Here is a 57671-nt window from a genome sequence, read left to right on the forward strand (position 1 = left end):
TTGATAGACCCCTGACATTGGATATCCCTCTTCTCATTAAATCTTATTATCTCATCTGTAGCCAGCTTTTAGAGAATTAGTATAAATTCAGGTAGTTACTAAAAATAAGGGTATTAGTAACTTGTCAAGTTACTAATACCCTTACATAGATAAACTAAGTTTTTACAGTAGCGTATAAGTCTAAGTTACTGCCTGAGCAACTACTGCCGAAAGTGACTCATTCGCTGCTTGCTTCAACAATTCGGCTTTATCGGTCTGTTCCCAAGGCAAGTCTAAATCAGCCCGCCCAAAATGACCGTAAGCCGCGACGTCCTGATAAAAACGTCCGCCTCGTTCACTTGGTAAGGTGCGTAAGTTGAAGGTATGGATAATCCCTGCTGGACGGAGTTCAAAGTGTTTGTTGATTAATTCCAGTAAGGTTTCTTCATCCACTTTGCCAGTGCCAAAGGTATCCACTAGGATACTTGTTGGTCGCGCTACACCAATAGCATAAGATAGCTGAATTTCAACTTTTTCTGCTAACCCGGCAGCGACAATATTTTTCGCGACATAACGAGCCGCATAAGCAGCAGAACGGTCAACTTTCGTGGGGTCTTTGCCAGAAAAAGCGCCGCCACCATGTCGTGAATAGCCACCGTAGGTATCAACGATTATTTTCCGTCCTGTCAGACCAGAGTCTCCTTGAGGGCCACCAACGACAAATTTGCCAGTGGGGTTGACTAAAAAACGTGTTTCCTGATTAGGCTTAACGTCAATGTCGCCAAAAACAGGTTCGACCACTGCTGACCAGAGGTCTTGTTTAATTTTGGCTTGTACCGCCGCCTCATCCGTAATTTCCCCAATACTAGCTGTATGCTGGGTGGAAATTAGAATCGTATCAATACCAACTGGGCGTCCATCTTCGTAGACCACAGTTACTTGGGTTTTACCGTCAGGACGCAGGTATGACAATTCACCTGTTTTGCGGACTGCTGCCAATCGGCGAGCAATGCGGTGGGCGAGACTGATGGGTAAAGGCATCAGTTCTGGTGTTTCGTTGCTGGCAAAGCCGAACATTATACCTTGATCGCCCGCGCCAATTTTGTCGAATTGTTCATCACTATCTTGTTCGCGGGTTTCTTGGGCGGTGTTAACGCCTTGGGCAATATCGGGTGATTGTTCGTCTAAAGCCAGCAGAACGCTGGTACTGTTAGCAGAAAAGCCATTGTCAGCATTGGTATAACCAATTTCGGCAATTTTTTTCCGGGCGAGATTGACGAAATTCACATTGGCTTTGGTGGTTATTTCACCAGTGATTAGCACCAAACCAGTATTAACTACGACTTCAGCGGCGACACGACTGCTAGGGTCTTGTGTCAATAGGGCATCCAGAATAGTATCAGAAATCTGATCGCAGATTTTATCTGGATGACCTTCGGTGACTGACTCAGAGGTAAATAGATATCGACGAGACAAAGGAAATTCCTCCATCGAGAGTTTTTTCGTTGACTAAAATGTAAGCATTTAGTTCAACTACTAATCTATGAAATCATAACAATATTTATACTTCAGTCGTTAGTATCTTCTTGATATTGATAAAAACCACTAACTATAAGGTAAATATCCGTAAGTCAGATAAATGTATGCTAATTATTTTTTAGTTAAAATGTATTTAATAACACAAAAAAAAAGGGGGACACCCGGAAGCGCCCCCACAAGCTTTGACACAAACACTGCTGCTTTAAACCTGAACCGCTAACTTTGCTTCCGTAGCTGTCAACCGCTCATAAGCAGCACGCATCTTCAAACCTGTAAGCACTTGGAAGAAACCAGTTCCATTATTGGAACCTGGATACTCGCGGTGCTGGAGTAACAAGTGAGTCAATTCACCCTGATATTTTGTGGATGTATTGCTGAGATGAGTTTCGATGTAAATGACTTCTTCCAAGTTGTCAAATTGACCATCCACCTCTAGTACTGAGACATAGCGGCCGTAGTAAACATCTGAACCATAGTATAGTTGCATACCAGGATAAGAACAGGTCAGCTTACGTCCACAGGGAGTCCAATTGATTGTTGACCCTTCATCAAATAGGTAGGTTGGATCGAAGCCTTCCTTACCTTCCCGTTGGAGCATACGTACCCGTAAGACTCTACGTTCGGTGTCGTTTTTGATCAAGTTTGTGGGCAATACCTGGAGAACCACATCAGCAAATTCTCTTTGCGGTTCGATAAATTTATCAAAGTCAGGTTTGCGGGAATTGATTTGCGCTAACACATCTTCGTAGCGATGACCGCGTTCAGCCATATCTCGCTGGATTTTCCAGGCAATTTTGACCTCATCGCTAATGTCAAAATAAACACTGAAGTCGATTAGCGATCGCACCCGCTCATCATATAAAGGATGCAGTCCCTCAATAACTATAATGTGATTCGACTCGATCCGCTCTGGCGGATCGAGCAAGCCGGTTTCGTGGTTGTAAATCGGCTTATCAATCGCTTCACCACTTTTGAGCGCTTTAATTTGCTCATACATCAGATCAAAATTGTTTGCCCTGGGGTCCAGTGCCGTTATCCCCGTTTCTTTGCGCTGTTTGCGATCCAAGGAATGATAGTCATCCAAGCAGATGACTGTCATTAAATCTTCACCAAACAAATCTATCAAACGACGCAAAAACGTAGATTTACCGCACCCAGAGTCTCCGGCTACTCCAATCAGTACCACGCGTTCTGGCTTTCTTGTCATAAATCTCCTCTAAAATACTAAAGTTGTGTCAATAATTTTTCACACAGCAGATTCTGAAGCCAGGAGTTTACCCCTTTGGTTTATCCTGCGTTCTTGCTACCTAGCACATCTATAAGACACCAAGCGGGTAGGCAACAAAGTAATCAGGAGGCAGGGGGCAGGAGGCAGGAGGTAGGAAACAGGAGTAACCCACGTTTAAAAGCGTGGGACTTAGGCTGTAGATGCCTCGAATCTCGCGGCACTTTTCGCTCAATACAATTCTTATTTTTAAACTGGGCTTTTGACCCAGAAATAAAAAAAAATTCATTCATACTTCTTTTTTCCTGCCTTGTCTACGACACGCTGCGCGATCTGCCCTTTGCCTCCTGCCTTCTCTTTTAAGTTGCTACTCGTCGGACTAGCCTGAATGTTGGTGCCGGTAAGTATTTAATCCTAGTGATATATTTGATTTTAACAGAAGGGGGTATCCCATACAAGATTGCTGTCAAGAAGAATTAATATGGTTTATCAATCATTTTTTTGTTAATTTAGTTGTTAATTTAAAATGGGGATCAGTACCGCCCATCAGCGTTGCACCTTTATCACTCTGCTACTTGTGACTCTATAGAATCAAGACTATAAGGTATAATTTATTATTGCCGCAAATTTCTAATGTTCCTAAATTGTAATTCCTGCTCGACAATACTTAATCTATTCAAAGCAAAAATCTATCCAACGAATGAGGAAACAACTTGCATTACTCAAATTATTGGCTGTAAATTTATGGATATGCTCATATAGAAGCGTTGACGTTATGGCAAAGTACTGATAAAAGGTTGGCAGATTTTTCGCATCAAGTGAAACTAATTTCAGTTGCTTGAATTACGATTCTCTATCTTGTTATGTTTGTAGCTAAAGTTGTCCTAGTTATGTAATTATTTATAGACAGGTAATGAAGATAGCTAACAACATTCCAGAAGAGTAGTAGATTTGGAGAAGTAAAACCGATCGTGAAGAAAACCTTCCTCTCTTGGCATTCTCCGATTTAAACCCCTAGAGTAAGCAAGCACTAAAGACAAATTTTGGAGGAAAACTGAGCGGTAGCTTCCACCGAATCAAAGCAGTTCTCCAAGAATATCTCCTATTGTGAGCTGCTCATTGGGTGCTAAGGTAAAAAGCTATCTCCCTGATGGGGGTGGTAGTTAACGAAAAAAAGATTAAATTGATTCATTATTAACATTCTCCACAAGACTTATCCTTTACCTTAGAAGGTGAACAGGTGTGTTTTTTGCTATGCCTGCATGTCTTTGGTGAGTGTACTTAGCAAGGCATTAATTTAATGATGCCTTTTTCCTTCAAAGCCAGTTTTGTGAAACGAAAATCCGGTAAACTAAAGCTGGCAAGGTAAGGGAATAGTTTTTTTGAAAAACGGTTAAGTAAATTATCGGAGTGGTAGAACGAATGTACAATCAAGGTGCTGTTGAGGGTGCTGCCAACACAGAATTAGGTAGCCGCGTCTTTCTTTATGAAGTAGTAGGTTTGCGTCAGAGTGAAGAAACCGATCAAACTAACTACCCAATTCGGAAAAGTGGCAGTGTGTTCATCAGAGTGCCTTACAACCGCATGAATCAAGAAATGCGACGTATCACTCGTCTAGGCGGCACAATTGTTAGCATCCAGCCTGTAACTGCTCTAGAGCCAGTTAATGGTAAAGCCTCACTTGGGAATGCTAACAGTGAAGTCAGTGAGTTAGCTACATCTGGGGAAACTGCTAACAGTGAAGGGAATGGTAAAGCCACACCTGTAAATGCTGATAGTGAAGCCAAAGAGTTCACTAAACCACCAGCACAAGAACAGCTAAAGAACAAGGACAAGAAAGGCAACACCATGACTCAAGCGAAAGCCAAAAAAGACCACGGTGACGTTCCTGTTAACACTTACCGTCCCAATGCTCCGTTTATTGGCAAGGTAGTATCTAATGAACCGCTAGTCAAAGAAGGTGGTATTGGTATTGTTCAACACCTTAAATTTGATATTTCCGCCGGGGATTTGAAGTATATAGAAGGTCAAAGTATTGGGATTATTCCACCAGGATTAGACAAGAACGGCAAGCCAGAAAAACTTAGACTCTATTCCATCGCCTCAACTCGTCATGGCGATGATGTGGATGATAAGACAGTATCATTGTGCGTCCGTCAGTTGGAGTACAAGCACCCGGAAAGTGGTGAAACAGTCTATGGTGTTTGCTCCACACACCTGTGTTTCCTAGAACCAGGGGCAGATGTAAAAATTACAGGGCCTGTGGGTAAGGAAATGTTGTTACCCAGTGACCCTGATGCTAATGTGATCATGATGGCAACCGGAACAGGTATTGCCCCGATGCGAGCTTATCTGTGGCGTCAGTTTAAAGATGCGGAAAAAGCAGCTAACCCAGAATACGAATTTAAAGGATTCTCTTGGCTAATATTTGGCGTACCGACAACTCCAAACCTTTTATATAAGGAAGAACTGGAAGAAATTCAACAAAAATATCCTGATAACTTCCGCCTCACTCCTGCCATCAGCCGGGAACAAAAAAATCCTCAAGGTGGTAGAATGTACATCCAAGACCGCGTAGCAGAATATGCTGATGAGTTGTGGCAGTTGATTAAAAATGAAAAAACCCACACATACATTTGCGGTTTGCGAGGTATGGAAGAAGGTATTGATGCAGCCTTGACTACTGCTGCTGCAAAAGAAGACGTAACCTGGAGTGATTACCAGAAGCAACTCAAAAAAGCTGGTCGCTGGCACGTAGAAACTTACTAAGTGCTGAGTGCTGAGTTCTGAGTTATGAATGAGTAGGGTGGGCAGTGCCTACCCTACAATTGTTTTATATAGATGTATAGATGGCTGAGAAAAGAGTTCTCAGTTCTGGGCGGGTAAAGTATTAAATACTTGTTACTACTCAGCACTCAGCACTCAGCACTCAGCACTTAAAAATGAATTGGGTGCATAATGGGTGTGAAACTAGGAATACTGGGATTAGGCACCGTGGGAACGGGAACAGTGCAGTTGTTGCAAGATAGCACTGGGCGTCATCCATTGTTGCAAGAGATAGAAATTTATCGGGTGGGAGTGCGATCACTAGATAAACCCCGTGCAGTAGAATTGTCTACGGAAGTCTTAACTACAGATTTAGAATCTATTGTCAACGACCCGGCAGTAGATATAGTTGTTGAGGTCATGGGAGGACTGGAGCCGGCGCGATCGCTCATTCTCAAAGCTTTAAGTAATGGTAAGCATGTTGTCACAGCCAATAAAGCAGCGATCGCCCGCTTCGGAGCAGAAATTTTCACCACTGCCAATCAAGCTGGCGTATACGTGATGTTAGAAGCCGCTGTGGGTGGTGGTATTCCAGTGATTCAACCTTTAAAGCAATCTTTAAGTGTTAACCGAATTCACACTGTAACAGGCATCATTAACGGTACAACAAACTACATCCTGACACGGATGCAAACAGAAGGCAGCAACTTCAATGATGTTTTAGCTGATGCCCAGCGATTAGGTTATGCTGAGGCTGACCCCACCGCTGATATCGATGGCTTAGACGCAGCAGATAAAATTGCCATCCTCGCATCATTAGGCTTCGGGGGACGCATCAACCTCCAAGATGTTTATACTGAGGGGATTCGGCAAGTGAGCAAAACAGATATTGCCTACGCCGAAAAATTGGGATTTGTGATTAAATTGTTAGCGATCGCTAAACGTGATACTCCCTCATCCCCCCTTTCCGTCAGAGTTCATCCTACCTTAGTGCCTCAAGCCCACCCTTTGGCTAGCATTAACGGCGTTTACAATGCGATTCTTGTCGAAGGAGAACCTATTGGGCAAGTAATGTTTTTTGGCCCTGGTGCTGGTGCTGGTGCAACTGCCAGTGCTGTCACGTCAGATATTTTGAATTTAGTTGCTGTCCTCAAAACTAATACAGCAGTTACAAATCCATTATTAACTTGTGGGCATCAGGAATACTGCCAAATTGCACCGATGGCAGACTTGATAACTCGATTTTACGCCCGTTTTCTCACCAATGACCAACCCGGAGTTATCGGTAAATTGGGTACTTGCTTTGGCAATTATGGCGTTAGCTTAGAGTCAATTGTCCAAACAGGCTTTCAAGGGGAACTAGCAGAGATTGTAGTTGTTACCCATGATGTGCCAGAAGGCAACTTTCGGCAAGCTTTGGCAGAAATTCGGAATTTCTCTGCGATCGAAAGCATTCCCAGCTTACTGCGTGTACTTTGAGATTAGTTGGGAGTTAATACTGTTTGGTTAAAGTAGAGACGCGATCAATCGCCGTCTCTACAATAATCAGTCTTTCGTCTTGACGGCGATTTCTCGCATCTTTGGCAATCAATAATTTTCATCAAAAAACTTTAACCGAACCGTATTGAGTCGGGAGTGAGGCTCGTCAAGTCGCTCTTGCTCCAATTTCTAATTACTCCAAAGGATTACAATCTCCATCTTATACAGACCAAGCTGTGAATAAAACTTGGTTAACTATACAAGCTAAACTAAAAAATCAACTTACACCCCAGCGCGAGGCTATACCTATAACCTCTGCAACCAACCCATCAACTGCCCTCACTCCCTTTCCCGAGCATACGCAGCTACCAGAGTCTGATAGTAATTTTGTGTTCGCGATCACCCAATGGGAAAAGTTTCGCTTTAATCCTCCACCGTCTCGCCAGCAGTTGGAAGCATTGGCTGTTGTAGTGGGGGTTGATGTCGATAGGTTCGTGCAAATCAAGCACCTGCTGGGGTGGGAATGAAAATGGAGCCGATTCGGTTATGCGCTGCTTGTTATACCAAGTTACTATGTCACAAGATTGAATGGCAGTTGAAGGTGACACTGGGATGCGTAGGCGTTCGCGTAGCGTCTTGTAGAGAAGCCCGTCGCAGACATCGCCAGAAATTACACTTGCGAGCAAAGTGTCCTAACCGTGGGTAAGGTTGAAAGATAGATTATGTCTGTAGTGTTTTTGCCCGTCAAGGAAATGATAAAGTTGCAGAAGGCTGTCTAACTACCCACAACGCTTATTAACTGTCACCAACAGATTAAATGCTAGTTACAAATTTTGTGATTACATAAACTGCATCATGTACTAAAATAGATAGTACACATGAACTATTCCGATTGGCATCTAAACCTGAAAGTGTCAAGAGCTGAATACAACTCATTATAATAAAGCGATATCAATCCATGAAAAGCTCTCAAACAGTAGAGTTGTCAATGGAATGATTTTACCTATTAATATTTATTAAATTCCTAAAAAAGTCTTATGGTTAGCAAAGAGAGAGAACGATGTTGGAGAAGCTCATAAAATATTTTGTCTACGCGACAAAAGGTTATATTACAAAAACACAGCTAATCAAGTTTTTGTATTTAGCTGATCTTTACTCTGTCAAATGGACAGCAAAGCAGCTGACACATCTAGATTGGCGTTATTATTACTATGGCCCTTGGAATGAGGATATAGATAATACTTTAAATCAAATGGATGGTAAAGAAATATCTCAAGAATCTCAGGGAGATACAATACTTATCAAACTTGGTGCCCAAGCAGGTAATGTAGATGATTTAGAATTGCCTGTAAGTTTGACGTTAGTACTGGATAATATTAGGAGAGAATGGGCTGGTGCAGGACAAGATAAACTTACTCAGTTACTAGAGTATGTATATAACACTGCTCCCATGATGGAAGTAAAAGATACCTACAGACCTGAAGAAAAAGTTAAACTTAACTTACAAGCAGAAAGAGATAGATTAATCAATGAGTTAGGCAATTAGGATTATCAGGTGGCTGGACAAAAACCTAGACAAGGTTGGATCTATTTTATTAATCCCTATAGGGTATCTCTACGTTGCAGAGTTGGACACACTCATATTTATGATTTGGATGAGCCAGGTGAAGTACAATGTCAGACTATCTCTTGCACTGAAAACATCAATTCTAGTAGAGTTTTTAGAGGAACGCATCCTTATGTAGTTTGGACAGGTGATGAGTTTCAGGATGAGTCAGGTTATATAGCAACTTTTTCTGTTATTCCTCTAACCTCACAAACAACATCTAACGGTTTACCAACAACGTATCCAATTAACCCTACTAGCCAAAACGGTCTTGACAAAAATTCTTATGTCCTGGTTCATCAACTGTGTACTGTTGATGCTAATTGCTTTAAAGACTCAGCAGGAAATTGGTTGGAACGTATGGGACAACTAGCTAAAGCAGATAAAGATGCTATAGAGCAGCGTTTAAAGTATTTTTTAAATATTCTAGACAATCCTAGTGATGACTGGTTTGCTCAAAATGCAACTATAGAGCTTTTACAAAAAGTTTTTTATTTTCTGCCTGACGAAAATACAAAAAATAGAGCCATAGAAGAATTAATAAACAATTTAGGCCGCTCGTAAATCAGTAGTCATTGCTGACAATTTTTCTGTAACTTTATCTCTAACTCTTCCCAGTCAGGCAGATAAGCAAACATAAAACACTTAAACAGTTTACCGTGGTTAGGAACGAGGAGATGTACGAGTTCGTGAACAATGACAAATTCGCCCAATTCTTTTGGTAAGTCTAGCAGTTCAGTATTTAAAGTTAAGCGTCCTGTGGTAGAAATAGATGCCCATTTGCGCTTCATGGGACGCAGTTGAATTTGTTTGACTTGAACTTTAATCCGATCGCTCCATTCTCCCACAGCATCCTTAAGTGCTTGCGCGTCTTTCCATTTTGGATTTTGGATTTTAGATTTTGGATTGTCGCAGCTAGCAATCATGATTCGACTCGTTCGAGTTTCAGCAGGTTGTTGGTGACTTCTATTGTTTGCTCAACTGAGCTTGTAATAGGATAAATAGTAGCGTAAAGTTCGGTTCTTAAATCAATTTCTTGACGTGCATCCCACCAGTAATCAGGGAAGTTAGCATAAATGGTATTGATAATTTCAGCTTGGTTGATATCCAGCTGAGTAACTGCTTGCTTGATGACAGTGTAAATCGCAAAGGTGTTTTCATCAACCTTGAGCCGTTGCCGTAAGACTTCTGCTTCTACGCATTCATTGGCAATTTCATCTAGTCTCGCTAAAGCAATGTGAGCCTCTATTTGGCGGTTTTCAAAGCTGGTGCGGACAATTTCGGCACGTTCGCCAATGGAAATCAAAAAAGGCGATCGCTGACTTTGCTCGTGTACTGCTTTCAACAATGCCTTACTCAAGTTTAGAACTTTTACTGTATCTGTGGTGCTATTTTTACGGAGTTGTTCTAATTGTTGGGCATTGAGTTCGTGGATAGTTCCGGGCATTTCCAACTCGCCGATTGTGACGTTGCGGCGTACCAGCTCTTTGGTTTTGGCGGTGAGTTCAATATCAATGTAGGGACTAGTATTGTAAGCAGCGCGGATCGTTCCGTAAAGCCTGGCGATCGCTTGATAATTTTCCATGAAGGGGCGCAGATCAGGGTCAGGAGAGAGGATTTCGTAAATTGATTGGAGTTGGCGGACAAATTTAAAGAATTTCTCGCGCAAATCTTTGTCTGCAAAATAAGCCGCAGCCCGTTCTTTTGCTTTGTCGTCCCATCCCTTAGCTAGCGGTAAATACTCAGGTGCAGTATTTTCCATCATCGTTTGTAGGAGGTTTTTGATCACATCTACATTTTGGATGATGTCGTTAATTTCTCCCGACTCAAAGGCCAAGGCTTGCTCTAGTTTGTCGCCAAAGATACCGATAAAATCTAGAACAAAGCCGTAGGGTTTAACTAAACCTTGTGCGTCTTCATAGGGGCGATTCACACGGGCGATTCCCTGCAAGAGAACGTGGTCGCGCATCGGTTTATCGAGATACATACAGTAAAGTATCGGCGCATCAAACCCCGTCAGTAGTTTCTCGGTGACGATGAGAATTTTCGGTAAGGCTTTGCGGTAGTCTTCGTAAAGTTGGCGAATTTTGGTCACAGCATCAGCATCGCCACCGCAAAGGCTTTCTAAAGTTTGGGCATCTTCAGCAGAACAATAACCTGTAAAAGTTAGGGTTTTGGTGGTGTCGTAGTTAAAATCTTTCGGGCGAGATTCGATAAAGTCGATGACTGCATTTGGTAAGGATATTTTGGCAGAAACGACGGATTTTTTAATAAAAGCTTTGCGGACTTCTTTCTCTTCGGCATCACTCAGGTTATACTCCCGCAGTCCTGCGGCTGTAGTCCGGGAATAGACGACGGTTGAGTATTCGCTAGGGAGATATTTATCTAAGGCTTGTTTATAAAGTCTACAAGCTTCCCGGTCTACACCAACCATAAAAGCTTTAAAGCCCATTGGTTCAACGTAGTCCTGGAAGTGGGCGGCGACAAATTTCGCTACTTTATCTACTCTATCGCTGCTTTTGAGAAACTCTTTTAATTTAACAGCGCGATCGAGAATGCCATCAAGTTCCTCTATATCGTTAATGCCTTCTGCGGCTTGGAGTTGGAGAAATTCTTTTTCTAAAATTTCTTGGGGAACGCGAAACTCTGATTTCGCCAGGGCATAATTTAGCTTCAGGGTTGTGCCATCTCGTACCGAGTCGGCGGTTGAATACAAATCTAGGCTGTATTTCGGGTCACTAGGTTCGCCGAAGGTTTGGAAGGTACTTTGTCCTTTAGCTGCTTTACTGACGGGTGTACCTGTGAAACCGATAAATGTAGCGTTGGGGAGGGCAGCCATCAAATATATGCCGAAATTACCGCCTGTGCTGCGGTGTGCCTCATCGACTAAGACGGTAATCGTAGAACGCTTATTTTCTACTTTCATCTTGTCGAATTTGTGAATCATGGCAACGATTAAGCCGCGATAATCATCTTGGATGAGTTTTTCTAAGTCTGCTTTACTGGTTGCGACTTCATAGCTTTTGATGCCATAAGCTTTGAGGTTTTTGTCTAGTTGGTTTTCTAGTTCGTTGCGGTCAACAATCATGATTACGGTATTATCGCCGCTAATATTGCGGAGTTGGGCGGCAACTGTAATCATGGTGAGGGTTTTACCACTGCCTTGGGTATGCCAAACTAGTCCGCGTTTTTTATTCGGGTCTTGGATGCGTTGCAGGACTTTTTTGACTGCACGGGTTTGGTGTTGGCGTAAAACGACTTTGGTTAAGCCGTCATCGCGTTCGAGGAAAACAATGTAATATCTGAGAATTTCTAAAAAGCGTTGATGGTCGAAGAAGGTTTTGATTTTCTCTTCGTAGTCGCCTTCTTGGATAATCGAACCTAACCCCCCAGCCCCCTTCCCTACAAGGGAAGGGGGAGTAATATTGTTGTTCCCCTCCCCTTGCAGGGGAGGGGTTAGGGGAGAGGTCAGTTTCCATTCAAACAAGTTTTTGCGGTTGGTATTCCAGGTTAAGCCATACCAGAAATTCCACAGTTCTGTAACTTCAAAGATTTGGGGAAAGGCAAGCAATTCGGGGGTTTGGTTGTGGTAGCGGCGAATTTGGTCAATGCCTAGTGCTAAACCATCAGTTTTCTTTTCTCCTTTGGTTTCAGCAATGGCAACGGGAATACCGTTAATCAGAAAAATAATATCGGCGCGGTTGGGAAACTTTACGCCTTTTTGCGACCATTCATCAGTGACTTGGAAGATGTTATTTTCCGGGTTGTTAAAGTCGATGAGGGTAATGTTTCTGTCGCGGTTTTCTTCGGCAACAAAAATAGATTGTTTGCCTTGCAACCAGTTTAAAGCTTCGCGGTTGCCTTCGATGGTGCTGTCAATGTTTCGCAGGCGGCGAAGAATTTCATCTATATTGTTGGCGGTGACAACGCCAGGATTTAGTTTAATTAGTTGACTGCGAAGAACATCGGCAAAGTAGCGTTCTTTTCGCTTGTCGTCTTCCTTGCCTTCCCGCCGTTGTAATGCCTCTTTTGAAGTTAGGTATTCCCAGCCTATATCATAGGCATATTTCAGCATCGGTCTTTGCACGGCGGAAGCTTCGCTCATACGTAAGTCTCGGTTAAGGGTTGGGTGGAAATTTTACCTGTCATCAGTTGTTCTAGCATGGCGTGGAATAGTTCGTCAGTAAGGGCGATTTCTTTTTCTAGGGCTTGAATTTTGCGATCGCAAGCTTTTAAGGTAATAGCAATTAGTTGCTGTTCTTTTATTTTTGGCAAAGGTATTTGAAGAGTTTTTAGAGAAGATGTAGGCAATCGTTTCGTTCCATGTGCTGAAGTTCCAACAAATCGCAAAAGATAGTCTTTGAGATATTGAATTGCACACAGTAGGTATTCAGCCTCAACCTTAGAAGATGGAACAAGCGCCTTAATATCTTGATTAAAAGCCATAGATACTTCTGTTATTGCCACTGGAATATTTTTGGCAAGACACATACCACGAACAGCGACTAAAAGCGTTTTCTCAGAAACCAGACGCGAACCATTTTCTAAGCCTTCTTTTGAAATATGGTCGATAGTATCTGATAGTCTCGCTTGTTTTAAATCTTTAGTACTTACCCAAGGAATATTACCTTGCCACCATTCTGGATGATTTTTTGCAGGAGTTCCTCCGCTAAAAAACTCAACAAGTGAATCAAGTCTAACTAATTCCCAACTCTGCGGAATTTCGCCTATTTCCGTCTGCTTGCGCGGTTCGTTGCCAGTGCCATGAGTAAAGAGATACTGCATCAGTGCTGCTTTGCGTTCCCGTTCCAGTTCTAACTCTCGCTGGCGGGGTTCTTTGGCTTTCTGGATGGTTCGCAGAGTGTGGGCGATCGTTTTTTGTTCGGGGAGTGGGGGGAGAGGAACGGGTAACTTTATAACGTCACCTCTAGGAATTCCTTGAATAGTTGTTCCTCTTTTCCTATCGGATATCCATGATTGAACTTTAAAAGATTTAAAATATAGAACAAAGAAATCACTTAATATATCTGGTTTTAAAGTAACTACAGTAATATCTTGATTTACAGCTACATCAAATGTTGCAATAACAGCTTTACCTAAACCTACGCGAGTTCCTATTAGTACACTTCCTTTAAGAGCTATTTTTGAGGAAGAATTTTCTAAACCTTTTTCAGTTATACTACGCTGATAGTTAGTTAAATATATATCTTTACTAGTAAATACTGCGGTAGTTGTCCACGGAATGCAACCATCCCAGAAATCATCTTGTTTAGTGGATGGTGTACCACCTCCAAAGGTTTCTAAAGAAATATCATTTAATTTAACAACTTTCCAATGATAAGGTAATTGAATCTCACCCATCCCTACCCCTCTCATATTCCATCAGCAATAATCAAATCTATCATCTCATTCTTATTCTTACGATAAACCCGAAAATCACTATCTAGAGTTAACACACTACTACCATTAATCAACTCACTCATTCTTACCAAACACGCATCAGCTAAAGACATTGGCACATTCTGATACTGCTTCAGCAACTCTCTAACCGTTCCTATTTCATCACTGAGACGAAAAGAGATTTGAATTATCCCAGTATCTAATAAAGACATAACCGCATCCTGTCCTCCATAAAAATCTCGCAATATAAAACACGTCTCATTAATTACTACTTCACAAATTAATAAGTGCGGCTCAATCTTTTTCCACTCATTAACTGCCCAATCATGCGATTTTTATCGATTATTGATAAATGCGACTAAGGGGCCTGTATCTAGAAGTACCTTTTTCCTCATTTCCAACTGTAGCCTTCTAAATACTTCTTGTTGGTAGCTAAATCGCCAGGGCCTCCATCAACGCAGCCAGCAAACTCTTTGGCTACTTCATAGGCGGAAATAGATTCTTTCTTTTCTTTATGCTGTACATCCTGCTTTTGCATCTCATTAAACTGCAAAAACTCAATAAAATTTAATACCTCCTGTTGCTTCTCAGGAGATAACTTTTTCAATTCATCAATTATCATTTGTTGCTTATCAATTGCTTGAGTCATTGCTGTATCCTGGATGAAATAATAAGATATTTGTAGCTGATTGAAACTTTAGCAATTTAAACTTTACTACTCATTGCAGACAAACTTAAATACTCAGAGATCAGCTAGCGTAAAATGTGTAGGTAGGTTTGAGGAAAGCCTCAACCCAACCTACGAATATTCTAACCCCCAACCCCTTCCCTACTAGCGTTGGGGAGTAAGCCTTAAAGCCTCTCTGCTTGTAAGCTTGGGGTATACACACAAGTATGACCAGCATAGGTTTCAACTCTTATAGTAGTTTCGTAGGGTGCGGTATGGACACGCCAAATCAACAAATGCGTACGCCAAATCAACAAATGCGAACGCCAAATCAACAAATGCGAACGCTAAATCAACAAATGCGAACACCGAATCAACAAATGCGAACGCCAAATCAACAAATGCGAACACCGAATCAACAAATGCGAACACCGAATCAACAAATGCGAACCCCAAATCAACAAATGCGTACGCCTTAGAGGTTGTTTGAAAAGTGGTTGGCTGTGATTTTAGGCACTTGTTGATCCCCCCTAGCCCCCCTTTTTAAGGGGGGAACCGGAATCAAAGTCCCCCTTTTTAAGGGGGATTTAGGGGGATCTAAAACGTTTTGCTACCAACAAAAGGACTTTTCAAACATCGTTTTATAGCACCCATTTGAGATCTATACAGGAGGGCAATCGAATTTGGCTGAACTACGAGCTAAGTTACAAATTTTATAGATTGATCGTCAGGATTTTTTTCTTGCTTTTTTTGTCGCTCAACACGACTGTATTGTAGGGTAATGTATCCGTTCCCAGCGGAATTGGCAGCTTAAAACTGGGGCTTTTATGATCGAGTTCGCCTAAATCAATGCTTTTCGTTATATCGCCATCTGTTGCCAGATAAGCGGTAAGTTCTCCTTTATAATCTTCAATTAAAAAGTCTCTAAAGAAAACGACTGCCCCACCCTCAGGATCTATACCAAGGATGACCGTACCGCTGAAAGTTGTGCCTTTTCGTTCTTCATCAACCGTTGCCACTGTGATTTCCGAGGGGTCTTGACCGGACTTATCTGCCATAAACTTTTTCCTGGGCGAATTCTCAACAATTGAAAATGATTTTACAAGAGCGCTATGGGCGATCGCAAAACTCTCAGGACGTATTTCTGCATCGGTCTTGCAAATGTATAGCCAAGTTACTTCTGGTTATACGCCTAATTGGAAGATTGAGTAGGGATGATTCGGGGCTGAAAGCGATCACGTTAGCGAAGCGAGGCGTTAGCCTAGCGTTGCTGCAAAGCAGATCGCATCGCAGAAACCTGATAGAGGGGAGACGTTGAGAAGTTTCCGCATAACTTGATCCGACCTTGCCTCGGCAGTAGAGTGCCCTTATCTGTGAACTGACAGGTTTATGGAGTCCAAGGATATATAATGAAAAACGCTATAAATTCAACTTTGCTAACACCTCAGCTAAATCTTTATCCGCCCATTCCCTGTCTTGTCTTGCTACCGCCAAATCTGTCAAAATATCTGCGATCGCCCGATGCACAACTTTATCGCTAACATCCACAAACTGCGACGGACTAAGATTATAATCCGCTTCCCTCAATTCCTCTAACTTAATAACTTTACTCAGCTTCTCCCGCGTTTCCCAATTGCGATAAACCTCATCAACCGCCTTAATCCCTTCCTTTGTCAAAATATTCTTGGGATCGCCCTTAACAAAATAATCAGCAGCATTAATCAGTAAAAACTCGCCCTTACGATTCAGAGGTTTCAGGCGATTTAACAAAATTACCACTCCTGGCGCAGTCGTGTTATAAAACAAATTTTCAGGTAGCAAAATCACCCCTTCAACTCTGTCTTTTTCCACAAATTCCTTACGGATGTCCCTTTCTTGATTTTTGTTCTGACTCCCGGAACCGCGAGATACCGCACCTGTATCCAAAACAACCGCCGCCCGTCCGTTATCTTTCAGCGATGCCCAAATATGCTGCACCCATCCCCAATCTGCGGAAGATTTGGAGGCAATTCCGTCTTTGAACCGTTCAAAAGAATCTTCTTCGTAAGCATCTGCGCCGTAGTTGTCCTGATTCCACATCGGATTAGCAACCACATAATCAAAGCGCATCACCTTCTTGTCAACCGTAAATTTAGGTTGCCTAAATGTATCGCCAATCTCAATTTGTGTATCAGTAAAATCCTGCAAAAACATATTCATTTTAGCGATCGCGAAAGTTGTCCAGTTCAACTCTTGCCCAAATAACCGAGGTGCTTTACTCTCTTCCCCTGGATGCTTACGATTGAACACCAGACGCGGCTTAGTCAACAACCTACCCGATCCACAAGTGGGATCATAAATCTTCGTGTAAGGTTCCGGGTCAATAATTTCCGCAATCAACCAACCCACCTCTGATGGTGTGAGAAACTCCCCCGCACTTTGCCCCTGTCCTTCAGCAAACTTCCGCAGCAAATACTCATAAGCTTCCCCCAAAACATCCGCATTGGTATTCTTTAACCCCAACCGATGCCGACTGATGACTTCAATCAAGTCCTTTAAATGGTCATCATCTAAAACGCGCTGATTGCTTTGCTTCTCGTTATAATCCTTCAGCGTCAGCGTTCCCGATAACCCAGGATTGCGCTTTGCCACCTCCCGCATCGCTGTTGTGACAAACTCTCCTAAGCCATCTTTAGGATGAAAGCGAATCGCCTCCCAACGGTATTCATGGGGGACATAGTAACGCACAATCGGCTGACGATTGTTTTTAATTGCATCTTTGTGATCTGCTTCAATGAAAGCACGGGCTAAGTCTCCACCCCCAAACTTCTCGGCGCACTTTTCATACTCATCATCAAAGACATCAGACAGCCGTTTGTAGAAAATTAGCGGCAGAATAAAATCCTTGAATTTTGGTGCATCCGTCGCACCGCGTATCTTACAAGCAGCATCCCACAGCCATTGTTCCATTGCCGGAATATCCAAGCGATCGCCAGCTTGCGCTAACTGTAGAAGTGGTAAATCTCCAGAACCGTTTTTCTCTGTTAGCTTTTTGCTGTTTTTCCTTATTCCACGCGGCACTATACTTAACTCCTGCGTTAGCGAAGCAGACCTGTAGGTATCGCTTCTATCTTATGAAAGAGAATCCCTATTTTTGCAGTTTCTCGGCTAATTGTTGATAAATGATATCTAACCACACAGAAATCACAGGTTGACCTTGTTTTAGAGATGCTCTCTTCTCTACGAGAGGCTCCGCCAACGAGTCCGCTCTCTTCGCCACGGAGAGCGAGTATTTTCGAGTCGCGTCTGGGGATTTAACCCCAACACAAAACTTGCGTGATTTTTGAACCGGGGGACTTCAACCCACGGAACTAGTTAAATCGACAGCGACTGCAAAAGCATTCCTTATTCCACCAACGCCAAATAGATCAAACGCTTGCTGCACTAAATCAGTTTGGAGAATCAGAGTTAGATCAGTATCGCCCTTTGGCAACTGACAACATAAGATTTTGTTGATGGGTGACGAGGGATTTGAACCCGCAACCAATAGATTAAGAGTCTACTGCTCTACCGTTGAGCTAGTCACCCGCACGAATAACAATCATAGCACAACTTCTGAGATAGCTAGTAGGGAAATTTGATCGTGAAGGTGGTTTGACCTGCTGCACTCTCTACATAAATTGAGCCGCCTAAATGTCTGACCATTTTCTGCACTAATGCCAATTCCAGCCCCGTGCCGCTATGTTTCCAAGGATCGTGTTTGGAAAGGTGATAGAAAGGTTCAAAAATCCGTGAAAGTTCATTGCTGGTAAGCTCTATTCCCGAATTGGTAATATTAAGCTCGACTGTATCCCCGATCAACTGAGCAGAGACTGCGATCGCTTCCCCGGCTGGGGTGTATTTGCAGGCATGGTTGAGCAGTTCGGTGACAATCCGCTCCAAATCAGTGATATCTGTCTCCAAAGGCGGCAGCGCACGATCTACAGTCAGGTTTAACTGCTGTCGCTGGCAGTTGGTGAGGTCTCGAAAAGACTCGATAATGGGGTGAAGCCAGCTTTGAAAGTCAATGGCAATCAAGGTTGGGGGATCGGGTTCGGCTTCGAGATATGTGAGTGTGAGTAGGTCGTTAATTAACTTGCTTTCTCGCCCACACTCGTTATGCAGAATCTGCAAGAGTTGCGGCACTATTTCTATTTCTGATATTTCTGCTGGTGTGAGCACACTTTCGAGAGTTTGGACTGCAAGGCTAATGCTTGTTATTGGTGTCCGCAGTTCTTGGGATAGAGTTCTGAGAAATTGGTTTTTGAGCTGATTGCATTTTTCTAATTCTTTTACCTGTGCCTGGTTTTGTTTGTAAAGCTGGGCTTGACGAATGGCGATCGCACATTCATTTGCTATCTGCTGCATTAGCTCAATTTCAAATTCATCAAAAGCCTCTTGTGATGGTCTTGTCAACCAAATATTTCCCAAAATCCCTTGAGGATCAAAAATTGGACAAGCCATCTGGGACATAACTAGCAACTTTGGTTCCCATCCCGGTACAATTTCCAAAAATTGCAATGGTTGTTTTTGCAACAGTGGCTGATAAACTTCAAGATGGTCTGCAATCTGTTTAGTTAATCCTTGAAGCTTAGGCAAATTAATACTGTACTCGTAAGTAATGGTAACTAGAGTTTGGCAGGTACTGTAGAGTTCAATTTGGCAACGCTCAAGGTTTAGTAACTTTGCTAATTCCTGGGTAAGTGTCTGCAACACCTGAGTTTGATCCAGACTGTCGCGGATTTGTTCTGTCATACGTCGCACCAAGGCTTCAAAGTTTCGCACCTGCTGCAACTGACTGATGTGTTTCTGCTTGTGTAACTCCATCTTGGCTTTGAGATCCTGGAGTTGCTGATCAAGTTCTGCCTGTTGGACTGCAATGCCGATTTGAGTTGCCAACTGCTTGAGTAAGTCAGTTTCCGTTTGCTGCCATTGACGCGATTCACAGCAATGCTGGGCAATCAATAGCCCCCACATATCTTGCTCTTGGAAAATTGGCACAACGAGATTGGCTCTTATCTGCAAAGATGCCAGTAAATCTAGATGGCAAGGATGCAAGTCGGCTGCATAAATATCTTCGATAACTTGAATGCAACCTCGTCCATAGTGTTCTGGATGTTTGCCACTGAAACAGGGATCGGTGATGTTTTTTCCCAATAGGGGATCGCTGGCAGCTACAGTTGATTCGGCAATGATTACTCCACTACCATCAGCCTCGAAACGATAAATTAACACGCGATCGCAATTCAAAAACTGCCGCAGCTCAATTGTTGTCTGATGCAGAATTGTCTCTAATTTTACAGATTGGTGAATCCGTGCGGCGATCGCTTCTAGCAGTTGCTCCCGTTCGACCTGGATAACTGCTTGTTCTGCTTGCTTAACAGGGGTAATATTACTACTAGTACCAATCAGTCGATAAACCTTAGAGTTAGCATCCTTTAGTGGGGTGAGAGTCGTACTCCACCAAGTAGGAACTCCCTGGAATTGCAAACATTGTTCGTAAGAAATAGTTGTGCCGAATCGCACGCAGTCAGTATAATGCTGACGCACCTTGCCAGCATCAAGGGTACAAAGAATATCCTCTGGTTTTTTGCCTCGGAGATCGTCTGAGCGAATTCCTATCCACCGCTCATGAGTAGGATTAAGGGCCACATATTGAAAATCCCCATCCTCCAAAACATCAACTACAAATATTGATGCCTGCACAGAATCGTACATACTTAGTAGAAACTGCTCGCTACTACTTTTTTCATCTACTTCTGTGCCGAAAAGAATTTGAGGTGGTGATAATTTTGTCAACTCCATAGTTGATTCTACTGGATTTATATTCATGCGAGAGTCCCACTCTTGTATTACTGACTCTTCTAGGCGCTCTCTTGTCGTTAAGCTTGTAGTAGATGCACTTTAGCGCCTATAGCAAAGTATTGTCAGCTGTTGCTCATCGAATTTTTGATCTTTCTCTACTTCTTGTCAGAAATCTAGGAAAGCTAATAGGAGTCAGCTTAACAAAATCCTGCTTTTTGAAGGTGAAAATACATTTGCAGGTGAGGGCAAACTTTCTGCAATTTGTTTTTAACAGTTTTTTAAGATTTTTGCATATATCTAAGTGCAAACCTAAGTATATATCAATTAAATTTATAATTCTTAATAAGGGGAGTTACAATCGCAATTTGTGAGCATTGATTCCTGTGAGGATACCAACCAGCAGCCAAGTGATGCCTAATCCGATGACTTCGCCTAAAAATAACTGGCTTAAGTAGCGGCAAATCGTTCCTACAAAAGAACCTACGGGGACAACAACAGCCCAACTTGCCGCAGAGACAAATATCCATCGCCACGCTACAGGCTGGGGAATTGCTAACCATTGTGCCAATCCAATCCCCAAGCCGCCAAGGGCACCATAAACCGTCCCTGACAAAATTCTCAGGGGAAGAATCTGAGTGCTAGGTACTATCCAACCCACTGCACCAATACCGATCGCGGTGATAATACTCCAACCCAAAATACTTGACAAAATCCACCTGATACAAGATATAGGTTTTTTGAGAAGACAACCTTGAGGAAGTGCGATCGCAAATCCGCCAATAGCAGCCTCTACCACCCCAACATCTGGCTTTTCGCCGACTTCAATTAAGAGTAAACTCAATAAAAATCCACCAAAAGTAGCTAAAGTCCACAGGAATGTAAAGCCAAATCTAGTATTTTTAGGCGCGAATGGCATCAAAGTTTCTTTGTTTTTAATAGTCTGACAGTTTTTGCATTAAACATTTCAAAAAAACCTTTGCGTCGCTGTTGGGGTGATTCTGGTACGATGTAACCCCACAGACTCTCCCAGTAAAAAAAGGAGATACCATCAAAATTGCGATCGCGCACTACCTGAACCTGTTCTCTAACTTGTGCCATTTTCACCGGATTTCTGAAAGTTCCTGTTGATATCCCAATACCTACAGGAATTATACTTTGAGCCAATTTTATAGATGGAAGTTCTAGTTGAGCGATAAAAGACTTTTTGTCATTTCGATATACCTGCAAAATTAACTCATTAACTAAACCTTTTTTTACCCAATTTTCCCAATCTTGCAAATAGTATTTGTAGGCAAAAGCTTGATTGTTAGGAGATAAAGATATTCTAACTTTGGGTTTAACCGCCTTGACAGCTTGGTAGATTTCTGCCATAAAATCAGTAATTTTATCTGCCCGCCACCGCATCCATTCTGAGTTAAAAGGGTCAGTTGGGGGACTTTTACCTTGATGCTCTTGTTGATAGAGTTCTATAGTGAAGCGATCGTACCCGAACTGTACAGGCATCCCAAAATGGTCGTCAAGCTGAATACCGTCTACATCGTAATTCCTCACTACTTCCAAAATTAGCTCTTGAATAAACTCTTGCACTTGCGGATGTAAAGGATTCAACCAGGCCAGCTTAGTTACTAAAATATTGTCGATTTCTTCTGGGGGGGCATCTTGAGTAGACTTTATACCTTCTTGCCCAATTGTCAACCAGTCGGGATAACGCCTTGCTAATTGTGAATAATGCGGTGTCATGAATCCGTATTCAAACCAAGGAATGACTCTCAAATCTTTATTTTTACCAAGTGTTACTATCTTTGTTAAAACATCCTGTCCACCATGCATGAAGTTAAGCAAAGGTTGAGTTTCTGAGCCTGTAGTTATTTTGGCTACTGCACTTTTATAAAAAGTATGTCCTCGGTTCCAAACTACAGGATAAATTGTATTAAAGTTGAGAGCCGATAATTGATTTATAGCACGGTTAATACCCCAAGGGAGAAATAGTACACCACTACCAACATTAGTTAGCCAAACGCCGCGAATTTCTGTAGTTAAAGGACTGGTTTTTTGGGAATAAACTGGCAGTGAAGAGGGTAAAAAAACTGTTAAAGTGACTACTAATCCCAAACACAGCAAGCAAGAAACACAACGTCGAGCAAACCGATTCATTTGTAAGCGTTACCTAGTGCGATCGGAATATATATAACTACAAAATAAAGTTGTAATCCTCCGGATGATGTAAAGAAATGATGATTCAGAATTCAGAATTCAGAAGTCAGGAGTCAGAATAGTTGAAATAATACGGAGCCAGTTTTGGTAATGAATATACTTAACGATACCAAAACATAATAACTTATGACTCCAAACTGCTAATTCCTAACTCCTTAATTCTAACTCCTGAATTCTTTCTTCTTAAAATCTTTCCACACCTTCAAATTGTTTGAGTGCCGATGCATTTGCTGCTTCACCACAAGTTCGTGGTGTAGGGAATATCTTTTCAGGATTTGCTAACCCTTTAGGATTAAAAACTTGCCGCACCCATTGCATAGTTTCTAAATCAACTTCGCTAAACATCTGTGGCATATAGCACTTTTTCTCTGCACCAATGCCATGTTCACCAGAAATACTACCACCGACTTGCACACAAAGTTTGAGAATTTTTCCACCCATTTCTTCTACTTGCTCTAATGCTCCAGATACAGAATTATCATAAAGAATTAGTGGATGAAGATTCCCATCGCCAGCGTGAAACACATTAGCAACACGATAACCATATTGTTTACTTAATGTCTCAATTTCATGTAAAACATAAGGCAACTGAGTCCGAGGAATTACACCATCTTGTACATAATAGTCTGGACTTAAATGCCCAGCCGCAGCAAAAGCCGCTTTGCGTCCTTTCCATAATTTCAATCGGGTTTCTGGGTCAGTAGCAGAAGTGACATTCCGCGCCCCATTCTTTTTACAAATTTCGGTAACTCGCTGCTTATTCCCTGCAACTTCCACTTCTAAACCATCAATTTCTATTAGTAAAATAGCAGTAGCATCGCGGGGATAACAATTAGTTGCTACCACATCTTCAACTGCATTAATGCTGAAGTTATCCATCATTTCCATACCACCAGGAATAATTCCGGCGCTAATGATGTCAGAAACAGTTGCTCCTGCAGCTTCAATGCTAGTAAAATCTGCCAACAGTACACAAATTGATTCTGCACTTTTGAGAATTCGCAAAGTAATTTCTGTGGCAATTCCTAAAGTACCTTCGGAACCAACAAACACACCTGTTAAATCATAACCAGGCATTTCTGGAATTTGTCCGCCTAAATCAACAATTTCCCCTTCTGGCGTGACAATTTTTAATCCTAAAACATGGTTAGTAGTAACACCGTATTTGAGACAATGTACGCCACCAGAATTTTCAGCAATGTTGCCTCCAATAGAGCAGATAATTTGACTGGAAGGGTCAGGAGCGTAGTAAAATCCAGCACCACTGACAGCCTGTGTTACCCAACTATTAATCACCCCTGGTTGTACAACTGTTCTTTGATTTTCTAAATCAATGCTGAGGATTTGCCGCATTAGCGAGGTTACAATTAAAACAGAGTCTTTCACTGGCAAAGCGCCGCCAGATAGACCAGTGCCAGAACCGCGTGCTATGAAAGGTATAGAATATTGATTACATATCTTTACAACTTGGGCAACTTGTTCTGTAGTTCTGGGTAACACTACTATAGCCGGACGTTGGCGATAGCCAGTTAAACCATCGCATTCATAGGTAATGAGTTCTTCGCGGCGTTGCACCACACCATTTTTGCCAAGGACAGCCTCGAATGCTTTGATAATAGGTTTCCAGTTGAGTTGTTTTTTATCTTGGGTAAGCATAGTTTTTTAAAGTTCAAGGTAGATGTATAGAGGATTGCTGGCTTTTTTGGGACGTATTAATTACTATTGTTGCAAGAATAGCAGTCAAAAGTGAGTAAAAGCGATCGCATGATTTGAGTACCGAAGGTGCGATCACATTTGATGGAGAGGAAAAAGTTACTGGGCTTGAAGAATAATAGAACCTAATATCCTGTATGGTCTTAAGTTTTGCTCTTCAACCAACCAACTGCCTACAAAATCTAATCCTGAGTATCTTGAGATATCAGAGCGGTTAAATTTGCATATATATAAAATAAGCTTGTCATTTTTATAAATATATTTGTAAGTATATTTCTTGAGGCATGTATATATTAATTTAAGTCTATGTCTAGCAATATATATGATTTGCATCAAAATAGAGTTCAGGAAGAGGCTGAATATCTTGCATCCCTTGAACACTCCATTATATATACAGGCTCAATTGGTGTAGGTAAAACAATAGGGATCATTGGTTACGCTGGTGTTACCAAGATGGGAATGTTTTATCGACTGGAGATGAACGAGCTTCCCAAGCCGAACAACGCACCCAATTACTAGCAGAAAGGCTACGGGCTATGGGCGTAGATCCCGACGCTCTCTAGGACACTTGCTGTAAAGACGCAAAAAAATCTTTGCGTCTTTGCATGAATGAGCAAAAAAATCTCACGAACTCGTGCAACTGATAAACTCATTTATACGCAGCCAAACTTTCTCTAATAAATCAGGATCATTCGCATCAAACCATTCAATTTGCGGATATGCTCGAAACCAAGTGCGTTGTCGCTTGGCAAATTGTCGTGTATGCAAAATTATTAATTTTTTCGCTTCATCTAAGGAAATATCCCCAACCAAATATTGCTTAATTTCTTGATATCCCAAAGTATTCAACAAAGACAAATCAGCGCCATATTTTTGACAAAGATACTCCACCTCAGGAACCAAACCATTTGCGATCATTTGCTCAGTACGTTGTTTAATTCGAGTACCCAACTTTTCAACATCGCAATCTAAACCAATTTGCAAAATCGGATAATTTGGTGGATTCTCCCCTTGCTGTTCTGAAATTGGATATCCAGTTACATAAAATACCTCTAATGCTCGTAAAGTTCTTACGTAATCGTTGCCATGAATCTTTTGTGCGGCAACTGGATCAACTTGTTGTAAAATCGCGTAGAGTTGTGGTTGACCTAAAGATTCAAGCTGCGATCGCAATTCTGTTTGCGGTGCAACTTTCGGAATTTTCATACCTTGGATAATCGAACGAATGTATAAACCAGTACCACCAACTAGAAAAAGCGGTGTAACACCAACAGAAGCAATTAAGGCTTGTGTTTGCTCCTGATAATCTGCTACTGTCATCATGTCTGTTGGCTCGCAGATATCTATTAAATAGTGCCGCACCAATTTTTGTTCAGCCACAGTTGGTTTCGCCGTCCCAACATCAAACTCACGGTAAACTTGACGAGAATCAGCACTAAGAATTACAGAACTCAACCGCCTTGCCAAAGCCAAAGCCAAACCCGATTTACCCGTTGCCGTCGCCCCACAAATCACAATTAATTTAGTCATTTGTCATTTGTCATTTGTCATTTGTTATGGGGCATTGGGCATTGAGCATCGGGCATTAGACAATAATTAATAGTTCTTCTCCCCCTGCTCCCCCTGCCCCCTCCGCTCCTCTGCCCCTCTTGCACGGTACTGCAACCCCAGTATAAACTTCTCTTGAAAATGCCCTACAGACGCCAGCAAGGCTTTTGTGTTACAATCTTGGAGTGTTTTTACTTTTATTTGCCTTTCGGCGATTTCAACCCCACGCATCAGGAGAGTTTACATGACGAGCAGTTACAGTGCCGATCAGATTCAAGTTCTGGAAGGTCTGGAAGCCGTCCGCAAAAGACCAGGAATGTACATCGGTACCACTGGGCCGCGAGGACTCCACCATTTAGTTTACGAGGTGGTGGACAATTCAATTGATGAGGCTTTGGCGGGTCATTGCACTCATATAGAAGTGGATATCAACGCTGATGGTTCCGTGACTGTAACAGATGATGGTCGTGGTATTCCCGTCGATACTCACTCGCGCACTGGAAAATCGGCTTTGGAAACCGTAATGACGGTACTGCACGCCGGTGGTAAGTTTGGCGGCGGTGGCTACAAAGTTTCTGGAGGATTGCACGGGGTTGGTATTTCTGTTGTTAATGCCCTATCTGAGGTTGTAGAAGTTACGGTTTGGCGAGATAAAAAGGTTCATCTTCAACGCTACGAACGCGGTATCCCAGTTAGCGATCTGCAAGTCAAGCCTTATAAAGAAGCTAGAACTGGAACTTCTGTTACTTTTAAGCCAGATACTCAAATATTCACTACTAGCATTGAGTTTGATTACATCACTTTATCAGGTCGCCTACGAGAATTGGCGTATCTGAATGCAGGTGTCAAAATTACTTTTACTGACCACCGTTTAGAACTACTAAAAAGCGATACAGCTAAGGTAGAAACCTACGAGTACAAGGGTGGGATCAAAGAGTACATTGCGTACATGAACCGTGAGAAGCAACCGCTGCATGAAGAAATTATCTATGTGCAGGGAGAACGGAACAATGTACAAGTGGAAGTCTCTTTACAGTGGTGTACTGATGCTTACACGGATAATGTGCTAGGTTTTGCTAACAATATTCGTACGGTGGATGGTGGTACGCACTTAGAAGGCTTGAAGGCGGTTCTGACGCGGACATTAAATGCGATCGCCCGCAAACGCAATAAAATTAAAGAGAATGAACCTAACCTCAGTGGCGAACACGTCCGCGAAGGTTTGACTGCGGTAATTTCCGTTAAGGTCCCCGATCCAGAATTTGAAGGACAAACCAAAACCAAACTCGGTAACACTGAAGTACGGGGAATTGTCGATTCTTTGGTAGGAGAAGTCCTTACCGAGTATCTAGAATTTCATCCCAGCATTGCTGATGCAATTTTAGATAAAGCTATCCAAGCTTTCAAAGCCGCAGAAGCCGCGCGTCATGCACGGGAATTAGTTCGGCGCAAATCCGTACTAGAATCTTCGCCATTACCTGGTAAATTGGCCGATTGTAGTTCTCGTGACCCCAGCGAATCTGAGATATTCATCGTGGAAGGGGACTCAGCAGGTGGAAGTGCAAAACAAGGACGCGATCGCCGCACTCAAGCAATCTTGCCTCTACGTGGTAAAATTCTTAACATTGAAAAAACTGACGACGCTAAAATCTATAAAAATAACGAAGTTCAATCGTTAATTACAGCACTTGGTTTAGGTGTTAAAGGTGATGAATTCGATTCCACCCAACTGCGTTATCACCGCATAGTCATTATGACGGATGCTGACGTAGATGGAGCGCACATCCGTACTTTGTTGTTAACATTCTTCTATCGATATCAGCGATCGCTCATTGAACAAGGTTTTATTTATATTGCTTGTCCCCCACTGTATAAAGTAGAACGGGGACGTAATCATGAGTATTGCTATAGCGATCGCGAAAAAGATCAAACAATCGCCAAATTTCCGGCTAACGCCAACTATACCATCCAACGCTTCAAAGGTTTGGGTGAAATGATGCCACAACAACTCTGGGACACCACCATGAACCCAGAAACCCGTAAAATGAAGCAAGTCGAAATTGAGGATGCCGCCGAAGCCGATCGCATCTTCACAATTTTAATGGGCGATCGCGTCGCACCCAGACGAGAATTTATCGAAACCTATGGCTCTAAACTCAACTTCACTGACCTAGATATCTAAATACCAGCAGTCTTAAATCATTCGTAAAAAATAAGATCCCCGATTTCTTAAATAAATCGGGGATCTTTAGCTTTCAAGCATTGCTTAACATTACTGCAACAGATTTTGGTAAAGACTTTATATCCAAAATCTTATAAAAACTACCTCTTTTGGTTGATGACAAATTATGTATTTTATAAAAGTTTTAGATTCATATTTTTTTACTACAAAGTATGTCGTTAGATGAGTGACTATATCCATAAATTCATAAACTATTGTTAATAATTCCCTATTCACCTGGATTCTACACAAAGCTATGAAAGCGAGCAAAGGCATACTAGGAAAAGCATTGTTCAATATTATTGGCATAGGTAGCTTAGTTGCTCTGTCTGCCTGCGCTCAACCTGTCGCAGAAGCCCCTACAGTAACTGTCTCTCCAACAACTGTCCCGCTCGTCACGCCAACTCCTACTGCAACTATTGCCACCCAAAATTTAGCCGAATTGGCAAAGTCAGCAGCTAGTCAAGGACAATTTAAAACTCTCATTCAAGCAGTGCAAGCTGCTGGCTTAACTGAACAATTGGCTACACCAGGCCCTTACACAATATTTGCACCTACTGACGCCGCGTTCTCTGCTTTACCAAAAGCTACTCTAGACCAACTCTTACAGCCAGCAAACAAACAACAATTAGTCAAGCTTCTGTCCTACCACGTTATACCTGGGGGAATTACCTCCCAGCAATTGACATCTGGAGAAGTTAAAACAATTGAGGGTAGTCCCGTTAAAATCACAGTTGATCGTGCCAGTAACTCAATCACAGTTAACAACGCTAAGGTGACTCAGCCAGATATCCCAGCTAGCAATGGCATCGTTCATGTAGTTGACCAGATACTTCTCCCACCTAATTTGCCTGCAAGTCTAAACACTACCCCAACACCACGGTAGTTCAGCAAAGTTCATAGTCTCCAGTTTTCATAGGGGTAGTTTTGAAAGCCACCATGACTTTGAACTAATTGCTAACAATTAATTAAAAATTTAGATTCACTTGTCACACAAGTGATGATTTGGCACTACAAAAACTACAAATATTCCCAATTTATCGGTTATAGGGAACCATATAATTTGCTTATTGTCAATACTTTCCAAACAATCAATGCTCGATTGTTAACACAACTACTAACTTTATTGGAAAATTAGTCCAGATAATACTCTTTGCTCTGACTCGTTGATTAATTTGGACTACCAGCGAAAAACACATTTGTTATGCTTTAAGAAAATAACTAAATATCATCTATCAAACAGCAATTAATAAGTATTTTGAGGATTTCTGATCTTAAGATGACAGAAACTTACCGAAATAAAAGTATTGAAATTTACCATTAATTTACGCAAAAAAGTTTTGTAACCAAATCATCAGGTAATTTGCTGGGTTCTCTATGTTCGAGGTAATAGCTGTTGTAAGTACACGCCAGAAGGCTGAAAACTTGTTAATATCTTCATATAGTGTCGTGGCGATCACTATTGTATCGTATGTATCTAATGTACTTTTGCCCAAGATAAGACGATATTGGCAAGTTCGCAGGACAAATTGTTTTTGAATTGATTAAAATATCCTTGTATACAATAAAAAAAGTTTGTCAAGTTTCATAGGGCTGAAATCGCCACAGTGCGCTAACGTGTGAATAAGACCGAATTAGTAAACCTAAATCGATCTCCAATCGGATCGATCTGCCACCGCCTCAACTCCTCAGTTAAGGTAGTTAGTACGCAGAAGGTTAACTGCTTTCAGGCAAGTACCACCACCGTTGTTGTATTTACCCAAGGACAATACCCGTTTTAGTCTAAGGGATGCTTAATTTATGAAGGAAATGTAAAAATGAGTAGGTTAAGACGAATAGTCTGAGTTAACATAAAATGCACTCTTTCTCAGTAATTAATGTTGTGTAAAATACATGAAATTCGGCAGAAGCAAGCGTACTTACTTCGTAATGTAATAAGAGCGTCACTGCAATTCCGAAAAGTGGAGAAAAAATTTCCGGGTATAAATCCCGTTTTCAATGTCTTTTTGGTGAAAATAGCTAACAGTTGCTTAATGAATTCATGATTAATACACAAAAAGAGTGCAATTTCTGTGAAACAGGCTACAATCGGAAGAGTCTTTATACGAAAATTTGCCAACAGTATGAACTCATTTGTATAGAGTGGCAATTTTTTTGATAAAGGCAAGTATTTTTTTTGATCAGTTAGTTGAAAGCAATATGTGATAGTAACACATATAACATTTACTAAAGTGAGCAAGTCACCTTTAGTATTTGCTTAAACTAAAGTAAAAACCCTCCTACCGGAGGTGTAAAACGTCCGAAAATATCTCTGGCAAATCTGCCAAAAAGCTTATTTTCGGTTGGCAATTGGCTCGTTTAAAAGAGCGCTAAACACATCTTGAGTAATTGATTCTGCAAGGAGCATGAGGAACGCGGCATGAACCAGGCTAACAACGTACTCGAAAGCATATATCAGCCTGACCTAGAAATAATTAATCAGCCTGAGCTCGAGTTAGAAGAACTCTTAATAGACGATGAAGAGGACTTGCTGATCATCGATGAAGGTGACGAGGAATTTTTAGAGCCTCAGTCTGATGAGGACGACGCAAAGTCTGGAAAAGCCGCTAAATCGCGTCGTCGGACACAAAGCAAGAAAAAGCACTATACCGAAGATTCAATTCGGCTTTACTTGCAAGAAATTGGTAGAATTCGTCTGTTGCGGGCAGACGAAGAAATTGAATTGGCGCGGAAGATAGCCGATTTGCTGGAATTAGAGAGGGTACGCGAAAGACTCTGTGAGCAATTAGATCGCGATCCTCGAGATAGTGAATGGGCAGAAGCAGTACAACTGCCACTACCAGCCTTTCGTTATCGCCTCCATGTTGGTCGCAGGGCGAAAGACAAGATGGTGCAATCTAACCTGCGTCTTGTAGTTTCAATTGCTAAGAAGTACATGAATCGTGGTTTGTCGTTCCAAGACTTAATTCAGGAAGGCAGTCTCGGTTTGATTCGTGCCGCTGAAAAGTTTGACCACGAAAAAGGTTATAAGTTTTCTACTTATGCTACATGGTGGATTCGTCAAGCAATTACCCGCGCGATCGCAGATCAATCCCGCACAATTCGTCTTCCAGTTCACCTTTACGAAACCATTTCTCGGATTAAGAAAACTACCAAGTTACTATCTCAAGAAATGGGTCGCAAACCCACTGAAGAAGAAATCGCTACTCGCATGGAAATGACCATTGAGAAGTTGCGATTCATTGCTAAATCCGCCCAGTTACCTATTTCACTAGAAACGCCAATTGGTAAAGAAGAAGATTCTCGATTGGGCGATTTTATTGAATCCGATGGTGAGACACCAGAAGACCAAGTTTCCAAAAATCTTCTGCGCGAAGACCTTGAAAAAGTCCTCGACAGTCTCAGCCCACGCGAACGCGATGTTCTCAGACTGCGTTACGGCTTGGATGATGGTCGGATGAAAACCCTTGAGGAAATCGGACAGATTTTCAACGTCACCCGCGAACGAATTCGTCAAATTGAGGCGAAGGCACTCCGCAAGTTACGCCACCCAAATCGTAACAGCGTTCTCAAAGAGTATATTCGGTAGTAATTAGTCAATAGTCATTAGTCATTGGTGAGCCAGTGCGGTCTTGGGGGTTTCCCCCATGAGTAACTGGCGAACCCGGAGGGTCATTAGTGAATAAACAAATGACAAATGACAAAACAAATAAAAAACCTGGTAGTGAATTAACACTCCAGGTTTTTTTATTTATAGGTTATCTTAAATATTAAACACTTATAGGATGCCCCAAAAATGTAGAAAGCCTTGACCAGAAAAAAGCTCAACCAAAACGGCTGCTAAAAAGCCAATCATTGCCAAGCGACCGTTCCAAATTTCTGCTTGTGGGGTAAAGCCCCAACGCCAAGCGTTACGATCTTCAATTACGGGAGTAGTGACTTTTGTTGTGCTTGCATTTGTCATGGTTAGGACTCCAAACTTAATTTTTAAGGTTTATTGCCTTATGTAAACTAATATAACAAATATTTTCATAAAGGCAACATTTTTTATATTTTTGTTTCCATACCTTGACATAAAAAATAGGAATTAATAAGAGCTAAAACATCTATCTTTGGATATATAGGACTTACGCAAAAACCCCTTAAACTCTTATTCCTCCGTGTCCTTCTCTAACGAGACGCTGCGCAAATGCGGTTCGATTTTTCGTTGCTTGTACGTAAGTCCTGAACTACTCAAGACTTTTAGGAGAGCATCTTAAGTTATTGAGAGTAATTTGCAATTATTTTATCATGTAAGTAGTTTTTTCAAGCTACACTCGTTGAAAAACAAGAATTTAAATTACAGATAGATGTGTATTAGTTATGAGTTAATTAGTATTTTTTAGTATTAATCTAGGAATCTAGAGTACAAAATGCTTACACTTCAAGGTTGAAAGTACCTTGTTTACCAGTCTTGTGGGTGAAGAGTTAAGTGATTAAGACTGTTTAATGTCTACGCACTCACTAAAATTATTAATTTAGCTTTCTCATCCAGATAGTTAAGTTAGAGTTATTAAAAATAAAAATAATTTATAAGTTTGGACAATTTACATTTGATAAATTGATACTTAAACTGTTTGATAATAGATCGAAAAAACTTATGAACAAACAGCAAACTAATGACTTTGACAAAATTATCCTTACCGCCTTCATGGTTAGTCTAGCTAGACAGTTCACAGATATTCCTTATGCTAGGGAGTTGGCACAATTATTAGAGATGCAAGGGTTGGTAAAGTTATCTCAACCACAAAATCAAGATAAAAGTTTTTTACTTACCGCACGTATAGAAGCTCGTTATAAAGCCATCAACCAGGTAATAGCTCAATATCAAATAACACAAATTCTAGAACTAGCATCTGGTTTGTTGCCGCGTGGGCTTTTCATGTCTAGCAATCCGAATATCGTCTTTATTGAAAGTGACTTGCCTAAGATGATTAGTTGTAAACAGCAACTAATTCAGCAACTTGTTCGGGAACGTCCTAACCTGCATTTTATAGAAATTGATGCTATTAAGCGTCCCAGTGAGTTTTGGAAGAGTACTCCTCTACTCAAAGCTGGACAACCAGTCATGATTTTGTGTGAAGGATTGCTGACACATCTGACTTTGTTAGAAAAACAACTTGTGTGTGCCAATGTCCGCAAGATTCTTCACTCTTATGGTGGTGTTTGGATTACTCCTGATTTCATTGACACAGCTAGTTTAGTGCGATCGCAACAAGATGACTCAGATTTACAAAAGCTATTACAAACAGTTACTAACCTCACAGGCAGGTCTTTAGTAAATAATAATTTTGGCACACTCGATCAAGCACGGCAGTTTGTTTATAAACAAGGTTTTCGTGTGACAGAACATAGTATGTTGAACGTAATAGACGAGTTAAGCTGCTTAGAAATTTTGGGTATTGATCCAGAAGCGGCAAGGAGAATGCTTGCTGCTCAATCTGTCTTTGTGCTTACTCTAGATGCTGCTTGATTTTTCCTTAGTGCCAAAAAATTTCCATTTCTTTTGAAGTCGAGACAAAACCAAGCTTCTCGTAGATACGTTTACCATCCTCAGTGGTGTGAAGCCAGAGGCGTTTTGCCTCAGTTGCTCTCACAGAGCTAATAATTTGCTTTAATAATGCTGTTGCAATTCCCTGACCTCGCCACATCGGAATTGTATAAACGTTCAGAATGTAGGCTTCTAAGCCTGAGAGATTACCGTTGTAAGGGGGTCGTTGAAAAAATACCAAGCCGCTAGTGGCAACAATTTGACTATCCACTTCAGCTACCCAAGCTAAAAACTCACCCGACGGCATTTTTTCGCCAAGATATTTTCGAGTCGCTTCTGCTAAATTTGCGATGTCAGAATTACCTTTAATCTCGCCAGCCTCCCGCAGGAGTTCGAGACGCAGTTGGATTAGCGCCTCTAAATCCTGCAAGTTGGCTTGTCGCAAGTTGAACATCACCTTGATTTACGATCGCACTTCGGCGACGGTGATGATTTTTTCATCGCGGTTGAGTTGGAGGATGCTTTCACCTTTGACATCTCTACCTAAAATCGGCACTGTTTCCACAGGTATCCGCACCACCCGCTCTTTATTCGTTACTAAAGCCACTTCGCCAGATGCGTTGGCGTAGCCCGCCGAAGGCATCGCCATCACCATACCAGCTAAGTTGTCAGTTTTGCTAGCAAATTTCAGTGCTTGCGTGCCTAAATCGCCGCGATTAGCCGCTCTTAACTGACTCGCAGCCATCCGCTTGGCATATCCTTCTTGAGTAACTAGCAGTAATTGGTCATCTTTACCGACAGTGACACAGCCAACCATTTGCTGATTTCTCAATAGTCGAAATGCTTGTAAACCCATTGCTGTGCGTCCCATGACCGGCAATTGTTCATCATTAACTGCAAAGCGCAACATTCGCCCACCGGAACTAGCTAAAATCAGATGCTCCCCTGGAGCGATGAACTGGGTAAATGACAATTCATCATCGTCTTTGAGCTTCAAAATCGTGATGCCGCGCCGAGTCAGGTTAGTGAATTCTTCCAGAGACAGACGCTTAATTCTTCCCTGTTTTGTTAAAAGAATCATCTGCCTAGTTTCAAGATTTTCCGGCAGCAAAAAGCGGCTGACCACAGCTTCTTGAGTGCCTTGAGCAGTACTACTGAGCATAGTGATTAAAGGTTTTCCCCGTGGAGAACGCCCAGTAGTTGGCGGAATTTCTCCCACATTCACCGGATAGACTTTGCCGCCACCAGTTAGTATTAGCAAGTCTTTTTCTGTGTCAGTTAAAACAGTTTGGATAATGAAGTCATTATCGTGCAGACCATTTTCAGCTTTTGACTTTCTCCCAGATGGCTGCGTGCGGCGGACATAACCCCGTTGGGTAAATTCTAAAATCGCTTCCTCTACTGGTTCAGAAGATTTAAGTTCTTCCTTCTCTGCCCCTCTGCTTCTGTGCCCCTCTGCCCTAGACTTTTGCTCCTCTGCCCTAGACTTCTGCTCCTCTTTGATTTTCGTTCGCCGGGGATCGTTGTACTTGCGCTTGAGCGATCGCAAATCTTTTTTCAGCGCCTTCAATAATTCACGGCGATCGCTCAGTAATAGCTCCAACAATCTAATTTGTTCGTTTATCTGCTCAAATTCCTGCTGCAAATTTTGCTGTTCTAAACTAGTGAGGCGACGCAACGGCATAGCTAGAATTGCATCTCCTTGTACCTCAGTCAAATCCAGTTGACTACAAAGATTAATTTTTGCCGTACTCCCATCGGGAGCTTGGCGCAAAATTCTAATTACCTCATCCAAATTAGACAGCGCTTTCAGCAAACCTTCTACCAAATGCACGCGACTTTGGGCCTTACCCAACTCGTAATTGTAGCGACGGTTCAGCGTCTCTTCTCGGAATCTCAAAAACTCCTGCAACAGTTGACGCAAACTTAACTGGCGAGGTTGTCCATCGACTATTGCCAGGAGAATCGCCCCAAAAGTCATTTGTAAAGCAGTTTGGTGATATAAATTCTGGAGAACTTCTTGGGGATTGGTATCGCGTTTGAGTTCAATTACCACCCGCATCCCTTCGCGATCGCTTTCATCCCGAAGATCGGAAATTCCCTGCAAGCGTCCTTGATTTACTAAGTCCGCTACCTTCTCGATCCAGGCAGCTTTATTCACTTGATAAGGCAATTCTGTAATGATAATTGCCGTCCGGCGCTTGCTTCCCCTAGCGGCTGGAATTTCCTCTAGAGTCGCGACTCCCCGGAGCAAAATTCCACCTTTACCTGTGGTATATGCTTCCCGAATTCCCGCTTCACCAACTATTTCCCCACCAGTGGGAAAATCTGGCCCTGGAATTAGCTCAAATAATTTTTCATCTGGCAAATCTGGGTTGTCGATTAAAGCAATTAACCCATCGATAACTTCCCCCAAATTGTGAGGTGGTACATTTGTCGCCATTCCTACGGCAATACCAGAACAACCATTAAGTAGCAGAAACGGCAACTGAGCAGGTAACACTGTTGGTTCTTGCTGGGAATTATCAAAGTTCCCGACAAATTCCACAGTTTCTTCACCAATTTCTGTCAGCATTCCTTCATGGCTGATGGGTGCGAGGCGCGTTTCTGTGTAACGCATTGCTGCTGGCGGGTCATTATCGACGCTGCCAAAGTTACCATGTCCTGCCAGCAAGGGATAGCGGCTAGAAAAATCCTGCACCAGCCTGACTAAAGCATCGTAAACTGATTGATCGCCGTGAGGATGGTATTTACCCAACACATCACCCACTACACGGGCACATTTTCGATAAGGTCTATCTGGTACTAAACCAAGTTCGTGCATTGCATACAAAATGCGCCGATGCACTGGTTTTAAGCCATCACGCACGTCTGGTAGCGCTCGCCCGACAATCACGCTCATGGCATATTCTAGATAAGACCGTTGCATCTCGGTGTGCAGGGCTGTTGGAATTACCTGTCCCGTTGAGAGAAGGTTTAACTGTTTTGCCATGAGTTTTTTCCCTGAAGTTTAACTACACAAAAGCCGATGCAACTCAACACTGCGGCAACCACAGCATAACGGATGAAATGAGATTCATAACAAAATTTTGATAGTCACAGAAGAAAAAGCAGTAGTATCATCCTTGATGACGAAGATGCACATTGACTATTAAAAAGGATGCACACGAGTATAATCTACATAAACTTGAGTAGCCATGATACTTACCATGATTGCATTTCTTAATTTTGTATTCTGGAATTCTTGAATCTCCTCACCTCTATAACTAAAATTCTCATGAAAACTGTTTTAATTGTCGAAGACGATCTAATTAATGCTCGTGTTTTTTCCAAAATTTTGTCCAAGCGTGGTGGCTTGGGTGTGAAACACACTGAAAATGTCGAAGAAGTCATAAAAATTGCCCAATCAGGAGAAGCCGACCTGATTTTGATGGATGTTTCTCTCTCCAGAAGTGTTTACCAAGGCAAGTCTGTTGATGGAATCAAGATTACACAAATGTTAAAATCCGATCCAAAAACAGCAAATTTACCTGTGATTCTGGTGACAGCACATGCTATGGAAGGCGATCGCGAGAACTTTCTCAAGCAAAGCGGTGCTGATGGCTACATTTCTAAGCCAGTTGTTGACCATCAACAGTTCGTTGACCAAATCATTGCACTTCTACCCACAGACTAACACTGAGAATTAACGACTTAATTTCAGGAATACTTGCCCGCCAATGTTTTTGGGCAACTAATTCCTGTATTTATCTAGTATAGATGTACTACGAAAAGGTACTGTTAGGCAAGTGGTAAGGAGGAGTGCTGAGTGAGGAGTGAGGAGTTATGAATTTACGAGTTCAAATATTTAACTGTTAATTCCAAACTTCTAACTCCAAACTCTTTACTCAGCACTGCCTATTGAGTAGGCTGTTTTCTAGGCGTAGGCGCTGATGATGAGTTTTCTCGTTGCTGTATAGCTGCTTGAATACGGGGTAATTCTAGGAATTTTTTCGTATCAGACAGTAGACGATCGCCCCAGAGATTTTCTTTGAGGAAATTCAAATTAGCATAGCGCGAATCGATACGGAGTGCAGCTTCTCCCAAGGTTAGTCCTTGTTGGCGATCGCCTTTAGTATAGAGTGCCACGGCTAAGGCCAATAAAGGTTCTGCCGCTTGTTTCTCAAGGGTTACAGCAGATTGCCATCGCTTAATTGCTTCAGGGATATTACCCTGTTCGTAGTTGATTAAGCCAATGTTGTTGAGCGCCGGCCAGAATTTTTTATCTTGAGAGACAGCTTTATCGTACTGTGCGATCGCATCTGGCAATTTACCCAGCAAATAATAAGCATTACCCAAATCAAATAACCCCTCTGGATCGTTGGGTTTTAATTTCAAACCATCTTGATAATTGACAACAGCAGCCTGGTAATTTTTCTGCTGAAAATTCGCTGAACCCAAAGCAAACAAAATATCACCATTTTTGGGGTTGAGAGATTGCGCTTTTTTCAGACTAGCGATCGCCCCATCAAACTCTTTGGATTGCAGTTGCAATCCACCTAACAGCAACCACACTTTATCATTCCCAGGAGCCAGTTGACTTGCCAGCCGCGCTCGTGGCAAAGCTAATTCAACCTGTTGAAACTGAGCTAGTTGAGCTGCCTCTTGTGCCAAGCTCAACCCTTGCTTTTCTAACTTTGTCGCATCTAGTTGCAGCGTATGGGGTATTAATGCCTGCGCGTTAGCGGCTTTTGGCATACTCCATAAACTACAGACCATTAAAAGAGAAATCAAATGAACATGTTTAGGCACACTACCGCCTTTAAGCCACTAATCAAAGAATCTTTCAGCTAGCTTAAACGATCTGCGCTCTTGACGGCAGCAAAATCTTACAAAGAAAGGCAGGAGGCAGGGGCAGGGGGAGCAGGGGGAGATGAGGGGAATAAGGGAGATGAGGGGGAATTATTGAATAAATCTTCCCTTATCTCCTTTGTCTCTTCTTCATGCCCAATGCTCATTAAAAAACTGATGACTTTGGTCATACATCAGCCTGGAATTACTAGTGACTTTCGTCATACATCGGTTTCAACTTTTTGATCAATAATTATTATGTATGAATTTATACGACGAGGTAAATATTAAACACCTTAATGCCAAAACAAAAACAACTGTCTAAAGATTGCTGAATTCAAACTTCAGCAAAATAGAACTTTAATACAAATAAGGAGTCAATTCCATGTTGAAACCAAACCGTATATCGATAGTCTTAGCTGCTGCTGCCCTGATAATTGTTCCTACTCTCTTGACTGCACCTGCAAGTGCCCAGACGAAAGTCTACGTTGTTGGCGATCGCAATCAAAATTGGGATCGTGACGGCAGATCCAATTCTAGAGAAGTCAGAAACTCTAGAGACAGGGATAATTGGAACCGCGATCGCAGATCCAATTCTAGAGAAGTCAGAAACCTTAGAGATCGGAATAATTGGAATCGTGACAACCAATTTAATGGCAGGGTAGTCAGACTTGGTAATGGTGATATCAGATATCCCAATGGGCAAATTATTCCTGCTAGATCCGTAGTCAGACTGCGCGATCAAGGTTACTTCAGACTTCCTAACGGGGATATTCTTCTTCCCAATCAGGAAATTGTTCCTGCTGGGAGATTAGTGAGAGTGCGTGATGATTACTTCAGACTTCCTAGTGGATTAGTACTGCAAATAAACCTTTAAAACACTAAAAACTCAAAATTATTGTCAGTATTAGGCTACCAGGCTATAGTTTTAGCCGTGAATAAGTAGCTCGGTAGCCGTTCCTTATAGACAAAATGGATATGAAAATTGATACATCAAATACCGTAGATTCCTCCGTTTTAGTTCCAGAGGTAAAGAAAAAAAAAGGCAGACGTAATTGGCTCTCTTGGCTAATTGCTCTTTGCCTTTTGGGTGGAATTGGCTATGCCGTTTATTACCAAGTAACGGTTGCTCCCCGTCAACAAGCCAGCCGCCGAGTGCTGACAAGACCTGTAGAAAGGCAGAGTTTAACAATCACAGTTTCAGCGAACGGAACGGTAAAGCCTGAGCGGTCAATCAACCTCAGCCCAAAAAATTCCGGCATTTTGAAAAGCCTGCTGGCGAAAGAAGGAGATATTGTCAAACAAGGACAGATTGTTGCTTACATGGATGATTCCAACCTCCGCGGGCAACTTACCTCCGCTCAAGGACAATTGGCACAAGCCGAGGCGAATTTGCAAAAAGCGATCGCAGGTAATCGTCCTCAAGATATTGCCCAATCACAGGGAGCATTAGACGAAGCCGAAGCGAATCTGCAAAAAGCGATCGCAGGTAATCGCTCTCAAGAGATTGCCCAAGCACAGGCACGCTTGCAAAGCGCTCAAGCTGCGCTCCGCCAAGCAGAAGATGATTTTGTTCGCAATCAGCAACTTTACAATGCAGGTGGTATTTCCCTTCAAACTCTTAACCAAAACCGCTCCAATCGTGACAGCGCCCAAGCTAATGTAAATGAAGCACAGCAAGCACTGGGGTTGCAAAAAGCCGGGTCGCGTCCAGAGGATGTTGAGCAAGCACGAGCTGTGGTGAAGCAAAGACAGCAAGCTTTGGCACTTTTGAAAGCCGGAACGCGCCAAGAAGATATTAATGCCGCTCGTGCCCAGGTAACATCGGCTCGTGGTTCGCTGCAAAACATCCAAGCCGAAATCAATGACACGATCATTCGCGCACCCTTTGATGGTGTGGTGACAAAGAAATATGCCGATCCCGGCGCTTTCGTGACACCTACAACTGCCAGTAGTGAAGTAGCTTCTTCTTCTTCTTCTTCAATCTTGTCTTTAGCTTCCACAAATGAAGTTGTCGCCAATTTAGCGGAAACAAATATTTCCAAAATCAGCCTTGGTCAAAAAGTCTCGATTAAAGCAGATGCCTACCCAGGAAAGACCTTTGAAGGTAAAGTCAGCCAAATTGCTGCCCAAGCAATAGTAGAGCAAAACGTCACCAGTTTTGAAGTGAGAGTATCACTCTCAGACCCTCAAAGACTACTGCGGTCTGGGATGAATGCGGAAGTAGATTTTCAAGTCGGTCAAGTTCAAAATGTTTTAGTAGTGCCAACAGCTTCGGTGGTTCGCCAAGAAAATGCCACAGGCGTGTTTGTGCAAGAAAAAAATAACAGACCTGTGTTCACTCGCATTGAGACTGGCGTCACCGCGAATAACTTTACCGAAGTTAAGTCTGGATTGACAGGAGACGAAAGGGTGTTGCTCAGTTTCCCACCAGGATCGCGTCCGCAATCAACACCAAGAGGAGGAGTTTTCCCTGGTCTAGGTGGTGGAGGAGGCGGAGGAGGAGGCGGAAGAGGAACAGGTGGCGGCGGAGGTCGTTCAGGCGGTGGTTCTGCTGGTGGTTCCCCTTAAAGTGAGTTTTAAATCAATACGGTTTAGTTAAAAAGAGGCAAGGGAGCAAGGGGATGGAACAGAAAGGGGAGTAAAAAGGTTCAACTGCCGAGTAAAAAGGCTCAACTACCGAGCAAAAAGGCTCAACTGTCGAGTAAAAAGGCTCAACTGTCGAGTAAAAAGGCTCAACTGTCGAGTAAAAAGGCTCAACTGTCGAGTAAAAAGGCTCAACTGTCGAGTAAAAAGGCTCAACTGTCGAGTAAAAAGGCTCAACTTTTTTAACGAACCGCGTTCGCGCAGCGTCTCGTTAGAGAAGGACGCAAAAGACGCAAAGGAAGAGAAGGAAGAAATGCTTAATTGAATTGTATTGAGTTTCAAATAAAACTTTATGTTTAAGATATTTAAGGGCTTTTACAAAACTAAGAATACTCGCACAGTGCCGTTGCTAGAAATCTTGACAATGGCGGCAGAGACTCTGTGGAGTAACAAATTACGCACAGGTCTAACTATGTTGGGCGTGATTATTGGGATTTCTTCAGTTATTGCCATTACTTCTGTCGGTCAGGGAGTACAAAAGGGAGTTGAGCAACAGATACAAGCATTGGGTACAGATGTGATCCAAATCTTAGCCGGTGCGGCAAGAAGCGGGAATGTCCGTCAAGGAGTAGGTTCTAGCAGTACCTTGACCTGGGAAGATGCGAAAGCGATCGCTACAGAAGCGCCATCAGCACAGATGGTTTCTGCTTATCTTCAACGCAGCGCTCAAGTTGTATATGCAGGACAGAACACCTCAACAACCATTTATGGCACAGATTTGAACTACCCAGAAGTCAGAAATACTCACCCCCAACAAGGGAGATATTTTACTCAAGAAGAACTAGATACTGCTGCACAGCTTGCCATTCTTGGCCCTACAGTTCAAAAAACACTCTTTGGACAGGGTGTAAATCCGATCGGTGAGAAAATTCGGATTCAGGGAGAGGCTTATGAAGTAATTGGGGTGATGGAACCTAAAGGCGCTCAGGGGCCGATGGATCGAGATGACCAGATTTTTATTTCTCTAACTAGTATGTCGAAGAGACTAGTTGGGAACAATGCTCTGGTAGGCGTTTCTGTAAGTGGAATTTTAGTCAAAGGCGCTAATCAGGAACAGTTAGAAGCCGCTCAGTTTCAAGTTACCAATCTCTTACGGCTGCGTCATAACATTTATCCGCCACAAGCTGATGATTTTCGGTTGACTAATCAAGCTGATATTGTTAGTACCTTTACTAGTATTGTGGGTTTATTTACAGTCATGGTGGTAGCGATCGCTGGAATTTCTCTGGTAGTTGGTGGCATTGGTATTGCTAACATTATGCTAGTTTCTGTGGTCGAGCGGACGCGAGAAATCGGGATTCGCAAAGCCGTAGGAGCAACCAATTCAGCAATACTTAATCAATTTTTAGCGGAAGCGATCGTGATTTCCATTGTTGGCGGAGGTATTGGGATGGTGACTGGCGTTTTATTAGCCTTTGTGGCTGCAAACGTTTTCAAGTTTCCGTTTGTAATTTCTTTATTGTCGATCGTTGCTGGCTTTGTACTCTCGTTAACCGTTGGCTTAATCGCTGGGGTGATTCCAGCACGGAACGCATCTAAATTAGATCCAATCAATGCTTTACGTAGTGACTAAGAGTGCTGAGTGCTGAGTTCTTTAGTGTCAATTTTTAAATTTGAGTAGTCAGAAGTGACTAAGAGTGCTGAGTGCTGAGTGCTGAGTTCTTTAGTGTCAATTTTTAAATTTGAGTAGTCAGTAGAATGAGTAAAGTTGAGCGTTTTGAAGATTTGATTGCTTGGCAAAAAGCAAGAATTCTTACTAAAGATATTTATCAGGTTACTCAGCAGGGTTCATTTGCTAGAGACTTTGGACTATCAGGACAAATACAAAGGGCAGCAGTATCTATCATGTCTAACATTGCTGAGGGTTTTAAAAGAAGTTATTTAGGAGAATTTCATCAGTTTCTTTCCATAGCCAAGTCATCTTGTGCAGAATTGCGTTCTCAACTTTATGTAGCTCTAAATGTTGGCTACCTCGATCAAGTCAAATTCAACTAACTTTTAAATCAAGCAGAAGAAGTGGGCAAAATTATTGGCGGTCTTCACATCTCAGTTAGTAAACAAAAACATCAAAAAAACTCAGTCACCATCACTAAATGAACTCTCATCACTCATTACTCATGACTCACTACTCACTACTCAGCACTCAGCACTCACTACTGAGCACTCACTTATGCCAACAATGATTTGGATGGAATCTATTACTAAGACCTATCACTTGGGAGAAGTTAGTGTTCCCATACTCAAGGGAATTGAACTCTCTATTGAGGAAGGGGAATACGTCTCGATTATGGGTGCGTCAGGTTCGGGTAAATCCACGCTGATGAATATTTTAGGATGTCTGGATCGTCCTACAACTGGAGACTATATTTTTGAAGGTAGAAACCTGACGACTTTTGATGATGATGAATTAGCCTATATCCGCAACCAAAGAATAGGTTTTGTGTTTCAACAATTTAACCTATTGGCGCGGGCGACAGCGTTAGAAAACGTCATGTTGCCAATGGTTTACGCTAACTTGCCCAAGCCAAAACGCCGGGAAAGGGCATTAGAAGCCTTAGAAAAGGTAGGATTAGGGGGACGCATCGCTAACCGTCCTAGTCAACTCTCTGGCGGACAACAACAACGAGTAGCGATCGCTCGTGCTTTGGTCAACCGACCTGCATTAGTCTTAGCAGATGAGCCAACAGGAGCTTTAGATACTGAAACTTCCCACGAAGTGATGAGTTTACTGACTGAACTTAATAACCAAGGGATCACAATTGTGATTGTCACTCATGAACCAGATATCGCTGCTCAAACCCAAAGGATTATTCGAGTTCAGGATGGTTTGATTGTCGGCTAATTTGTTAAGATAAACCTTCTGAGGAGGAATTTAAGATTTAAACCATTGTCAGGTCAATCAGGATGAAAACTTCTGATTATATCCTCAAAAAACCTAATTAATGACCAAGAAAGGGGTGTAGGGGTATAGGGGTGTAAGGGTGTAGGGTCAAACAGAGGATCATTCTTTGTTGTACACTCCTACAAGGCAGCTATTTGGGTTCAGAGCCAACACCAAATTTACTTGTTTTGTGGTCAATAATCAAGTAGTGGGTTCAGAGCCAATACTAATTATTTCCCTTACACCCCCATACCCTTACACCCTTACACCCCTAGTTTTTGACTATATCTAGATTATGAATTTCAGCTTATTCTTCGTGCATTTTACCTGGTTTACTGTCGCATTCGCGATTCTTCTTCCAAATGCAGCAAGTGCAGCAACTGAGCCAAAAGCACAGAATTCTTCAAGCTCTGTACAAGTTCCCGATCGCCTCAATCCCAATCCCAATCCTCTCCAATTTCCGACTAAACCAGAGGAAGTAAAGATTCAGGGAACTGTGCCAATCAGTTTGGCACAAGCTTTGGAACTAGCAAAACGCAACAATCGAGATTTACAGGTAGCTATATTACAGCTAGAACGCAGTCGCTCGGTAGTCCGCGAGGCTCAAGCTGCCTTGTTTCCTACTCTTGGGATTAACAGTAACGTGACTAATAACGGTAATGGTTTTAGTAACAATTCATCTCAAGTCAGCACCTCTTCTACCTCTTTTAATGGTTCAGCACAACTGAATTATAATCTCTATAATTCTGGGAACCGACAAGCGACTATCCGAGCCGCAGAGGAACAGTTACGGGTAGATCAATTAAATGTTGAAAGTCAGTCTTTAACAATTAGCTTGAATGCCACAACTCAATACTACAATTTGCAACAAGCAGATCAACTAGTCAGAATTAATCAGTCTGCTGTGACAAATGCCCAGGCTAGTTTACGGGATACTCAAGCCAGAGAACAGGCTGGAGTAGGTACGCGGTTCGATGTGCTGCAAGCTCAGGTGAATTTAGCAAACGCCCAACAACAACTGACTAATGCGATCTCACAGCAGCGAATTGCCCGTCGTCAGCTTGCCACGTTGTTAAGTTTATCGCAGTCAGTTGATATCAGTGCCTCTGACCCTGTACAATTAGCGGGTCTTTGGCCGCAGACGGTAGAACAAAGTATTGTCCAAGCGTTTCAAAATCGTCCAGAGTTGCAACAGTATTTGGGACAACGTAATATTTCCGAGCAACAGCGACGACAGGCACTTTCACAGCTAGGGCCGCAAGTTAGTTTGGTCGGCAACTACAATCTGCTAGATCGGTATAACGATGGCGTTAGCATTACTGATGGCTATTCCGCAGGAATTCAAGGAAATCTAACTTTATTTGAAGGGGGAGCAGCAAAAGCGCGTGCAGATCAATCGAAAGCTGATATTGCGATCGCAGAGACTCAATTTGCTACCCAGCGCGACCAAATTCGCTTTGATGTAGAACAGTACTATGCTCAATTGCAATCCAATTTAAATAATGTGCAGACTTCTAGTGTGGCTTTAAATCAAGCCAGGGAAGCTCTGAATTTAGCAAGGTTGAGGTTCCAAGCTGGTGTGGGCACTCAAACAGAGGTGATTGATGCTGAAAATGACCTGACAAGAGCAGAAGGTAATCGAGTTGAAGCTATTTTGGATTACAATCGCGCTCTAGCTAATTTGCAAAGATCGGTAACATCTAGGGCTTCGCGCTAAGGTCAAATCATTAAAGAAAAGTTTGCTTAGTACAGCATTTCATGAATTGGTAGCAAATTAAAGAAAGGCAATACCCTGCAATGCCAATGTATTGGGATGCATTGTTAATGCGTCGGCTTGCATTCGCAAAGACAATCTAGCGACCCCGCTGGGGAGGGAACAAGGCGATGCAAGTGAGGTTGGGCAAAAAACGTAACCATACAGCCAATTACTAATGACTATCTTCAGTACAAAAATACATTTATTACTTAAAAAGATTAAATACAAACACATAAAAGATTACTGCCGACAGCCAGCCAGCAGTTAGCGATCGCAATCGGGGCAGTGCCAAAGGCAATCGTAACAAAGCCTTTGAAAATAGCTTTTGGAAAAACAATTGATGTCAAGTCTGGCTAATTAGTTTTAATTCCCAAATTTATGCAGAAAGCCCAAAAGCCTCTCTCCTCTGATTCTCTGCACCTGGAGCACCCCTGCTGCCTTCATGATAAGTCTTTAACCGGACATAATATGAGAAGCTGACACAAGCAACTCTAGCAAAGATAAAAGCGCTACGTGACAAGATTTGGACAAGCTTCGAGGTAAACAAGAGGCAGAAAAAGGGTCAAGGGCTAATTTAGATCGGGTAGTTGGTTACTTACAAGAGATAATGAAATCTGACCCAAATTTTGCACAAGAAGTAGAAAAATTAGCGTTAGAGATTCATGCTGAATCTCTGTGTTGGTCGTAATGCAACAGTCAGATTCTTAAACTTCAAGCTTTAACCAATCTTTAAGTTGCAGTTCTTGAAGTAGTTGAATTTACAAGCGAGGATGTGATGACTCAATATGACTATATTGTGATTGGTGCGGGTTCGGCAGGCTGCGTTGTTGCCAACCGGATGACACAAGATAGTGAAACAACCGTGTTATTACTCGAAGCTGGCAACCCAGATACTAAACCAGAGATTCAAATCCCGTTAGAATCCCCCAACCTACCTCGCTCGGAGCTGGACTGGGGATATTTCTCTGAACCAGAACCGTACCTGAATAACCGCAAAATCTTTTGTCCCCGTGGCAAAGTCTTGGGTGGCAGCAGTTCGATTAATTCCATGATTTATATCCGGGGCAATGATCACGATTATGACCACTGGCAGTCATTGGGGAATCCTGGTTGGAGTTACCAAGATGTATTGCCCTATTTCAAGAAATCTGAGAACCAGCAACGCGGTGCCGATGCATACCACGGGGTTGATGGGGAGTTGAGCGTGACCGATATTCAAGCCCCTACTGTAGCATCCCAACGATTTGTAGAAGCAGCCGTGGCGATCGGATATAACCACAATCCTGATTTCAATGGGATACAGCAATCAGGTGCGGGAATTTATCAGTTGACGGTCAAGGATGGTAAACGTCACAGCGCTGCTGCTGCATTCCTCTTGCCAATTCTCAACCGTCCCAATTTAACAATAACAACAGGAGCGTTAGTGACTCGGTTATTGTTTGAGGGAACCCGCACCGTTGGGGTGGAATATATGCACGAGGGAACGCTGCACCAAGCCAAGGTTAACAAAGAAGTGATTTTAAGTGCTGGTGCATTCGATTCGCCCAAGCTGCTGATGCTTTCCGGCATTGGTGATGCAGAACAACTGCAAGCAATGGGGATTCCTGTCGTCGTTGATTTGCCAGGTGTCGGTCAAAACCTCCAAGACCACTCTCTCGTTCCTGTGGCACACGAGATAATTACCAGTTCTGTGGCACACGAAGTAATTGCTGGGTTAGACCCGGCAATTAGCAGTAATGGTAACGCTGAAGCCGGATTATTTTTGCATACCGAAGGTAATCTGGATGCCACGCCAGATTTACAGTTTTTCTTCGGTCCCATTCTGTGGATATCTCCTGGCAAAACCCTCTCTGGTTTGGGATTCACTGTTACAGTCAGTTTGACTCATCCCCAAAACATTGGCAGTGTCAGTTTGCCCTCGCCTGACCCCAAAAACCCACCGATTATTCGGATGAACTTTCTACAAAGTCAATCCGATGTGCAAAAGCTAGTTGCTGGGATTAAAATAATGCGTAAATTGTTTCATACAAGTGCTTTTGATCGGTTTCGAGGTGAGGAAATCAGTCCCGGTGCTGACGTGATTAGCGATGAAGCACTCGAAGCTTACATCCGGGAATTTTGCGTTACGGGCTATCATCCTGTCGGCACCTGCAAAATGGGAACTGACCCAATGGCGGTTGTCGATCCCGAACTCCGGGTACGCGGTGTTACGGGGTTGCGGGTTGTTGATGCATCGATCATGCCAACTCTAGTTGGGGGAAATACGAACGCGCCCACCATTATGATCGGTGAAAAAGGAGCCGATTTAATTAAAGCCGCTCTTAGCGTTTCACAGCAAGTACACAAAGCAATGGCAAACTAACTCACTGGCGCGATCGCCTAAAGATAACGATGATTCACAAAACAGAGATTCAGGAAACGCTCAACCAAGATTCCAGGGATCTAGCTTTTGAAAAGACTCAAGGAGGCTTCAAAGCAAAGCTTTACTTCGTCTTCGAGCATTATGCACAAACGATAAAGTTGCCTAAATGCATCTAATTAGAACGACTATGGCACAGTAATTACCGCTACTGGGCAATGGGCCTTACTCAGAATTGCATCCACTCTGTGACCGAAGAAAACGCGACCCGTAACCATTCGGATACTACTCCCTAGAAGAATTAAGTCAACTTCCTGGGTTTGGGCAAACTTGAGGATTTCCCTTTCTGGGCTGCTTCCTTGAAGAATATAGGTTTTGACATCAGCACCCAGATTGCGGCCCATTTCTGCTTGCTGTTCGAGCAGATCATGGGCAATTTCCTTCACTGGAGCTAGCGATCGCTGTTCGTAAAGAATATACTCAACCTGTGGCAAATTAATTACGTTAACGATCATCACTAATGCCCCGGTTTGAGCTGCGATCGTACTTGCCATCTCTACAGCATTTTTGCTATATTCTGTCCCCACCGTTGGCACCAGAATCTTGTTGAGCTGTTGTTGAGCGATTTTGCATATCTCACCTTTGGGATGGTGTAGGTGCGACTTCACCACCATCGTTGCACAAGGCGCTTCTTGGACAACCCGATCGACAAGCAAATTAAACAATGCTTTCTGGGGACTTATCTGTTCAGAAGCTCCCAGTACAATCAAGTCATAGTTTTTGTTCGCTTCATTCAAAATTACCTCCGCTTTATTACGCCCAGACTCCGTTTTTGTTTGCAGGGTGGTATCAGCAGGTAACTGCATTTCCTCAGTAACAGCAGCTAGAGCAAGGTCTGCGGCGGTATCTTTAACCTGGGTTGCCGCCATCCGGCGTCCTCTGCTTTGAGGTTGTTTATCACTCAGGGCATATAGAGATGTAACTTCTATCGAATTTTGGTGAGCCATGTAACCGACTAGTTGCGCTGCAAGCTGGATGTTGGGGCCACCACTAGTAGGTATTAAGACACGCTGGATCTGCTTGATAAAGCTGCGGCTATCCTGTTCTTCTTGTTCCAAACGTCGAGCTTCCTCTTCACCTATAACCACTTTTGATAAAGTCCAGCGCAGCAGGGGTGGAGCCATTAGGGAAGTGACGATCGCCACCATGACAATAATCGAGTACATCTGGGGATTCAGCACTCCCAAAGATAAACCAATCGTGGCAACGACAATTTCCATCGCCCCGCGAGCATTCATCCCGGAACCCATTGCCAAACCTTCCCAATGACTCAAGCCACCGACGCGAGAACCAAGGTAAGCACCTGTAAATTTACCAACACAGGCGACAGCGAGAACAATCAAGCCAAATATCAACGTTTGAGGGACTAACAGAGCTAGCAAGTTAACTTTCAAACCCGCTGAAGCAAAGAAAATTGGCGCGAGAAAGGCTGCTGTGAAGACTTCTAACATGTGTCCAGCTTCATTGCTAAAGCGACGGGATTGACCGGATAGAATCCCCAGCACGAAAGCACCTAATGCAGCTTCCAGACCTAATGCGTGGGTAAGTGCTGCTGCCGAGAGCGAAAGAATCAGCACAACCGATATACTAGCGGCGATGCCACCAACATAGTCATCAACCCACCGCAATATCTGGTCTACAATGGTACGCCCAATTGTGAAGGCGATCGCTAGAAATAATATGGCAGCGCTTACAGAATGGAAAATTGTCCCAAGGTCAAATTTGCCACTACTAGCTAGACCTGAAACCACAGAAAGTAAAATCCAGCCGATGGTGTCGTCAGTCATCCCAGCAGCTAAGGTGACTTGACCAATGTCACGGCGAATCAGGTTCAAGTCCATCAGCACTTTCGCAATCACTGGTACTGCCGAAATACTCATTGCTGTGGCGATAAACAGACTAAATACCAATCGCTTTTCTGGGTCGGCTAAAAAACTATCTGGCAATAGCCAGCCCAGTCCAAATCCGGTGATAAACGGGACAATAATTCCGCCTAGTGAAATCAAAAGAGCCGTTTTACCCTTACGAAGAATCAGCTTGAGATCCGTCTCCAGCCCAGTTACAATCAGCAAAAATAACACGCCTAACCAAGAAATCACCGAAAGTAAATTAGACTGTTCTTGACTTTGGGGAAAGATGTGCGCCTGTAAGTCTGGAAGGAGCAAACCAAATAGAGAAGGGCCAAGCAACACACCCGCCAGTAATTCCCCAACAACAGGCGGTAGGTTAATCCGGCGCATCAACTCACCTAATCCCCGCGCTACCAAAAGCAACAGTGACAATTGTACTAGCACCAACAGCAGTTCATGATGACCGAGAGGTTTAATTACACCGTCACCTGCTACTTTCTGTGCAGCGAGTACAGGCACTAATATCAGGGACAGGTTTTGCATATAAGCGTCCAAAGGTTGGATTACAAATTTTTCAAGGAGCTGCTTTAAGTAAATCTGAAAACGTTTACTTCTACATCGGTCTAGGAGATTAAACTGTCATTGGCAAGATTATCATGTGCGATCGCCCGAAGCTGTAAGTTCAGGAACAAAGCTTTGCTCATCAACTTATTTTCGAGCGCGAACAAAGAACTTTGTAGTGTCTTCCCAAATACCTCGATCGGTTGCTAGTTGCTCAATTTCTGCTTTGTATTCAACTTGCAACTGATTTAATTGTTCTGGTGATAATGTTGACAACAGGGGATTACCTTTAAAATTTATCTTAATTGCTATTTCTGATAATTTGTTATCCCTAAGAGGGCGATAACGTCCTGATGGCTCAATCTTAATTTCGATATCTCTAAAACCTGCCTGATTAAGCAAATTACGACATTTTTCTGGAGTTCCCAGTGGTTCAAGGATATGTGGTAGCGATACACCTAAAACCCTAGCGCAGATCCTCTGCTGAAGAGATGCCATAAAAGCAGTTTCGGGAGGACAGGTAAATGCCACTAATCCTCCGGGTTTCAAGATGCGATACCACTTTTTTAAAATAGCGATTATATCAGGAAAAAGTACAAGTGCCTCACAGCAAAAAACAACATCAAAACTACGATCGCTAAAGTTGAAATACTCTGCATCCGCCTCAATCAACTCGATATTTTGTAATCTTGCTGTTGCAATCTTAAGTCTTGCTTGATGCAACATTCCAGGGGTGATGTCAATCCCAATCACATAGCCATCTGAACCAACTTTTTCAGCTGCGGGTATCGCAACTAAACCCGTTCCGGTTGCCACATCAAGGATTTTCTGTCCCGAATGTAGTCCAACAAATTCAAGTAAAATCTTGGCTTCTAAAGGATGACGAGTATCTTTCTCATGGTCATAAGTTGTTCTACTACCATAAAATTCTTTTAGTTGCTGCTTATAAATATCCAGATCGGTCATAGCCAAATGTTAAATTTTCTCCACTTTATAATAACTCTTGTTGCGATATTGAGTTGCTTGCTGCTGAATCCAACTCTGACAGCACAAGCCGCAACTAGTGCGATCGCTATGTGCAATATTTTTTTGGGGCAGTGCCAGTGCTACATAATCAAATGCTGGTAAACAATTTGTTAGGTTTAAAAATTGCCAGAATAATTGTCCAACAAAAATTTAGAGCAAGTTTTGGTAAAGGATGAAACTTGCTCCGACTGATGACGAATGCCAGTACAGATCGGCCATTGATTTTTACGCAAGCAAATCACAGTGTGTTAATATGCAAATGGATCTCGGTTCTAGTGGGGAACAGCCACTAGAGGAAACGGGGAAAGTCCGGTGTGAACCCGGCGCTGTCCCGCAGCTGTAATCAAGGCTTGCCTTGTGAGTCAGAATGCCCGCCGAATAGTTAACTTCTGCTTCAATCTACGAGGTTATAGATGAACGCCACTATAAATATTTTCACAATCGATCAGTTCTTTTTCTTCATAGCGCCAAAGATGCATTTCAGGTTACGGTTTGCTCGAAGACGATAGACGCTTAATTTACGGTATAAATTGCGCCTGTTAATGTAATTTTTCTAGGCATAATTGTCTGTAGTATTGGGTCATTTGGCACATTCATTGCCCCAGGTAGAAAATTAGTCAGTCTTTTTCCAAAAGGACATCAAGAGCGATTTGGTAATGGCTAATTTTTTTATAATCTGAACCCTTACTAGTCAGTTATTTTTAATAGTTTGCAAGAGATGTACTGCACAGTCAGCAAAGTTGGATTTCAACGCTGGCATCCTGTGTGATATCTGCGGTTATAACTTGCTTTTACACATCGCAAAATTAATCAACAAACAACATAGCTTTATATGCAAAAAATTCCCGTCACAGTGATTACAGGATTTCTAGGTGCAGGCAAAACGACGTTAATTCGCCATTTACTGCAAAACAATCAGGGACGACGCATTGCTGTTTTAGTAAATGAATTTGGGGAAATCGGAATTGATGGGGAACTTTTGCGTGACTGCCGAGTTTGTGACGATGAAGAAGACCCCAACAGTAATATTGTTGAACTCACCAACGGTTGTCTGTGCTGTACGGTGCAAGAAGAATTCCTCCCAGCAATGCAAGAATTACTTCAGCGACGCGCCAGCCTTGACTGTATGTTAATTGAAACCTCTGGACTAGCACTACCAAAACCATTGGTACAAGCATTTCGCTGGCCGGAAATTCGCACAGGCGCTACAGTAGACAGCGTAATTACTGTGGTGGACTGTGAAGCGTTGGCAACTAATCAATATGTAGGCGATTTAGCAGCCCTCTTAGCACAGCGACAAGCCGACTCTAGTCTAGAACACGAAACACCCATTGAGGAACTGTTTGAAGATCAGCTTGCTTGTGCTGATCTAGTATTGCTTACTAAGAGCGATCGCGTTGATTTTCCAACGCAAGTTAGGGTACAGGATTGGCTTAAACAGAACTTGTCTCCTGGTGTAAAAGTCATTCCTTGTCAGGACGGTAAAATCAGTGGCGATTTGTTACTCGGTTTCAACGCTGCGGTAGAAGACAACTTAGATAGTCGCCCTAGCCACCACGACAACGAAGCCGAACACGAACATGATGAAGGGATTAATGCAGTACAACTACTCCTAAACCAGGCATTTGAGCCGACTGTCTTAGTCAAACGCTTGCAAACATTGGTGCAACAGCAAGAAATTTATCGAATCAAGGGGTTTGTAGCAGTTCCAAACAAAGCTATGCGTCTGGTATTACAGGGTGTCGGTAATCGATTTGACTACTTTTATGACCGTCCTTGGCAACCCCAAGAACCCCGTCAAACGCGATTAGTATTGATTGGACGGGAGCTTGAGCAGGTTCGCATTGAGTCAATTGTGTTGGGGGAGGAAGTCAATGCGACCATCCAATAGTGTTTGGCAAGGAAATTTCGGCTACTGGCAAAACAGCTTTATCCATAACAATATACTGGTAATCGGTTACACAGGATGGAAAGGATTTCAGTCATTTGGGCGGGGAGTTGTTATTTGTGATGTGGATACTAAAGTTACTCACCCTACAAATACAAGTCTTGATATAGTTCCCTTCACCCTGCAATTTCTCCCCTCCGATCTGATTAGGTTTTACTTGCGATCGTTTCAGGATGGCGGGTTTATATCACAATCAATCTGTTCATCCATGATTTCATCAATTTTCCCAGCAGTCGCAACATACAATCCCCATCAAGATATTCTTCTGGTGCTAAAAGCTGATCCTCAGATTGAGGTAAATTTTTTACACCAACTAAAAATTACTCCACCCGATTGCTACGAACAAGTTTGCAACCGATGGTCAGAATTTAAACCAAGCTTAATGCCCTAACACTTACTTTATTCTTTAATGCTCAAGCCAAAATCAAGCAATATTCCCAAAGCAACTCGCTACCAAAATGCAGCGATAGATTATTACATGGGACTCACAAATTCCTCCTATCTCCATTACGGGTATTGGGAACCACTACCTACTCCGGGTGAAGAATTAACTCTAACTTGCCTGCGTGTGGCGCAGGAAAGCTATGCAGCCAAACTTTTGAGTTTTATCCCAGAGGGGACAAAAACTGTGCTTGACGTAGGCTGTGGGATTGGTGGTAATGCAGCATATTTGGGCGATCGCGGTTTCACTGTTGAGGGATTAGCACCCGATGCACTCCAGCAAGAGAGGTTTTTTCAAAATACCAATGGTCAAGTACCTTTCTACTTAACGAGATTTGAAGATTTTCACTCCTCAAACTCCTACGATTTAGTTCTGTTCAGCGAAAGCAGTCAATATATTGCTGTTGACGATTTAGCTCAAGGTGCAGCTGATTTATTAAGTAATGGTGGCTACCTGCTGGTTGCCGATATGATGCGTTCTAATGCCGAATACCGAGAAGGTATTTTTTCTAATTGTCATATCGCCAGTGAGCTCCAGGCGACTTTAGTGCAGGCTGGATTCAAGTTAATCAAAACTGAAGACATTTCAACCCATATTGCGCCAACGATTGACTTGTGTGTTGATAACTTTCGTACTTTTGGGCTGAGTACAGTTAAATATATTGCTGATGTTGTAGCGATCGCACTTCCACCATTATACTCACTCGGTCGTTGGGCATTTAAGCGCTGGCTGGAAAAGTTGGTTGTCGAGGGGTTAGCAGCACGCACAATTTTTGAGAGCCATTTATGTTATGAAATCCAACTCTGGCAGTTATCACAAGGAGTTTAATCAAGATGACCCCAGAAAACACCCAAGATTGGCAACAAGCTTTTATCGCCATCAATATATTAGCAATTGGTTACAATGCTTGGATCGGTTATTTAGGAGGAGAACGTGGTGTCGTAATTTGCAGTACCAATTCTCCACATTTAGGTATGGCTGGCGAAACATTTAAAGCGCATTTTATCCCGCGTAAAAATCTTGCAGCTTTCTTAAATGCTTGGTTAGCAGCACCTGATACCGTACTGTTACAAAGACACTTCATGAATGCTCATATTCTTGAAACTGTAGATAAATATAATCCCCAAAAAGATGTTGTTTTTTTATTAGAATACGGTCATCAAGCTGGGTTTTTCTATTTAACTAAATTACCAATTACACCACCCCAATGTTACCAAACTGTATGCAAAGAATGGTCAGAATTCCAACCTCAGCATCCCCTATTAATAGGAGCAAAAACACAATAACTGCAAAATAAAAAAGCAACTTTCTAGTTTTACCAAGCCCCGTTGGGGCGGGTGTGGGGGTTGCATGGTGGTAGGGGGGAAAAACTAGCCCCAACCACCCTTGGGTCAAAAGCCCTGCCCCTTGGGGCAACCGTGTTGGACGGGGATTGAAACCCTGTCCAACACCTTACACCCTTAAACTCTTAAACCCTTACACCCCTAATGAACGATTTGTACAAATTGAGATGTATAGAGCTTTAATAGCACAGTTAAAGCCTCAAAAACCTCAGTTTTAAAAACTTCAAAATTATTTATCTCAATAGTGGGTAAAAAGATTTTATCTATTTACCCAATTTCAATGTATTTATAATTAATGAATGTTCTTGATTAAATGTAAAAAATCATTAACCAAATCTCATGATTATTGCTGGATATATTGATATTTATTGAGGAAATAATTAAAATTTAATTTTGATGCTAAAAATAGACTGACATGGAAATTGTCAGGTGTTAAGGTTGTGCAGTCCAATAGCATATTATGGAGAAAGTAGTGAAAAAACTACCTCTAATATTATTTGCAAGCTCAACATTTGCTAGTTCGTTGCTACTGAATTTATTCTTAGATAAATCCGCAAAAGCAGATAATTCTAATCAGCAAAAATTACCTGAGAATATTTCCACAAATAATGCTCATATAGCCACTTTAAATTGTCAACCTCAAAACTGTAGTGAAAATGGTCATCTGGCAACTTTCAATCGCCTCTTTATGCCAAAAGCCGATAATCTTCAGCCTGATAATCAAAAAGTGATAGAACTAAATATGACAGATGAAGAAAGTGATGCTGCGATCGCTAAATTTGGCTGTGACTGACTGTCCAAAAGCTGTAAATGCGCTGCGTCAGACACGGGGAATCACTGTTGGAGTTGAAGGTGAATATCTTTTACCAGCAGAAAAAATCACACCCTGTACAGATCAAAAAATACAGAATGATTCTCAATCAACTAATACTCAATAGTAAAATCCCAAGTTATATCATGTCCGGCTGATTAGTTATGATTCTTGCATCTGTGCAAAAATCTGAAAACTCTTTCTCCCCCAGCAATAACTGCCTTCTTAATGATAAGTCTTTAACCGGACATGATATTAATGGGTGCTTGCTTCTAGAGTAATTTGAGAAAACTTTGTCCACCCATTTTTTTTAACGGGTGTGAATGAAATTATACTGATTTTTATCAAACCGAATCTATATTTACTCCATAAGTTTTTATTTACTATCCGAAATTATTGACATTACATATTTTCTTGCTTATGATTTTCAATCAGTTATGATTTGGTTTACTTCCCGAAAATCTGTGTCAGTAAATTCAATATTATCCTCACTATACTGTATGAAATTACGCTGGTTATTCCTGAACTTAATTAGTATTTTGCTGTTATCTTCTCCTACAAAAGCAACTCAATTAGAATCCTGGCACTTTGACCCCATTCACAATCAGCTTGACCTAACCACTGACTCAGGTATTCAACCGAGAGTTTTTTTAATTGATAACCCCAAAAGGCTTGTGATTGACTTATCGGGAACTACTTTGGGCTACCCAACAACCAAACAAAACTTTGGTTGGGCAATTCGAGAAATTCGGGTAGCACAACTTGACCCCCAGACAACCCGACTCGTAATTGAATTAGCACCTGGTTATAATGTCTCTCCACAAAGTGTAATAGTCCGAGGAGATTCTGACTCTCATTGGGTCGTAAAACTATCATCAATTGAAAAAATGCCTGCGACGGGAATTTTGGAATGGGGAATAGGGGCTGAGAAACAATCCTCACAAACACCAATTTCTATTACCCCTAATCTCCAGCAAAAACGCCAAGTTCTCTTATTCCAAAGTAAAGCGCCTTTACAAGATATTGCAACTATTAATAAACTGAGTCCACCAGATATACTCACTAAACCAATCAATGCTTCTATGTTTGCTGGGGTAGTTCCTTTAGCTGAGGAAATACTACAATTAAAATCTCAAATTAATGCATTGATGGTTCGCTACAGCTTCCTCAAGCCGGGTATGTTTTTTGTGGATTTAGAGACGGGTAACTATTTGGATATTAGTGGCGACAAAGTATTTCCCGCTGCGAGTACGATTAAGTTCCCAATTCTAATTGCTTTATTTGAGAGAATAGACGCTGGCAGAGTCAAACTAAATGACACTCTGGTAATGCGGCGAGACTTAATTGCAAGTGGCTCTGGAGACTTGCAGTATAAACGTGTGGGAACCAAGTTAACTGTGCTGCAAACCATAAACAAAATGATTAGTATCAGCGATAATACCGCCACA

43 protein-coding genes, 1 tRNA gene, 5 pseudogenes and 1 riboswitch (1 of these 50 running past the window's edge) are annotated in these 57671 nt (G+C 42.3%); of the genes and pseudogenes, 27 read left to right on the forward strand and 22 right to left on the reverse strand.

Features of this window, described 5'->3' with window-relative positions:
• Nucleotides 1-180 precede the first annotated feature (180 nt).
• A complete protein-coding gene (gene metK, locus HWQ58_RS13100; RefSeq protein ID WP_292862755.1) occupies nt 181-1455 on the reverse strand; it encodes a methionine adenosyltransferase in 1275 nt (424 codons plus the stop codon).
• A 265-nt stretch (nt 1456-1720) separates the two neighbouring features.
• On the reverse strand, nt 1721-2725 hold the full coding sequence (locus HWQ58_RS13105) for a phosphoribulokinase (protein ID WP_292862757.1): 1005 nt from the start codon (nt 2723-2725) through the stop codon (nt 1721-1723).
• Nucleotides 2726-4165: 1440 nt separating this feature from the next.
• Between HWQ58_RS13105 and petH the strand changes: the two genes are divergently transcribed.
• The 5 genes and pseudogenes from petH (at nt 4166) to HWQ58_RS13130 (ending at nt 9158) form a co-directional block, all read left to right on the forward strand.
• Entirely contained in the window at nt 4166-5512 is a 1347-nt protein-coding gene (gene petH / locus HWQ58_RS13110) for a ferredoxin--NADP reductase (RefSeq protein ID WP_292862875.1), read from the forward strand.
• A gap of 189 nt (nt 5513-5701) precedes the next feature.
• On the forward strand, nt 5702-6988 hold the full coding sequence (locus HWQ58_RS13115) for a homoserine dehydrogenase (protein ID WP_292862761.1): 1287 nt from the start codon (nt 5702-5704) through the stop codon (nt 6986-6988).
• A 308-nt stretch (nt 6989-7296) separates the two neighbouring features.
• A pseudogene (locus tag HWQ58_RS13120) lies at nt 7297-7380 on the forward strand (Uma2 family endonuclease); the annotation flags it as partial.
• A gap of 668 nt (nt 7381-8048) precedes the next feature.
• On the forward strand, nt 8049-8534 hold the full coding sequence (locus HWQ58_RS13125; RefSeq protein ID WP_292862764.1) for a type II toxin-antitoxin system antitoxin SocA domain-containing protein: 486 nt from the start codon (nt 8049-8051) through the stop codon (nt 8532-8534).
• A 9-nt stretch (nt 8535-8543) separates the two neighbouring features.
• Nucleotides 8544-9158: a type II toxin-antitoxin system PemK/MazF family toxin gene (locus tag HWQ58_RS13130; protein WP_292862767.1), complete on the forward strand. Its 615-nt coding sequence runs from the start codon at nt 8544-8546 to the stop codon at nt 9156-9158.
• 8 nt (nt 9159-9166) lie between these two features.
• On the opposite strand, the gene HWQ58_RS13135 is transcribed toward HWQ58_RS13130, so the two are convergent.
• The 5 genes and pseudogenes from HWQ58_RS13135 to HWQ58_RS13155 all read right to left on the reverse strand — a co-directional run bounded on the left by HWQ58_RS13135 (nt 9167) and on the right by HWQ58_RS13155 (nt 14643).
• Nucleotides 9167-9520: a M48 family metallopeptidase gene (locus HWQ58_RS13135; RefSeq protein ID WP_292862770.1), complete on the reverse strand. Its 354-nt coding sequence runs from the start codon at nt 9518-9520 to the stop codon at nt 9167-9169.
• Nucleotides 9517-12699 (reverse strand): HsdR family type I site-specific deoxyribonuclease, encoded by a 3183-nt coding sequence (locus tag HWQ58_RS13140; protein ID WP_292862774.1) that lies wholly within the window; start codon nt 12697-12699, stop codon nt 9517-9519. The genes HWQ58_RS13135 and HWQ58_RS13140 overlap by 4 nt, the downstream gene beginning before the upstream one ends.
• On the reverse strand, nt 12696-13955 hold the full coding sequence (locus HWQ58_RS13145) for a restriction endonuclease subunit S (RefSeq protein WP_292862777.1): 1260 nt from the start codon (nt 13953-13955) through the stop codon (nt 12696-12698). The genes HWQ58_RS13140 and HWQ58_RS13145 overlap by 4 nt, the downstream gene beginning before the upstream one ends.
• An 11-nt stretch (nt 13956-13966) precedes the next feature.
• A pseudogene (locus HWQ58_RS13150) lies at nt 13967-14311 on the reverse strand (PIN domain-containing protein); the annotation flags it as partial.
• Nucleotides 14312-14385: 74 nt separating this feature from the next.
• Nucleotides 14386-14643: a DUF2281 domain-containing protein gene (locus HWQ58_RS13155; protein WP_292862783.1), complete on the reverse strand. Its 258-nt coding sequence runs from the start codon at nt 14641-14643 to the stop codon at nt 14386-14388.
• A 293-nt stretch (nt 14644-14936) separates the two neighbouring features.
• On the opposite strand from HWQ58_RS13155, the gene HWQ58_RS13160 reads away from it, so the two are divergent.
• Nucleotides 14937-15140, forward strand: a complete 204-nt coding sequence (locus HWQ58_RS13160) for a hypothetical protein (protein ID WP_292862786.1) — start codon at nt 14937-14939, stop codon at nt 15138-15140.
• Nucleotides 15141-15374: 234 nt separating this feature from the next.
• Here the strand turns inward: HWQ58_RS13160 and HWQ58_RS13165 are convergent, their stop codons facing one another.
• The 7 genes from HWQ58_RS13165 to glcD form a co-directional block, all read right to left on the reverse strand.
• Nucleotides 15375-15719 carry a hypothetical protein gene (locus tag HWQ58_RS13165; protein WP_190729359.1) on the reverse strand — a complete coding sequence of 115 codons (345 nt, stop codon included), beginning with the start codon at nt 15717-15719 and terminating at the stop codon, nt 15375-15377.
• 361 nt (nt 15720-16080) lie between these two features.
• On the reverse strand, nt 16081-17721 hold the full coding sequence (locus HWQ58_RS13170; protein WP_292862792.1) for a class I SAM-dependent DNA methyltransferase: 1641 nt from the start codon (nt 17719-17721) through the stop codon (nt 16081-16083).
• Between the two features lie 435 nt (nt 17722-18156).
• Nucleotides 18157-18228: transfer RNA gene (locus HWQ58_RS13175), tRNA-Lys, on the reverse strand.
• Nucleotides 18229-18264: 36 nt separating this feature from the next.
• Entirely contained in the window at nt 18265-20511 is a 2247-nt protein-coding gene (locus HWQ58_RS13180; protein WP_292862795.1) for a GAF domain-containing protein, read from the reverse strand.
• A gap of 325 nt (nt 20512-20836) precedes the next feature.
• Entirely contained in the window at nt 20837-21400 is a 564-nt protein-coding gene (locus HWQ58_RS13185; RefSeq protein ID WP_292862798.1) for a hypothetical protein, read from the reverse strand.
• Nucleotides 21400-22638, reverse strand: coding sequence for a glycoside hydrolase family 10 protein (locus HWQ58_RS13190; protein ID WP_292862801.1), 1239 nt, complete (start codon nt 22636-22638; stop codon nt 21400-21402). Before HWQ58_RS13190 ends, HWQ58_RS13185 begins: the two co-directional genes overlap by 1 nt.
• Nucleotides 22639-22881: 243 nt before the next feature.
• Complete coding sequence (gene glcD, locus HWQ58_RS13195; RefSeq protein WP_292862804.1) at nt 22882-24354, reverse strand: glycolate oxidase subunit GlcD; 1473 nt, start codon at nt 24352-24354, stop codon at nt 22882-22884.
• 482 nt (nt 24355-24836) lie between these two features.
• On the opposite strand from glcD, the pseudogene HWQ58_RS13200 reads away from it, so the two are divergent.
• Nucleotides 24837-24974, forward strand: a pseudogene (locus HWQ58_RS13200) (Uma2 family endonuclease); the annotation flags it as partial.
• Nucleotides 24975-25035: 61 nt separating this feature from the next.
• Here HWQ58_RS13200 and miaA read toward each other — a convergent pair.
• Nucleotides 25036-25941: a tRNA (adenosine(37)-N6)-dimethylallyltransferase MiaA gene (miaA, locus tag HWQ58_RS13205; protein ID WP_292862807.1), complete on the reverse strand. Its 906-nt coding sequence runs from the start codon at nt 25939-25941 to the stop codon at nt 25036-25038.
• A gap of 262 nt (nt 25942-26203) precedes the next feature.
• Here miaA and gyrB point away from each other — a divergent pair, with 262 nt between their 5' ends.
• The 3 genes from gyrB to rpoD all read left to right on the forward strand — a co-directional run bounded on the left by gyrB (nt 26204) and on the right by rpoD (nt 31769).
• Nucleotides 26204-28141 (forward strand): DNA topoisomerase (ATP-hydrolyzing) subunit B, encoded by a 1938-nt coding sequence (gyrB, locus tag HWQ58_RS13210; protein ID WP_292862810.1) that lies wholly within the window; start codon nt 26204-26206, stop codon nt 28139-28141.
• Nucleotides 28142-28436: 295 nt separating this feature from the next.
• Nucleotides 28437-29066 carry a fasciclin domain-containing protein gene (locus HWQ58_RS13215; RefSeq protein WP_292862813.1) on the forward strand — a complete coding sequence of 210 codons (630 nt, stop codon included), beginning with the start codon at nt 28437-28439 and terminating at the stop codon, nt 29064-29066.
• A 1533-nt stretch (nt 29067-30599) separates the two neighbouring features.
• A complete protein-coding gene (gene rpoD / locus HWQ58_RS13220; RefSeq protein ID WP_069073375.1) occupies nt 30600-31769 on the forward strand; it encodes an RNA polymerase sigma factor RpoD in 1170 nt (389 codons plus the stop codon).
• Between the two features lie 189 nt (nt 31770-31958).
• Here rpoD and HWQ58_RS13225 read toward each other — a convergent pair whose 3' ends face one another.
• Nucleotides 31959-32144 (reverse strand): chlorophyll a/b-binding protein, encoded by a 186-nt coding sequence (locus tag HWQ58_RS13225; protein ID WP_104904897.1) that lies wholly within the window; start codon nt 32142-32144, stop codon nt 31959-31961.
• 675 nt (nt 32145-32819) lie between these two features.
• Between HWQ58_RS13225 and HWQ58_RS13230 the strand changes: the two genes are divergently transcribed.
• Nucleotides 32820-33692 (forward strand): class I SAM-dependent methyltransferase, encoded by an 873-nt coding sequence (locus HWQ58_RS13230; RefSeq protein WP_292862816.1) that lies wholly within the window; start codon nt 32820-32822, stop codon nt 33690-33692.
• 7 nt (nt 33693-33699) lie between these two features.
• Here HWQ58_RS13230 and HWQ58_RS13235 read toward each other — a convergent pair whose 3' ends face one another.
• Entirely contained in the window at nt 33700-34164 is a 465-nt protein-coding gene (locus tag HWQ58_RS13235; protein WP_292862819.1) for a GNAT family N-acetyltransferase, read from the reverse strand.
• Between the two features lie 9 nt (nt 34165-34173).
• A complete protein-coding gene (gene gyrA, locus HWQ58_RS13240) occupies nt 34174-36702 on the reverse strand; it encodes a DNA gyrase subunit A (RefSeq protein ID WP_292862822.1) in 2529 nt (842 codons plus the stop codon).
• A gap of 285 nt (nt 36703-36987) precedes the next feature.
• Between gyrA and HWQ58_RS13245 the strand changes: the two genes are divergently transcribed.
• Nucleotides 36988-37386: a response regulator gene (locus tag HWQ58_RS13245; RefSeq protein WP_069073372.1), complete on the forward strand. Its 399-nt coding sequence runs from the start codon at nt 36988-36990 to the stop codon at nt 37384-37386.
• Nucleotides 37387-37607: 221 nt separating this feature from the next.
• Here HWQ58_RS13245 and HWQ58_RS13250 read toward each other — a convergent pair whose 3' ends face one another.
• Complete coding sequence (locus HWQ58_RS13250) at nt 37608-38501, reverse strand: tetratricopeptide repeat protein (RefSeq protein WP_292862827.1); 894 nt, start codon at nt 38499-38501, stop codon at nt 37608-37610.
• A gap of 424 nt (nt 38502-38925) precedes the next feature.
• On the opposite strand from HWQ58_RS13250, the gene HWQ58_RS13255 reads away from it, so the two are divergent.
• From HWQ58_RS13255 to HWQ58_RS13280, 6 genes are all read left to right on the forward strand, one after another.
• Nucleotides 38926-39417: a hypothetical protein gene (locus HWQ58_RS13255; RefSeq protein ID WP_292862830.1), complete on the forward strand. Its 492-nt coding sequence runs from the start codon at nt 38926-38928 to the stop codon at nt 39415-39417.
• A gap of 101 nt (nt 39418-39518) precedes the next feature.
• Entirely contained in the window at nt 39519-41111 is a 1593-nt protein-coding gene (locus HWQ58_RS13260; protein WP_292862833.1) for an efflux RND transporter periplasmic adaptor subunit, read from the forward strand.
• Nucleotides 41112-41487: 376 nt separating this feature from the next.
• Nucleotides 41488-42759, forward strand: coding sequence for an ABC transporter permease (locus HWQ58_RS13265; RefSeq protein ID WP_292862878.1), 1272 nt, complete (start codon nt 41488-41490; stop codon nt 42757-42759).
• Between the two features lie 125 nt (nt 42760-42884).
• Nucleotides 42885-43181 (forward strand): four helix bundle protein, encoded by a 297-nt coding sequence (locus HWQ58_RS13270; protein WP_292862836.1) that lies wholly within the window; start codon nt 42885-42887, stop codon nt 43179-43181.
• A 175-nt stretch (nt 43182-43356) separates the two neighbouring features.
• Nucleotides 43357-44028 carry an ABC transporter ATP-binding protein gene (locus tag HWQ58_RS13275; protein ID WP_292775032.1) on the forward strand — a complete coding sequence of 224 codons (672 nt, stop codon included), beginning with the start codon at nt 43357-43359 and terminating at the stop codon, nt 44026-44028.
• A 334-nt stretch (nt 44029-44362) separates the two neighbouring features.
• The gene (locus HWQ58_RS13280; protein WP_292862839.1) at nt 44363-45784 is read left to right on the forward strand and encodes a TolC family protein; all 1422 of its coding nucleotides are present in this window, start codon (nt 44363-44365) and stop codon (nt 45782-45784) included.
• Between the two features lie 257 nt (nt 45785-46041).
• Here the strand turns inward: HWQ58_RS13280 and HWQ58_RS13285 are convergent, their stop codons facing one another.
• Nucleotides 46042-46170, reverse strand: coding sequence for a hypothetical protein (locus HWQ58_RS13285; protein ID WP_292862842.1), 129 nt, complete (start codon nt 46168-46170; stop codon nt 46042-46044).
• Between the two features lie 176 nt (nt 46171-46346).
• Between HWQ58_RS13285 and HWQ58_RS13290 the strand changes: the two genes are divergently transcribed.
• Both HWQ58_RS13290 and HWQ58_RS13295 read left to right on the forward strand, forming a co-directional pair.
• Nucleotides 46347-46511: a hypothetical protein gene (locus HWQ58_RS13290; protein ID WP_292862845.1), complete on the forward strand. Its 165-nt coding sequence runs from the start codon at nt 46347-46349 to the stop codon at nt 46509-46511.
• Between the two features lie 87 nt (nt 46512-46598).
• Complete coding sequence (locus tag HWQ58_RS13295; protein WP_292862848.1) at nt 46599-48185, forward strand: GMC family oxidoreductase N-terminal domain-containing protein; 1587 nt, start codon at nt 46599-46601, stop codon at nt 48183-48185.
• A gap of 185 nt (nt 48186-48370) precedes the next feature.
• On the opposite strand, the gene HWQ58_RS13300 is transcribed toward HWQ58_RS13295, so the two are convergent.
• Both HWQ58_RS13300 and HWQ58_RS13305 read right to left on the reverse strand, forming a co-directional pair.
• Nucleotides 48371-50635: a cation:proton antiporter gene (locus HWQ58_RS13300; RefSeq protein ID WP_292862851.1), complete on the reverse strand. Its 2265-nt coding sequence runs from the start codon at nt 50633-50635 to the stop codon at nt 48371-48373.
• 165 nt (nt 50636-50800) lie between these two features.
• Nucleotides 50801-51619, reverse strand: coding sequence for a methyltransferase domain-containing protein (locus tag HWQ58_RS13305; RefSeq protein WP_292862854.1), 819 nt, complete (start codon nt 51617-51619; stop codon nt 50801-50803).
• Between the two features lie 310 nt (nt 51620-51929).
• Nucleotides 51930-52073: riboswitch (cobalamin riboswitch) on the forward strand.
• 438 nt (nt 52074-52511) lie between these two features.
• On the opposite strand from HWQ58_RS13305, the gene cobW reads away from it, so the two are divergent.
• The 7 genes and pseudogenes from cobW to HWQ58_RS13340 all read left to right on the forward strand — a co-directional run.
• Nucleotides 52512-53570, forward strand: a complete 1059-nt coding sequence (gene cobW / locus HWQ58_RS13310) for a cobalamin biosynthesis protein CobW (RefSeq protein WP_292862857.1) — start codon at nt 52512-52514, stop codon at nt 53568-53570.
• Nucleotides 53554-54018, forward strand: coding sequence for a hypothetical protein (locus HWQ58_RS13315; protein WP_292862860.1), 465 nt, complete (start codon nt 53554-53556; stop codon nt 54016-54018). Before cobW ends, HWQ58_RS13315 begins: the two co-directional genes overlap by 17 nt.
• 18 nt (nt 54019-54036) lie before the next feature.
• A complete protein-coding gene (locus HWQ58_RS13320) occupies nt 54037-54897 on the forward strand; it encodes a bifunctional 2-polyprenyl-6-hydroxyphenol methylase/3-demethylubiquinol 3-O-methyltransferase UbiG (RefSeq protein ID WP_292862863.1) in 861 nt (286 codons plus the stop codon).
• Nucleotides 54898-54902: 5 nt separating this feature from the next.
• Nucleotides 54903-55355, forward strand: a complete 453-nt coding sequence (locus HWQ58_RS13325) for a hypothetical protein (protein WP_292862866.1) — start codon at nt 54903-54905, stop codon at nt 55353-55355.
• Nucleotides 55356-55884: 529 nt separating this feature from the next.
• Nucleotides 55885-56202: pseudogene (locus HWQ58_RS13330) on the forward strand (hypothetical protein); the annotation flags it as partial.
• Nucleotides 56162-56350 (forward strand): hypothetical protein, encoded by a 189-nt coding sequence (locus HWQ58_RS13335; RefSeq protein WP_292862872.1) that lies wholly within the window; start codon nt 56162-56164, stop codon nt 56348-56350. The pseudogene HWQ58_RS13330 and the gene HWQ58_RS13335, both read left to right, overlap by 41 nt.
• A 373-nt stretch (nt 56351-56723) precedes the next feature.
• Nucleotides 56724-57671, forward strand: a pseudogene (locus tag HWQ58_RS13340) (serine hydrolase); its annotated part runs 72 nt beyond the window's last position; the annotation flags it as partial.

It is taken from the genome of Nostoc sp. LPT, from assembly GCF_017115165.1.
In the GTDB taxonomy this organism is placed as follows: domain Bacteria; phylum Cyanobacteriota; class Cyanobacteriia; order Cyanobacteriales; family Nostocaceae; genus Nostoc.

What these genes read in the sequence shown, in the direction of transcription:
- HWQ58_RS13105 (WP_292862757.1), bottom strand. Translation starts at nt 2,725, where the DNA reads ATGACAAGAAAGCCAGAACGCGTGGTACTGATTGGAGTAGCCGGAGAC.
- petH (WP_292862875.1), top strand. Translation starts at nt 4,166, where the DNA reads ATGTACAATCAAGGTGCTGTTGAGGGTGCTGCCAACACAGAATTAGGT.
- HWQ58_RS13115 (WP_292862761.1), top strand. Translation starts at nt 5,702, where the DNA reads ATGGGTGTGAAACTAGGAATACTGGGATTAGGCACCGTGGGAACGGGA.
- HWQ58_RS13125 (WP_292862764.1), top strand. Translation starts at nt 8,049, where the DNA reads ATGTTGGAGAAGCTCATAAAATATTTTGTCTACGCGACAAAAGGTTAT.
- HWQ58_RS13135 (WP_292862770.1), bottom strand. Translation starts at nt 9,520, where the DNA reads ATGATTGCTAGCTGCGACAATCCAAAATCTAAAATCCAAAATCCAAAA.
- HWQ58_RS13140 (WP_292862774.1), bottom strand. Translation starts at nt 12,699, where the DNA reads ATGAGCGAAGCTTCCGCCGTGCAAAGACCGATGCTGAAATATGCCTAT.
- HWQ58_RS13145 (WP_292862777.1), bottom strand. Translation starts at nt 13,955, where the DNA reads ATGGGTGAGATTCAATTACCTTATCATTGGAAAGTTGTTAAATTAAAT.
- HWQ58_RS13155 (WP_292862783.1), bottom strand. Translation starts at nt 14,643, where the DNA reads ATGACTCAAGCAATTGATAAGCAACAAATGATAATTGATGAATTGAAA.
- HWQ58_RS13160 (WP_292862786.1), top strand. Translation starts at nt 14,937, where the DNA reads ATGGACACGCCAAATCAACAAATGCGTACGCCAAATCAACAAATGCGA.
- HWQ58_RS13165 (WP_190729359.1), bottom strand. Translation starts at nt 15,719, where the DNA reads ATGGCAGATAAGTCCGGTCAAGACCCCTCGGAAATCACAGTGGCAACG.
- HWQ58_RS13180 (WP_292862795.1), bottom strand. Translation starts at nt 20,511, where the DNA reads ATGAATATAAATCCAGTAGAATCAACTATGGAGTTGACAAAATTATCA.
- HWQ58_RS13185 (WP_292862798.1), bottom strand. Translation starts at nt 21,400, where the DNA reads ATGCCATTCGCGCCTAAAAATACTAGATTTGGCTTTACATTCCTGTGG.
- HWQ58_RS13190 (WP_292862801.1), bottom strand. Translation starts at nt 22,638, where the DNA reads ATGAATCGGTTTGCTCGACGTTGTGTTTCTTGCTTGCTGTGTTTGGGA.
- glcD (WP_292862804.1), bottom strand. Translation starts at nt 24,354, where the DNA reads ATGCTTACCCAAGATAAAAAACAACTCAACTGGAAACCTATTATCAAA.
- miaA (WP_292862807.1), bottom strand. Translation starts at nt 25,941, where the DNA reads ATGACTAAATTAATTGTGATTTGTGGGGCGACGGCAACGGGTAAATCG.
- gyrB (WP_292862810.1), top strand. Translation starts at nt 26,204, where the DNA reads ATGACGAGCAGTTACAGTGCCGATCAGATTCAAGTTCTGGAAGGTCTG.
- HWQ58_RS13215 (WP_292862813.1), top strand. Translation starts at nt 28,437, where the DNA reads ATGAAAGCGAGCAAAGGCATACTAGGAAAAGCATTGTTCAATATTATT.
- rpoD (WP_069073375.1), top strand. Translation starts at nt 30,600, where the DNA reads ATGAACCAGGCTAACAACGTACTCGAAAGCATATATCAGCCTGACCTA.
- HWQ58_RS13225 (WP_104904897.1), bottom strand. Translation starts at nt 32,144, where the DNA reads ATGACAAATGCAAGCACAACAAAAGTCACTACTCCCGTAATTGAAGAT.
- HWQ58_RS13230 (WP_292862816.1), top strand. Translation starts at nt 32,820, where the DNA reads ATGAACAAACAGCAAACTAATGACTTTGACAAAATTATCCTTACCGCC.
- HWQ58_RS13235 (WP_292862819.1), bottom strand. Translation starts at nt 34,164, where the DNA reads ATGTTCAACTTGCGACAAGCCAACTTGCAGGATTTAGAGGCGCTAATC.
- gyrA (WP_292862822.1), bottom strand. Translation starts at nt 36,702, where the DNA reads ATGGCAAAACAGTTAAACCTTCTCTCAACGGGACAGGTAATTCCAACA.
- HWQ58_RS13245 (WP_069073372.1), top strand. Translation starts at nt 36,988, where the DNA reads ATGAAAACTGTTTTAATTGTCGAAGACGATCTAATTAATGCTCGTGTT.
- HWQ58_RS13255 (WP_292862830.1), top strand. Translation starts at nt 38,926, where the DNA reads ATGTTGAAACCAAACCGTATATCGATAGTCTTAGCTGCTGCTGCCCTG.
- HWQ58_RS13260 (WP_292862833.1), top strand. Translation starts at nt 39,519, where the DNA reads ATGAAAATTGATACATCAAATACCGTAGATTCCTCCGTTTTAGTTCCA.
- HWQ58_RS13270 (WP_292862836.1), top strand. Translation starts at nt 42,885, where the DNA reads ATGAGTAAAGTTGAGCGTTTTGAAGATTTGATTGCTTGGCAAAAAGCA.
- HWQ58_RS13275 (WP_292775032.1), top strand. Translation starts at nt 43,357, where the DNA reads ATGCCAACAATGATTTGGATGGAATCTATTACTAAGACCTATCACTTG.
- HWQ58_RS13280 (WP_292862839.1), top strand. Translation starts at nt 44,363, where the DNA reads ATGAATTTCAGCTTATTCTTCGTGCATTTTACCTGGTTTACTGTCGCA.
- HWQ58_RS13295 (WP_292862848.1), top strand. Translation starts at nt 46,599, where the DNA reads ATGACTCAATATGACTATATTGTGATTGGTGCGGGTTCGGCAGGCTGC.
- HWQ58_RS13300 (WP_292862851.1), bottom strand. Translation starts at nt 50,635, where the DNA reads ATGCAAAACCTGTCCCTGATATTAGTGCCTGTACTCGCTGCACAGAAA.
- HWQ58_RS13305 (WP_292862854.1), bottom strand. Translation starts at nt 51,619, where the DNA reads ATGACCGATCTGGATATTTATAAGCAGCAACTAAAAGAATTTTATGGT.
- cobW (WP_292862857.1), top strand. Translation starts at nt 52,512, where the DNA reads ATGCAAAAAATTCCCGTCACAGTGATTACAGGATTTCTAGGTGCAGGC.
- HWQ58_RS13315 (WP_292862860.1), top strand. Translation starts at nt 53,554, where the DNA reads ATGCGACCATCCAATAGTGTTTGGCAAGGAAATTTCGGCTACTGGCAA.
- HWQ58_RS13320 (WP_292862863.1), top strand. Translation starts at nt 54,037, where the DNA reads ATGCTCAAGCCAAAATCAAGCAATATTCCCAAAGCAACTCGCTACCAA.
- HWQ58_RS13325 (WP_292862866.1), top strand. Translation starts at nt 54,903, where the DNA reads ATGACCCCAGAAAACACCCAAGATTGGCAACAAGCTTTTATCGCCATC.
- HWQ58_RS13335 (WP_292862872.1), top strand. Translation starts at nt 56,162, where the DNA reads ATGAAGAAAGTGATGCTGCGATCGCTAAATTTGGCTGTGACTGACTGT.